At 67.7% G+C, this 56,744-nt stretch carries 55 protein-coding genes, 1 tRNA gene and 1 riboswitch (2 of these 57 cut by a window edge); of the genes, 14 read left to right on the forward strand and 42 right to left on the reverse strand.

What is annotated here, in order from left to right:
- From argC to pheS, 3 genes are all read right to left on the reverse strand, one after another.
- Window positions 1-665, reverse strand: the 5' portion of a protein-coding gene (argC, locus tag CGZ91_RS07755) for an N-acetyl-gamma-glutamyl-phosphate reductase (protein ID WP_094453928.1). It extends 367 nt beyond the left edge of the window; the window shows 665 of its 1,032 coding nt (coding positions 1-665); its start codon is at window positions 663-665; its stop codon lies beyond the left edge, outside the window.
- 63 nt (window positions 666-728) lie between these two features.
- Window positions 729-3,254 (reverse strand): phenylalanine--tRNA ligase subunit beta, encoded by a 2,526-nt coding sequence (pheT, locus tag CGZ91_RS07760; protein ID WP_094453930.1) that lies wholly within the window; start codon window positions 3,252-3,254, stop codon window positions 729-731.
- Window positions 3,251-4,327: a phenylalanine--tRNA ligase subunit alpha gene (gene pheS, locus CGZ91_RS07765; protein ID WP_094453932.1), complete on the reverse strand. Its 1,077-nt coding sequence runs from the start codon at window positions 4,325-4,327 to the stop codon at window positions 3,251-3,253. Before pheS ends, pheT begins: the two co-directional genes overlap by 4 nt.
- Before the next feature lie 103 nt (window positions 4,328-4,430).
- On the opposite strand from pheS, the gene CGZ91_RS07770 reads away from it, so the two are divergent.
- The 3 genes from CGZ91_RS07770 to CGZ91_RS07780 are packed head-to-tail and all read left to right on the forward strand — an operon-like array spanning window position 4,431 to window position 7,104.
- On the forward strand, window positions 4,431-5,132 hold the full coding sequence (locus tag CGZ91_RS07770; protein WP_094453934.1) for an AMIN-like domain-containing (lipo)protein: 702 nt from the start codon (window positions 4,431-4,433) through the stop codon (window positions 5,130-5,132).
- The gene (locus tag CGZ91_RS07775; protein ID WP_229116497.1) at window positions 5,132-6,493 is read left to right on the forward strand and encodes a sensor histidine kinase; all 1,362 of its coding nucleotides are present in this window, start codon (window positions 5,132-5,134) and stop codon (window positions 6,491-6,493) included. Before CGZ91_RS07770 ends, CGZ91_RS07775 begins: the two co-directional genes overlap by 1 nt.
- A complete protein-coding gene (locus tag CGZ91_RS07780) occupies window positions 6,490-7,104 on the forward strand; it encodes a response regulator (protein ID WP_094453936.1) in 615 nt (204 codons plus the stop codon). The genes CGZ91_RS07775 and CGZ91_RS07780 overlap by 4 nt, the downstream gene beginning before the upstream one ends.
- Window positions 7,105-7,135: 31 nt before the next feature.
- Here the strand turns inward: CGZ91_RS07780 and CGZ91_RS07785 are convergent, their stop codons facing one another.
- The 9 genes from CGZ91_RS07785 to CGZ91_RS07825 form a co-directional block, all read right to left on the reverse strand.
- Entirely contained in the window at window positions 7,136-7,912 is a 777-nt protein-coding gene (locus CGZ91_RS07785; protein WP_229116498.1) for a TrmH family RNA methyltransferase, read from the reverse strand.
- A 123-nt stretch (window positions 7,913-8,035) separates the two neighbouring features.
- Window positions 8,036-8,431 (reverse strand): 50S ribosomal protein L20, encoded by a 396-nt coding sequence (gene rplT, locus CGZ91_RS07790; RefSeq protein ID WP_094449671.1) that lies wholly within the window; start codon window positions 8,429-8,431, stop codon window positions 8,036-8,038.
- A gap of 106 nt (window positions 8,432-8,537) precedes the next feature.
- On the reverse strand, window positions 8,538-8,741 hold the full coding sequence (gene rpmI, locus CGZ91_RS07795) for a 50S ribosomal protein L35 (protein WP_094449670.1): 204 nt from the start codon (window positions 8,739-8,741) through the stop codon (window positions 8,538-8,540).
- A gap of 97 nt (window positions 8,742-8,838) precedes the next feature.
- A complete protein-coding gene (infC, locus tag CGZ91_RS07800) occupies window positions 8,839-9,522 on the reverse strand; it encodes a translation initiation factor IF-3 (protein ID WP_229115913.1) in 684 nt (227 codons plus the stop codon).
- 231 nt (window positions 9,523-9,753) lie between these two features.
- A complete protein-coding gene (locus CGZ91_RS07805; protein ID WP_094449669.1) occupies window positions 9,754-10,230 on the reverse strand; it encodes an SseB family protein in 477 nt (158 codons plus the stop codon).
- Between the two features lies 1 nt (window position 10,231).
- Window positions 10,232-10,750, reverse strand: coding sequence for a hypothetical protein (locus CGZ91_RS07810; RefSeq protein ID WP_094453940.1), 519 nt, complete (start codon window positions 10,748-10,750; stop codon window positions 10,232-10,234).
- Window positions 10,751-10,759: 9 nt separating this feature from the next.
- On the reverse strand, window positions 10,760-11,272 hold the full coding sequence (locus tag CGZ91_RS07815; protein WP_094453942.1) for a PH domain-containing protein: 513 nt from the start codon (window positions 11,270-11,272) through the stop codon (window positions 10,760-10,762).
- 17 nt (window positions 11,273-11,289) lie between these two features.
- Entirely contained in the window at window positions 11,290-12,141 is an 852-nt protein-coding gene (gene hisG / locus CGZ91_RS07820) for an ATP phosphoribosyltransferase (RefSeq protein ID WP_094453944.1), read from the reverse strand.
- A 19-nt stretch (window positions 12,142-12,160) separates the two neighbouring features.
- The gene (locus CGZ91_RS07825) at window positions 12,161-12,427 is read right to left on the reverse strand and encodes a phosphoribosyl-ATP diphosphatase (protein ID WP_094449665.1); all 267 of its coding nucleotides are present in this window, start codon (window positions 12,425-12,427) and stop codon (window positions 12,161-12,163) included.
- Between the two features lie 197 nt (window positions 12,428-12,624).
- Between CGZ91_RS07825 and CGZ91_RS07830 the strand changes: the two genes are divergently transcribed.
- The 4 genes from CGZ91_RS07830 to CGZ91_RS07845 all read left to right on the forward strand — a co-directional run bounded on the left by CGZ91_RS07830 (window position 12,625) and on the right by CGZ91_RS07845 (window position 18,801).
- The gene (locus CGZ91_RS07830) at window positions 12,625-13,707 is read left to right on the forward strand and encodes an NAD(P)H-dependent glycerol-3-phosphate dehydrogenase (RefSeq protein ID WP_094453945.1); all 1,083 of its coding nucleotides are present in this window, start codon (window positions 12,625-12,627) and stop codon (window positions 13,705-13,707) included.
- Between the two features lie 52 nt (window positions 13,708-13,759).
- Entirely contained in the window at window positions 13,760-15,433 is a 1,674-nt protein-coding gene (locus CGZ91_RS07835; RefSeq protein WP_094453947.1) for a ribulokinase, read from the forward strand.
- A gap of 8 nt (window positions 15,434-15,441) precedes the next feature.
- On the forward strand, window positions 15,442-16,161 hold the full coding sequence (locus tag CGZ91_RS07840) for an L-ribulose-5-phosphate 4-epimerase (protein WP_094453949.1): 720 nt from the start codon (window positions 15,442-15,444) through the stop codon (window positions 16,159-16,161).
- A 111-nt stretch (window positions 16,162-16,272) separates the two neighbouring features.
- Window positions 16,273-18,801 (forward strand): phosphoketolase family protein, encoded by a 2,529-nt coding sequence (locus CGZ91_RS07845; protein ID WP_094454176.1) that lies wholly within the window; start codon window positions 16,273-16,275, stop codon window positions 18,799-18,801.
- A gap of 88 nt (window positions 18,802-18,889) precedes the next feature.
- On the opposite strand, the gene pnuC is transcribed toward CGZ91_RS07845, so the two are convergent.
- From pnuC to CGZ91_RS07875, 6 genes are all read right to left on the reverse strand, one after another.
- The gene (pnuC, locus tag CGZ91_RS07850; RefSeq protein WP_229116499.1) at window positions 18,890-19,609 is read right to left on the reverse strand and encodes a nicotinamide riboside transporter PnuC; all 720 of its coding nucleotides are present in this window, start codon (window positions 19,607-19,609) and stop codon (window positions 18,890-18,892) included.
- A 110-nt stretch (window positions 19,610-19,719) separates the two neighbouring features.
- Window positions 19,720-19,848, reverse strand: a riboswitch (FMN riboswitch).
- Window positions 19,849-19,889: 41 nt separating this feature from the next.
- Window positions 19,890-21,116, reverse strand: a complete 1,227-nt coding sequence (gene mshC / locus CGZ91_RS07855; protein ID WP_094453951.1) for a cysteine--1-D-myo-inosityl 2-amino-2-deoxy-alpha-D-glucopyranoside ligase — start codon at window positions 21,114-21,116, stop codon at window positions 19,890-19,892.
- Between the two features lie 58 nt (window positions 21,117-21,174).
- Window positions 21,175-21,957, reverse strand: coding sequence for an SCO1664 family protein (locus tag CGZ91_RS07860; protein WP_229116500.1), 783 nt, complete (start codon window positions 21,955-21,957; stop codon window positions 21,175-21,177).
- 25 nt (window positions 21,958-21,982) lie between these two features.
- A complete protein-coding gene (locus CGZ91_RS07865; RefSeq protein WP_094453955.1) occupies window positions 21,983-22,543 on the reverse strand; it encodes a DUF3090 family protein in 561 nt (186 codons plus the stop codon).
- Window positions 22,544-22,552: 9 nt separating this feature from the next.
- Complete coding sequence (locus tag CGZ91_RS07870) at window positions 22,553-23,242, reverse strand: MSMEG_4193 family putative phosphomutase (protein ID WP_094453957.1); 690 nt, start codon at window positions 23,240-23,242, stop codon at window positions 22,553-22,555.
- Entirely contained in the window at window positions 23,239-23,778 is a 540-nt protein-coding gene (locus CGZ91_RS07875; protein WP_179229271.1) for a flavin reductase family protein, read from the reverse strand. Before CGZ91_RS07875 ends, CGZ91_RS07870 begins: the two co-directional genes overlap by 4 nt.
- A gap of 154 nt (window positions 23,779-23,932) precedes the next feature.
- Here CGZ91_RS07875 and CGZ91_RS07880 point away from each other — a divergent pair, with 154 nt between their 5' ends.
- Together CGZ91_RS07880 and CGZ91_RS07885 are read left to right on the forward strand one after the other, a co-directional pair.
- Window positions 23,933-24,754 carry an undecaprenyl-diphosphate phosphatase gene (locus tag CGZ91_RS07880; RefSeq protein WP_094453961.1) on the forward strand — a complete coding sequence of 274 codons (822 nt, stop codon included), beginning with the start codon at window positions 23,933-23,935 and terminating at the stop codon, window positions 24,752-24,754.
- Between the two features lie 113 nt (window positions 24,755-24,867).
- Window positions 24,868-25,827, forward strand: coding sequence for an aldo/keto reductase (locus tag CGZ91_RS07885; RefSeq protein ID WP_094454180.1), 960 nt, complete (start codon window positions 24,868-24,870; stop codon window positions 25,825-25,827).
- Between the two features lie 40 nt (window positions 25,828-25,867).
- Here the strand turns inward: CGZ91_RS07885 and CGZ91_RS07890 are convergent, their stop codons facing one another.
- Complete coding sequence (locus CGZ91_RS07890; RefSeq protein WP_094453963.1) at window positions 25,868-26,080, reverse strand: DUF5703 family protein; 213 nt, start codon at window positions 26,078-26,080, stop codon at window positions 25,868-25,870.
- A complete protein-coding gene (locus CGZ91_RS07895) occupies window positions 26,081-27,412 on the reverse strand; it encodes a M20/M25/M40 family metallo-hydrolase (protein ID WP_094453965.1) in 1,332 nt (443 codons plus the stop codon).
- A gap of 91 nt (window positions 27,413-27,503) precedes the next feature.
- Here CGZ91_RS07895 and CGZ91_RS07900 point away from each other — a divergent pair.
- Window positions 27,504-27,593 (forward strand) — tRNA-Leu (locus tag CGZ91_RS07900).
- Between the two features lie 221 nt (window positions 27,594-27,814).
- Entirely contained in the window at window positions 27,815-29,806 is a 1,992-nt protein-coding gene (locus CGZ91_RS07905) for an N-acetylmuramoyl-L-alanine amidase (RefSeq protein WP_179229272.1), read from the forward strand.
- A 1-nt stretch (window position 29,807) separates the two neighbouring features.
- Here the strand turns inward: CGZ91_RS07905 and dprA are convergent, their stop codons facing one another.
- From dprA to CGZ91_RS07920, 3 genes are read right to left on the reverse strand one after another with little or no spacing between them, the layout of a single operon-like run.
- A complete protein-coding gene (gene dprA, locus CGZ91_RS07910; RefSeq protein ID WP_094453969.1) occupies window positions 29,808-30,929 on the reverse strand; it encodes a DNA-processing protein DprA in 1,122 nt (373 codons plus the stop codon).
- Window positions 30,929-32,452, reverse strand: a complete 1,524-nt coding sequence (locus tag CGZ91_RS07915; RefSeq protein WP_094453971.1) for a YifB family Mg chelatase-like AAA ATPase — start codon at window positions 32,450-32,452, stop codon at window positions 30,929-30,931. The genes dprA and CGZ91_RS07915 overlap by 1 nt, the downstream gene beginning before the upstream one ends.
- The gene (locus CGZ91_RS07920; protein WP_094454182.1) at window positions 32,443-32,859 is read right to left on the reverse strand and encodes a YraN family protein; all 417 of its coding nucleotides are present in this window, start codon (window positions 32,857-32,859) and stop codon (window positions 32,443-32,445) included. The genes CGZ91_RS07915 and CGZ91_RS07920 overlap by 10 nt, the downstream gene beginning before the upstream one ends.
- 101 nt (window positions 32,860-32,960) lie before the next feature.
- Between CGZ91_RS07920 and CGZ91_RS07925 the strand changes: the two genes are divergently transcribed.
- Window positions 32,961-35,888: a DUF3427 domain-containing protein gene (locus tag CGZ91_RS07925; protein WP_094453973.1), complete on the forward strand. Its 2,928-nt coding sequence runs from the start codon at window positions 32,961-32,963 to the stop codon at window positions 35,886-35,888.
- 68 nt (window positions 35,889-35,956) lie between these two features.
- Entirely contained in the window at window positions 35,957-36,979 is a 1,023-nt protein-coding gene (locus CGZ91_RS07930; protein WP_094453975.1) for a DMT family transporter, read from the forward strand.
- On the opposite strand, the gene CGZ91_RS07935 is transcribed toward CGZ91_RS07930, so the two are convergent.
- The 16 genes from CGZ91_RS07935 to ffh all read right to left on the reverse strand — a co-directional run bounded on the left by CGZ91_RS07935 (window position 36,958) and on the right by ffh (window position 50,690).
- Window positions 36,958-37,269 carry a DUF2469 domain-containing protein gene (locus CGZ91_RS07935; protein WP_094449649.1) on the reverse strand — a complete coding sequence of 104 codons (312 nt, stop codon included), beginning with the start codon at window positions 37,267-37,269 and terminating at the stop codon, window positions 36,958-36,960. The two genes, CGZ91_RS07930 and CGZ91_RS07935, sit on opposite strands and share 22 nt — an antisense overlap.
- Before the next feature lie 12 nt (window positions 37,270-37,281).
- Complete coding sequence (locus tag CGZ91_RS07940; RefSeq protein WP_094453977.1) at window positions 37,282-37,995, reverse strand: ribonuclease HII; 714 nt, start codon at window positions 37,993-37,995, stop codon at window positions 37,282-37,284.
- A 1-nt stretch (window position 37,996) separates the two neighbouring features.
- Window positions 37,997-38,779: a signal peptidase I gene (lepB, locus tag CGZ91_RS07945; protein ID WP_094453979.1), complete on the reverse strand. Its 783-nt coding sequence runs from the start codon at window positions 38,777-38,779 to the stop codon at window positions 37,997-37,999.
- A 120-nt stretch (window positions 38,780-38,899) separates the two neighbouring features.
- Window positions 38,900-39,250, reverse strand: a complete 351-nt coding sequence (gene rplS / locus CGZ91_RS07950) for a 50S ribosomal protein L19 (protein WP_094449646.1) — start codon at window positions 39,248-39,250, stop codon at window positions 38,900-38,902.
- Window positions 39,251-39,461: 211 nt separating this feature from the next.
- On the reverse strand, window positions 39,462-40,211 hold the full coding sequence (locus CGZ91_RS07955) for a succinate dehydrogenase/fumarate reductase iron-sulfur subunit (RefSeq protein ID WP_094453981.1): 750 nt from the start codon (window positions 40,209-40,211) through the stop codon (window positions 39,462-39,464).
- Complete coding sequence (locus tag CGZ91_RS07960) at window positions 40,208-42,217, reverse strand: fumarate reductase/succinate dehydrogenase flavoprotein subunit (RefSeq protein WP_179229279.1); 2,010 nt, start codon at window positions 42,215-42,217, stop codon at window positions 40,208-40,210. Before CGZ91_RS07960 ends, CGZ91_RS07955 begins: the two co-directional genes overlap by 4 nt.
- A gap of 26 nt (window positions 42,218-42,243) precedes the next feature.
- Window positions 42,244-42,879 (reverse strand): succinate dehydrogenase cytochrome b subunit, encoded by a 636-nt coding sequence (locus tag CGZ91_RS07965; RefSeq protein WP_229116523.1) that lies wholly within the window; start codon window positions 42,877-42,879, stop codon window positions 42,244-42,246.
- Between the two features lie 189 nt (window positions 42,880-43,068).
- Complete coding sequence (locus tag CGZ91_RS07970; protein ID WP_094453983.1) at window positions 43,069-43,296, reverse strand: hypothetical protein; 228 nt, start codon at window positions 43,294-43,296, stop codon at window positions 43,069-43,071.
- A gap of 60 nt (window positions 43,297-43,356) precedes the next feature.
- Window positions 43,357-44,040, reverse strand: coding sequence for a polysaccharide deacetylase family protein (locus CGZ91_RS07975; protein WP_179229274.1), 684 nt, complete (start codon window positions 44,038-44,040; stop codon window positions 43,357-43,359).
- A 185-nt stretch (window positions 44,041-44,225) separates the two neighbouring features.
- Window positions 44,226-45,734: a polysaccharide deacetylase family protein gene (locus CGZ91_RS07980; RefSeq protein ID WP_094453987.1), complete on the reverse strand. Its 1,509-nt coding sequence runs from the start codon at window positions 45,732-45,734 to the stop codon at window positions 44,226-44,228.
- Between the two features lie 118 nt (window positions 45,735-45,852).
- A complete protein-coding gene (trmD, locus tag CGZ91_RS07985; protein ID WP_094453989.1) occupies window positions 45,853-46,554 on the reverse strand; it encodes a tRNA (guanosine(37)-N1)-methyltransferase TrmD in 702 nt (233 codons plus the stop codon).
- The gene (gene rimM, locus CGZ91_RS07990; RefSeq protein WP_094453991.1) at window positions 46,551-47,117 is read right to left on the reverse strand and encodes a ribosome maturation factor RimM; all 567 of its coding nucleotides are present in this window, start codon (window positions 47,115-47,117) and stop codon (window positions 46,551-46,553) included. The genes trmD and rimM overlap by 4 nt, the downstream gene beginning before the upstream one ends.
- Window positions 47,118-47,119: 2 nt before the next feature.
- Window positions 47,120-47,368 carry an RNA-binding protein gene (locus CGZ91_RS07995; protein WP_094450176.1) on the reverse strand — a complete coding sequence of 83 codons (249 nt, stop codon included), beginning with the start codon at window positions 47,366-47,368 and terminating at the stop codon, window positions 47,120-47,122.
- The gene (gene rpsP, locus CGZ91_RS08000) at window positions 47,368-47,859 is read right to left on the reverse strand and encodes a 30S ribosomal protein S16 (RefSeq protein ID WP_094453993.1); all 492 of its coding nucleotides are present in this window, start codon (window positions 47,857-47,859) and stop codon (window positions 47,368-47,370) included. Before rpsP ends, CGZ91_RS07995 begins: the two co-directional genes overlap by 1 nt.
- A 164-nt stretch (window positions 47,860-48,023) precedes the next feature.
- On the reverse strand, window positions 48,024-49,115 hold the full coding sequence (locus CGZ91_RS08005; RefSeq protein ID WP_094453995.1) for an amidohydrolase family protein: 1,092 nt from the start codon (window positions 49,113-49,115) through the stop codon (window positions 48,024-48,026).
- Window positions 49,116-49,118: 3 nt separating this feature from the next.
- Complete coding sequence (gene ffh / locus CGZ91_RS08010; protein WP_094453997.1) at window positions 49,119-50,690, reverse strand: signal recognition particle protein; 1,572 nt, start codon at window positions 50,688-50,690, stop codon at window positions 49,119-49,121.
- A gap of 107 nt (window positions 50,691-50,797) precedes the next feature.
- On the opposite strand from ffh, the gene CGZ91_RS08015 reads away from it, so the two are divergent.
- A complete protein-coding gene (locus tag CGZ91_RS08015; RefSeq protein ID WP_094453999.1) occupies window positions 50,798-52,030 on the forward strand; it encodes a DUF418 domain-containing protein in 1,233 nt (410 codons plus the stop codon).
- 34 nt (window positions 52,031-52,064) lie between these two features.
- Here the strand turns inward: CGZ91_RS08015 and CGZ91_RS08020 are convergent, their stop codons facing one another.
- The 3 genes from CGZ91_RS08020 to smc all read right to left on the reverse strand — a co-directional run.
- Complete coding sequence (locus CGZ91_RS08020) at window positions 52,065-53,438, reverse strand: MFS transporter (protein ID WP_229116503.1); 1,374 nt, start codon at window positions 53,436-53,438, stop codon at window positions 52,065-52,067.
- Between the two features lie 100 nt (window positions 53,439-53,538).
- Window positions 53,539-54,702, reverse strand: coding sequence for a signal recognition particle-docking protein FtsY (gene ftsY / locus CGZ91_RS08025; RefSeq protein WP_094454001.1), 1,164 nt, complete (start codon window positions 54,700-54,702; stop codon window positions 53,539-53,541).
- Between the two features lie 54 nt (window positions 54,703-54,756).
- Window positions 54,757-56,744: the 3' portion of a chromosome segregation protein SMC gene (gene smc, locus CGZ91_RS08030; RefSeq protein ID WP_094454003.1), read on the reverse strand. 1,576 nt of this gene lie beyond the right edge of the window; only the last 1,988 of its 3,564 coding nucleotides appear in the window; the start codon falls outside the window, past its right edge; the stop codon is at window positions 54,757-54,759.

Genomic DNA, 56,744 nt, shown 5'->3' on the forward strand with positions numbered 1-56,744 from the left:
GCGGCGCCAAGCCGGCGTAGGTTCTGCCGGATCTCGGGGTTGTGGCGGTGACCGCCACCGACCCCGTACGCGGTGGCCGAACCGAGCAGTTCTGATGCCATCAGGTGGGCCTTGGCAGCCTTGCCGGCGCCCGACGGTGCCGTCGGCGCGACGATGACGACATCCTCGCCCGTGACCAGGCGCGCGGTGACGGCCGGCAACAGCGCCAAGGTGGCGGTGGTCGGGAAGCATCCCGGCACCGCGACCCGCCGGGTCTGGGCCAACACCTCGCGCTGGCCCGGCAGCTCCGGCATCCCGTAGGGCCAGGTGCCCGCATGGGGGCTGCCGTAGAAGGCCTGCCATTCCTGGCTGGATTCCAGCCGGAAGTCCGCACCGGCGTCGATGACCAGGGTGTCCTGGGAGAGCTCGGCGGCCAGCGGCCCGGAGGCGCCATGCGGCAGCGCCAGGAAGACGACATCGTGGCCTCGCAGCGTGGCCAGTTCGGTGGGTTCGACGATCCGATCGGCGTACGCGCTCAGCTGCGGATGATGCTGGACCAGGCGGTCACCGGCGCTGCTGCGCCCGGTCAGCGCGCCCACCTCCACCTCGGGGTGTTGGGCGAGCAGCCGCAGCAGCTCGCCTCCCGCGTAGCCGGTGCAGCCGGCAATGGCCACCTTCACAGTCATGGGCATAACTATGCCATGACTAGAATAGTTATTCCAGTCTGTTCAGGTGCCCCACCCGGTGACTCAGGTACGCAGGGTCGCGCCCGTCACCCGGGCGGCCTCTGCCACCGCGGCCTCCCGGGCCTTCGCCACCTCTGCGTCCTTGAGCGTGCGGTCGGAGGCACGGAATCGCAGCGCGTATGCCAGCGACACCTTCCCCTCCCCCAACTGCTCACCGGCGTACACGTCGAACAACCGGATCTCCTCCAGCAGCTCGCCGGCACCGGCGACCAGGGCGCGCTCGACCTCGGCCGCGGATGTGCCGGCATCAACCACCAGCGCCACGTCCTCCTTGACCACCGGGTGGGGCGACAGCGCAGCGATGGTGCCGATCGCATCGGCGTGGGCCAACAACAGGTCAAGGTTGATCTCGGCCGCGCAGGCGCGTTCGGGAGCCTTCAGATCAGCCAGCATGCTGGGGTGGAGCTCGCCGGCATGGCCCACCACGACCTCACCGAGGCGGAACTCGGCGCAGCGACCCGGATGGAAGGGTGCGTGGCTCGCGTTCTGGCGGGTCAGCGTGAGGCCCAGCGTCCGAGCGACCGCCTCAACCGCGGCCACAGCGTGCTGCCAGGTGGCCGGTTGAGCCGGCTGGCCCGGCCGTGCCGGCACCCAGGCGCCCGTCAGCAACGCGCCCAGATGGGTCGGCTGGGGTGGCACGCTGGCGGCGAGCTGCTCCAGCTCAGCAGTGCTGGGCCGCTGGGCCAAACTGGGCCGGGGCGCCGGCACCGGGGTCTCGGATGCCCGGAAGACCGAGCCCACCTCGAAGATCGCCAGGTCATCGATGCCACGGCTGGTGTTGCGCAGCGCCGCTCGCAGCAGCCCGGGCAGCAGCGTGGACCGCAGGTCCGGTGAGGTCTCGGCGAGCGGGTTGGCCACCCGCACCGTGTTGCGACGCGGATCGGCCGCCGACACGCCGAGCACGTCGAGATCGTGGTCGGACTGCCACGGCAGCGTCAGCAACTCCACGAAGCCCTGGTCGGCCAGCGCGTGCACCACCGCTCGCCGGGCCCGCTGCCGGGCGGTGTAGCCGCGGCCACCGCTGGCCCGCGGCAGGATGCCGACGATGTTCTCCAGGCCGACCTTCTGGCCGACCTCCTCGACATAGTCATAGGGCTGCACCAGATCGGTACGCCACGTCGGCGGCGTGACCGTGATCTCGCCGCCGGTGCGGGCGACGGTGCACCCCGCTCCCTCCAGCGCCGTCACGACTTGGTCGGCGGTCACCGGCATACCGAGGATCCGCTGCGGCAGATCCACCCCGAAGGTGGTGCTGGGCATCGGCTCCGGCTCACCGGCGACGGTGACCTCCGGGCTGATGGTGCCGCCGGCGTACCTCACCAGCAGCTCAGCGGCGCGCCGGGCGGCAGCGACACAGGCGCCGTGGTCGACGCCACGTTCGAAGCGCTTGGATGACTCCGAGGTGAGCTTGACGGTGCGCGCGGTGCGCGACACCGAGGCCGGTTCGAAAGCGGCTGCCTCGATCACCACGTCGGTGGTGGTCTCACTCATCTCGGTGCTGGCACCGCCCATCACCCCGGCCAGGCCGATCGGGCCGGAATCGTCCACGATCACCAGGTCACCGGCGGCCAGCGTGCGTACCGCGCCGTCCAGCGTGGTCAGCGTCTCCCCGTCATGAGCAGCGCGTACGCCCAGTCCCCCGGCCAACTTGCCGGCGTCGTAACCGTGCAGCGGGTTGCCGAGCTCGAGCATGACGTAGTTGGTGATGTCGATCGGCAGGGACAGCGAGCGGATGTCCGACTGTGCCAACCGACGGCTCATGAAGGCCGGCGTCGGTCGGGTGGGGTCGATCCCAGTCACCGACAGCGCGACGAAGCGGCGGCAACGGGGATCCTCGATGCTCACCGGGATCGCACCCTCGACCGGCGCCAGGTCCGCCGCCACCGGGTCCGGTCCGACCGGGTCGGTGAAGGAGACCTGGAGCGCCTGCCCAAGCTCTCGGGCCAGGCCGCGGATGGACAGGCAGTGGGCCATGTCGGGAGTCACCTCGAGGTCGAAGACGACCTCGTCAGCCCCCAGCAGCGGCAGCGCCGGATCGCCCGGCACCGCGCCATCGAGCAGTTCCTCGCTGAGGACGATGATGCCGTCGCTGCCGTCATCAGGCAGACCGAGCTCGTCGGCGGCGCAGATCATGCCGTCGGAGAGGTGACCGTAGGTCTTGCGGGCGGCGATGGCGAAATCGCCCGGCAGCACCGAGCCGGGCAGCGCGACCACGACTTGATCTCCGACGGAGAAGTTGTGGGCGCCGCAGACGATGCCCCGGCCGTCGGCCCCGTCCGGCCCGAAGGCCGGTGTGTTGTGCTCAGCGCCGACATCGACGGTGCACCAGTTGATGGTCTTGCCGTTCTTCTGTTCCTCCGGCACCAGCGACAGCACTCGACCGACCACGACCGGACCGGTGACCTCGGAGCCGGTGGCGATGTCCTCGACCTCGATGCCGAGCCGGACGAAGGTGTCGCGGAGCTGTTCGGTGGTCAACGAGTCGGGCAGGGCGACGCATTCACGCAACCACGAGACGGGTGCCTTCATCGGGCCACTCCTTGCAGAGAACGGGGGAATCGGACATCGCCTTCGACCATGTCACGCAGGTCGGTGGCATCGTTGCGGAACATGATCGCCCGCTCGATGCCCATGCCGAACGCGAAGCCGCTGTAGACCTCGGGATCGATGCCGCAGGCCTGCAGCACCCGCGGGTTGACGACACCGCAGCCGCCCCACTCGATCCAGCCCTCGGAGTCGCCGGCCCCGGCGAGCTCAAACTTCACATCCACCTCGGCACTGGGCTCAGTGAACGGGAAGTAGTGGGGCCGGAACCGGGTCTGGACGCCCTCGCCGAACAATGCAGTCGACAGGTGATCCAGCACTCCCTTGAGGTGGGCCATTGAGATGCCCTTGTCGATCACGAGGCCCTCGACCTGGTGGAAGACCGGCAGATGGGTGGCGTCGAAGGGGTCAGCCCGGAAGACCTTGCCCGGACACGCGACGTAGAGGGGCAGATCACGCTCCAGCATGGCCCGGATCTGGACCGGGGAGGTCTGCGTACGCAACAGCAGGTGGTGGTCCACCGGCTCGACGAACAGGGTGTCGGACAGCCCCCGGGCAGGGTGGTCCTCGGGCAGGTTGAGGGCGTCGAAGTTCATCCACTCGGTTTCGAGCTCGGGACCTTCGGCAATCTCCCAGCCCATCGCCACCAGGATGTCGGAGACCTCCTCGATCATGCCGGTGATCGGGTGGATCGCTCCCACCGGAGCGACGCCGACCGGCACCGTCATGTCAACGGCTTCGGCTTTCAGCCGGGCGGCCAGTTCGGCCTCGCCGACCTCGACCTCACGCTGTTTGAGGGCTTGGTTCACCCGTCCGCGGGCCTGGCCGATCTGCTTTCCGGCGTCCTTGCGTTCCTGTGGTGGCAGTCCGCCGATCGCACGGTTGGCCAGCGCCAGCGCCGACCGGTCACCCGTGTGAGCCAGACGGGCTTGCTTCAACTCCGCCATGGTGGAGGCGGCGGCAAAAGCCATCAGCGCCTCGGTCACCGCCACCTCGACCTGCTCGGTCGACAGCGGCTTCACCTCCACCGGGTCATCGGTCTTGTTCGGCCCTGACATGGGCTCCCCTCTGGTTCGACGTACCGGGTCAGTCTAGGGAGGTGCACGCCGAGCGTGCGAGCCGTTTCGTCCCCGCCGCCGGCTGCCGGGGTACCGTTCGTCCATGGTGATGCTCTCGGTGGCCCCGGCCCGCCGCCTCGGTACGGCGCTGGCCGCCCTGGCCTTGGTCTGTGGCATCGCAGGCTGTGACGGCGGCACGCCGACTGAACCGGTCGAGCCGACCAGCCCCGATGTCACCACCTTCCAGCCCAGCGCCACGCCGTCGGCCGGTCCGGCCAGCTCGGCCACGCCAACCTCGACCGGGCCATCGCCGGCACCGAGCCCGAGCAGCCCGCCAGCGTCCACGCCGGCCGACGAGGCTCCCAGCGGTGCCCCGTTCACCACTGGCCCCTCGGAATCGGCTGGATTCGGATCAGAGGCGGGTGGCGCCCACGTGGCCGAGGTGGTGCGCTGCGGGCAACACGAAAGCTTCGACCGAGTGGTGGTCGAATACCGTGGCGAAGGCGGCACGCAATGGCATGCCCAACCCGCCGACGGCGCGTACCAATCAGGTTCGGGACGACGCCTCGACGTGGCTGGCGACCGATTCCTGACCGTGGTCATCACCGGTGTCACCAACCCCGAGAACGGCTGGGAGCCGCCGGCGCTACTGGGCTGCGAGGGTGGCGTACTGCGTGGCATCCAACTGGAGTCCCCCTATGAGGGGCAGCAGTTGCTGCATCTGGGACTCGACCGTGACCTCGGCTATCGAATCTCGGTGCTCGATGATCCGCGCCGGGTGGTCATCGACATCGCCCACGACTGATGCCCGACAGTGCCCGCGCCGACACCCAGCCGTCGCTGAGCCTGGTGCGCAGTGCCCTGACCCACGGCGGGCCGGCGACCGGACGTGCCAGCACGATCACCACCTTGATGGTGGTCGGCCAGCACGTGTTGGCGGTGGTGTTGGTCGCGATCGCCGTGATTCGCACCCTGCTCGCCGCTGACGCAGCTCCGCCTCGGGGTGTCGATCATGTTCTCGCCACCATCGCCTGCGGCATCGCGATCCTGGCCTGGCACACTGCCGGCACCTTCCTGCCGAGTCGGTTGCACAGCGGCAAGGTCACCGAACGGCTGGTGGTGGTGTGGCTGCTGGGGCTGGCGGTGGTGTGGGGGGTCGCCGTCGCCGTGTCGGCCGAGTTCGTCTGGGTCGCCTTCCTGCTCTGGCTGCTCGCCGGGCACCTGTTGCCAGTCCGGTGGGGCGTCCCGTTCTCCTTGCTGATCCTGACGGTCACCGCGGTGGCACCGGTGCTGCACCACGGTGGCACCAGCTGGGCCGGAGCCATCGGACCGCTGATCGGGGGTGTCTTCGCGTACGCGGTCTCCCGCGGCTATCTGCAGCTGCTGCGGGATGCCGATGAACGCGAACGATTGCTGGCCTCGCTGACCCGGGCCCACCGCACCATGTCCGAACTCCAGGACGAGCTCGCTGCTGCGGAACGCCAGTCCGGGGCGATTGCGGAACGGACCCGCATCTCGCGAGACCTCCACGACACTGTCGCCCAGTCGTTGTCGTCGATCCGGCTGCTGGCCCACGCCGGCGCCGGACGCAGCCAGGACCCTCAGGCCGCCACAACCCTGAACCAGCTGGAGTCGCTGGCCGGGGAGAGTCTGGCCGACGTACGCCGGATCGTCGCCGCCCTGGCCCCCTCGGAGTTGGAGGATGACGCACTGACTGCCGCGTTGCGTCGGCTGTTGGACCGGGTGCACGACCAGTCCGGTCTGGCCACTGATCTGCACGTCGAGCCGACGGTGCCGAAGTTGCCTGCCGAGGTCGAGATCGCACTGTTGCGGACCGCCCAGTCGGCGCTGGCCAATGTTCGGCTACATGCCCGGGCCGATCGAGTGGTCCTCAGCCTGATCGATGCCGAGGACTCAGTGCGGCTCGACATCACTGACGATGGGATCGGTTTCGATGTCGCGGCCTGGGAACAGCGTGGCTCGACGTCGGGCAGCTTCGGCCTGCGATTCATGCGATCGCGGCTGCGGGAGTTGGGCGGCGGGCTCGACATTGAGAGCACCCCCGGCGAGGGCACGGCCTTGTCGATCCACCTGCCGATCCGTGCCGGCCACGACCAGCACCAACACACCAGCCCGGACATCCGCGCTCATCAGGAGGGCTCATGACCAGCATCCTCATCGTCGACGACCATCCGGTGGTACGGAGCGGCCTCCGAGCCGTGCTGGCCAGCGACGCGATCACGGTCGTGGCCGAGACCGGCACCGGCGAAGAGGCGGTCACGCTGAGCCGAGAACTCACCCCCGACGTGGTGTTGTGTGACCTGCGACTCGGCGAAGGGATGGATGGCATCGAGACCACGGCGGCACTGCGGGCGCTGTCCCAGCCACCGGCCGTGTTGATCCTCACCACCTTCGACCGCGACGCCGAGATCATGGGGGCATTGGAGGCGGGCGCGGCGGGATATCTCCTCAAGGACGCCGACCCTGATGACATTGCCGTGGCCATCGGCCGGGCGGCCAAGGGCGATCTGGTGCTGGCCCCGGATCTGGCCGACCGGGTGCTGCGGGGAATGCGGCGTCCGTTGCCCAAACTCACCGAGCGGGAGACCGAGGTGTTGCGGTTGCTTGCCACCGGCGTCAGCAACAAGGAGATGGCACGGGAGCTTTTCGTGACAGAGGCGACTGTGAAGACCCATCTGGCCCACATCTTCACCAAGCTGGGCGTCGACAGCCGTTCCCGCGCCGTCCATCTGGCTCGGGAAACCGGCCTGGTCTGAGCCCCGGTCCGGCGAGAAACCGGGTCGTGACTCAGCGCCGCTGGGCGGTGGCGCTGGCGTACAGGCAGACGGCGGCAGCCGTGGCGAGGTTGAGGCTTTCGGCCGAGCCATACATCGGGACGCCGACGATGTCGTCAGCTTGGCTGGCAACCTCGGGCGGCAGCCCCCACGCCTCGTTGCCGAGCAGCCAGGCGGTTGGCGCCGCAAGCCGCTCCTCGACCTGGTCCAGCAGCGTGCCGCCACCATCGGCGGCCCACACCTGCAGGCCTTGTGCCCGCACCAGTTCCAACGCCTGCGGCAATGACCGATCGGTGAGGATCGGCAGGTGGAAGATGCTGCCAACGCTGGCGCGGACTGTCTTGGGGTTGGTCAACTCGACCGAACCGGACGTCAGGATCACCGCATCGGCGCCGAACGCGTCGGCAGACCGGATCACGGTGCCGGCGTTGCCCGGATCACGCACCTCGGCACACACCACGACCAACCTGGCGCCGGCCGGCAGGCCCTGGGCCACCGGCGTACGACACACCGCGACCATGCCCTGCGGTGTGACGGTGGAGGTGAGCTGCTTGAGCACGGCCGGCTCCACCTGCCAGCTGGGCAGATCGAACCGCGACAACTCAAGTCCCAGGTCCTCTCCGACCTGCTCCCGTGGGCCGACATGCCACAGCTCCTCGGCGGCACCGGCCCGGATCGCCTCGCGGACCGCCTGCGGCCCCTCGGCCAAGAAGCTCCCGGTGGCGAGCCGATCCTTGCGTCGGGTGAGCCGACGCACGGCGGCCAGTCGGGCCTTGGATGGTGCTGTCACTGGGGTCCTCCCCGGAGCGATGGGCGTGGGTACGCCGCTGGGACGCGGAACGGCCCAACCCGGCGAGCGGATTGGGCCGATTCCACAGATTCAAGCCAGCTGGTCCTCACGGACCGGTGGCGCTCAGGCAGCGGAGGCCTGCCCGGTCGGCTGACCAGCCGAGGTGCCGGCGTGCTTCTTGGCGAGCTCGACCAGGGCGGAGAACGCCTTCGGGTCGGTCACGGCCAGATCGGCCAAAATCTTGCGGTCGACCTCGACACCGGCTGCCTTCAGGCCGCTGATGAAGCGGTTGTAGGTCATGCCGTCAGCGCGGGCAGCGGCATTGATGCGCTGGATCCACAGCTTGCGGAAGTCACCCTTGCGGGCGCGACGGTCCCGGTAGGCGTACACATTGGAGTGGGTGACCTGTTCCTTGGCCTTGCGGTACAGGCGGGAGCGCTGACCGCGGTAACCCGAGGCCTGCTCCAGAATCTCGCGGCGCTTCTTCTTGGCGTTGACTGAACGCTTGACGCGTGCCATCGTCTCTTCTCTTCCTGCGTCGTGTGACGCTCACTTCGTGCGTCTCGGACGCTGTTGCTTGGGTGCCCGTGTCAGGGCCGGGGTGCTGCAGAGAGCTGCAGCGAGGTCACTTGGCGCGCTTGGCCAGCAAGCGGCGGGCCTTCTTCGCATCACCGTTCGCCAGTACTGCGTCACCGCTGAGGCGACGGGTGCGACGGCTGGGCTTGTGCTCGTTCAGGTGCATCTTGCCGGCCTTGCGGTGCATGACCTTGCCCGTACCGGTGACCCTGAATCGCTTCTTGGCACCCGAGTGGGTCTTCTGCTTCGGCATTGCGCCTCTCCGTTTCGTCCTTCACCCTGCAGGGTGCATTTCATGCCGATCTGATCGGCAGGTCCAGGTGCCGGCCCGTGATGGCACCGGCGATCGATCACAGATCGATGTCGGGGTCCATGTTGTCCGCGGGCCCCTTGGCCTTCTTCTTGACCGGTGCAGCGATCTTGCGCTGCTGCGGCAGGTCGGCCTCGGCCGCACTCGCCGCAGCCTCGCGATCCTGGGCGCGCTGGTCCTTCTCGGCCTTGGCTTCCGCCTTGGCCTCGGTCTTCTTGCGGTTCGGGCCGAGCACCATCAGCATGTTGCGGCCCTCCTGCTTCGGTGCGGCCTCGACGTGACCGAACTCCTCCACGTCATCAGCCAAGCGCTTGAGCAGGTTGAAACCCAGCTCCGGACGGCTCTGCTCACGACCACGGAACATGATGGTGATCTTCACCTTGTCCCCACCCTTGAGGAACCGCACGACGTGACCCTTCTTGGTGTCGTAGTCGTGCTGGTCGATCTTGGGGCGGAGCTTCATCTCCTTGATGATCGTGTTCGTCTGGTTGCGACGCGAGTCGCGTGCCTTCTGGGCGTTCTCGTACTTGTACTTGCCGTAATCCATGAGCTTGCAGACCGGCGGGCGCGCCTGCGGCGCCACCTCGACCAGGTCCAGCTCCGCTTCGCGGGCCAGACGCAGCGCGTCCTCGATCCGCACGATGCCCACCTGCTCTCCGGCGGGACCGACCAAACGGACCTCGGGGACGCGGATGCGCTCATTGATGCGGTCTTCAGTGCTGATGCTTCCTCCAAGAAGTGAGTGATGCTGAGCAGAAACAACAAACGGCCCCCGCCATCGGAGGCCGCAACCGTCAGCACACAGACACGCATCAACAACAGATGCGTCATGGTGACGACCTGACCGCCAGGATGTCCCGCAGGCAGGTGGGAGCAGACTCCGCTTGTGAGGATTCGTTGGTCGAATCTCGCCAGTCAAGACTAGCTCACAGATGAGGTGAACACCAATCCGGCCTCAGCCCGACAGCCAGCCGAACTGGCCGTCCTCCAACTCCACCAGCCGCTGTCCCGCAGCCAGCGCCGTCACCACCTGGGGCACCAACTCCAGGGCCACCGGTCCGGCCGGGTCCACCACCACGGTCACCGCTCCGCCGCCGTCGGCCTCCCACTGCTGAGCGGTCCGCGCCACCTCGTCGATGGTGCACTGCACCGGCCGGGCATCGGCCTGCCACGCCTGCAGCGAATCCAGCCCGGTGAAGGTCATCAGCGCACGACGACCGTCGGGAAAGACGACCAACGGCGTACCGGGCTCGTCATGGATGCCGGGCTCGGAGGACTCCTGGGGCACCACCGGGAGCAACAACCGGGCCAGTCCCAGTCCGGCGCAACAACGCAGGTACGCCCGTTGGTCGGCTGTCGCCGCGGCAATCAGGCCGCGCAGGTGGGGATCCGGGGCACCGTCGTCATCCCGGGGAAATCGCTGATGGCGCACGTCACTCGATGCCGCGCTTCTTCAGCAGCGCCTCGATCTCGTCGAAGTCGTCGCCTGCCGAACCACCCTGCTGGGGCGGCGGGGCGGCCGAGCCGCGACCGGCATTGGCACCGGCCTTGCCTTGCGGGCTGGCCTGCCCAGCGCTCACCTGACGCTGGTCCTGCTTCTTGTCGACCTTGGGCTGCTTGGCCTGCTTGGGCTGCCGGCCCTGCTGGCGCTTCGCAATGAACGGCCCGACCACCGCGAGCACCACTGCTACGGCCAGCACGATCAGACCGGCATTCACCATCGGGGTGATCACGAAGTCGGAGAAGAACCGCACCAGAGCGACGATGCCGTCCCACAGCAACTGCAGAACACCGATCAGCCACAACCCCAACGGCAGCAGGCTGAGCCCCAACGTCAGCAGGATCTGACCGATCGGGCGCGCGCTACGACTCCAGATCAGCGCCGAGGCGGCGATCCCGATGACCACGAATCCAATGGCGACCGGCAGCAGGACGGTGTCGGGATACTCCATGGACCCACCCTACTCGTCGTGGTGCCGCTTGGTGGGGAGATCCTCAGGCGCGGCCGGCCCCGTCGGCGCGGCCCCGGACTGGTGCCACAGCCGGGTGAGCCCAGCCATCCCCCGTTGGGACCGCTCTCCCTCGGTCGACAGCACGCCCAGCATCGTCAGGGCTCCGGTGTGGTGGCGGCCCAACAGCGCCGGATCGACCACGCAGACACCGAAGGAGTCGTGTCGCGACATCCTCAGCGCGACCACCTCATCCCAAGGGAACTGGTGTCGTCGCCAGCCGTTGCGGATGGTGATCCCGTGGTGGTCCCCCACCGCGCTCGAGCCGGCCAGGAACCACAGCGCGACCAGCAGCACTGCCAGAAACAGCAGCAGGGTGAGGATCTGCGGGAGGGTGAACAGGGCACGGGTCTCGGGCGCCATGCCGAACCAGAACAGCAACGAACCGGCCACCAGCGCCACGGTGGTGACCGCTGCGACGATGATCAGCCCACGAGGGCGGATGACGACCCGATCGGCAGCCATCGCCGGTTCGCCCTCCCTCACAGCCTGGACGCGGCGATGTCGCTCACCAGGATCGCTCGCGCCCCGGCGTCCCACAGCGCGTCCATGGTGCGGTGGGCCTCGCCGCGCTCGACCATCGCGCGTACGGCGACCCAGCCGTCCTTGGCCAGCTTCGACACGGTCGGCGCATCCAGGCCGGGCGCCACCGCGGTCGTCGCGGCCAGCTGGTCCTCGGCGACGTTGTAGTCGAGCATCACGTAGTTGCGTGCCACCAGCACACCCGCCAGCCGGCGTTCCAGCAGCTCCAGGCCGGCGCGGGGCGCCTCGCCGCGTTCGATGAGCACGGCCTCGGACTGCAGCAGCGGGTCGCCGAACAGTTCCAGCCCGGCCCGCCGCAGCGTGGTCCCGGTCTCCACCACATCAGCGATGACATCTGCCACGCCCAGCCGGATCGCCGATTCGACGGCCCCGTCGAGCCGGATCAGTCGGGCCTCGACGCCGTGTTCGGCCAGATGGGAGGCCACCAGCCCCGGGTAGGAGCAGGCGATGCGTACGCCCTGCAGCTTTGCCAGGTCCCAGCTCTCGTTGGCCGGAGCGGCGAAACGGAACTTGCTGCGTCCAAAACCCAGCGGCATCACCTCACGGGCATTGGCGCCGGAGTCGAGCAGCATGTCACGGCCGGTGATGCCCAGGTCGAGCGTGCCCTCGCCCACGTACACCGCGATGTCGCGGGGGCGCAGGTAGTAGAACTCGACCCCGTTGGCCGGGTCCGCCAACACCAAGTCCTTCGTGTCGGTGCGCTGACGGAAGCCCGCCTCACGCAACATCTGGGCAGCAGCCTCCGACAGGGAGCCCTTGTTGGGCACGGCAATCTTGATCAGGTCAGTCATGGTTTCCGTCCTGCACGCCTCAGAGGTGGGCGTACACATCCTCCAGGTCCAGGTCCAGGGCGATCATCATGGTCTGCAGGTGATAGAGCAGCTGGCTGATCTCCTCAGCTGCCTCCTCCCGGCTCTCGTACTCGGCGGCCATCCAGACCTCTGCGGCTTCCTCGACGACCTTCTTGCCGATGGCATGCACGCCGGCGTCCAGCCGCGCCACCGTCCCGGATCCCTCCGGACGGTCCTGCTTGATGCGCTGCAGCTCCGCGAAGAGCTCCTCGAACGACTTGGCCACGACATCCTCTCTCGGCGGCGGACGAGACCGGCCGGCCCCACCTCGACGGCCCGGGCAGCCGGGCACGGCTCCAGCCTATTGCTTCGGCTGCCTCGGTCGCCTCCCCGTTCAGCCACCAGATGGTGCCGTCCGCACCCCCTGCCCGGTCGTCAGACCCTGGCGTTAGGCTCACAGCACTACACCTTCAGGAGGCAACCATGGCAACGGTCGCAATCCTCGGGGCGGGGATCATGGCAACTGCGCTGACCTTTCCCCTCACCGACAACGGGCACGAAGTGCGCTTGGTGGGCACCCATCTGGACCGGGACATCATTGAGTCCATCCAGCAGTCCGGGCTGCATCCCGACTTGGATCTCACCGTTGCCGACGGGGTCACGGCGTACCAGTTGGAGGATGCCGCCACGGCCTTCCAGGGTGTCGACGTCGCCATGTCCGGGGTCAACTCCTTCGGGGTGCACTGGGCCGGTGAACAGCTGGCCGGCCTGATCGAGCCGGGCATGAAGGTGCTGTCGATCACCAAGGGCATGGAGACCGACGACGAAGGCAACCTCACCATCCTGCCCGAGGTGTTGAAGTCGAAGATCGCGCCCGAGTTGGTCAGCCAGGTGACGTGGTCGGCCATCGTCGGTCCCTCGATCGCCGGCGAACTGGCGGTTCGACACGACACTGCGGTGGTCTTCTGCGGTGAGGATCAAGCCAGCCTCGACGAACTCGCCCAGATGTTCCGCACCGACTATTACCACGTCTGGACCTCCACCGATTTCATCGGACACGAGGTCGGCGCAGCGATGAAGAACATCTACGCCTTCGCCGCCGGTTTTGCCCAGGGGCTGATCGACAAGAACGGCGAACAGGGCCAGCGATACGGCCGCTTCAACTACGGTGCAGCACTGTTTGCCGAGGGTCAGACCGAGATGGAGCAGTTCATGGAACTGCTCGGCGGTGACCCGCGTACCGCCCGCGGTCTGGGTGGGGTCGGTGACATGTTCGTCACCTCGATGGGCGGCCGCAATGTCCGCGCCGGGGCATACGTCGGCGCCGGCGTACCTTTCTCCGAGGTCCGCGACCAGCACATGAAGGGCGTCACCCTGGAGGGAGTCGCCGCGATCCGCAAGGTCGGCAGCGCACTGGCGCCGCTCACCGATCGCGGTGTGATCCGGCCCGAGGACTTCCCGTTGCTGCGTCACCTGTACGCGATCATCGCCGAGGATGCGCCGCTGGAGATCCCTTGGGACTCATTCTTCACCGCGCCCGGAATGCCCGTCACCGGTCGCCCCTGAATCACCTCTGGTCCATCACCATCCCCTACGCCGCCTGAGTGAAGGAGCTCACATGAGCGAGAAGTTCGTCATCGGTATCGACTTCGGCACCCTGTCCGGCCGCGCTGCAGTGGTCAGCACCGCGGACGGCAGCGAGCACGGCCCCGGTGCGATCACCGAGTTTCGGCACCAGATCATGGACCACCGGCTCGATGCCGGCGACGGCCAGCAATTGCCGCCCGACTTTGCGCTCCAGGTCCCGCAGGACTACATCGAGGTGCTGCAGACCGCGGTTCCCGAGGCCGTCGAGGCCTCCGGCGTCGCGGTCGAGGACATCGTCGGCATCGGCATCGACTTCACCTCCTCGACGGTGGTGGCGGCCAAGGCTGACGGCACCCCGGTGTGTGAGTTGGACGAGTTCAAGAATCGCCCGCACGCCTACGTGAAGTTGTGGAAGCACCACGGCGCCGAGGAGCAGGCCCGTCGCATCGTCGAGGTGGCCGAGCAGCGCAACGAAGCTTGGCTGCCCCGCTACGGCGGGACGCTCAGCTCGGAGATGTTGCTGCCCAAGGCGTTGGAGACCTTCGAGGTCGACCGGGAGGTCTACGACGCCACCGAGGAGTTCGTCGACGCGCTGGACTGGATCGTGTGGCGGATGACCGGATCGCTGGTCTATTCGGCCGGCGACTCGGGCTACAAGCGGATGTACCAGGACGGCGCCTATCCCACCGAGGACTTCCTGGAGGCGGTGGCGCCGGGCTTCGGCAAGGTCTACACCGAGAAGATGGCGCACGACGTGCAGCCGCTGGGGTCCAAGGCCGGTGAGTTGACCGAGGAGGCGGCTGGCTGGATGGGGCTGCAGCCCGGGATCGCGGTGGCGGTTGGCAACATCGATGCGCACGTCACGGCGGCCGCCGTGCAGGCCGTCGAGCCGGGTCAGTTGACCGCCATCATGGGCACCTCGGCCTGCTACGTGGTCTCCAACGACGAGCTCCGTGAGGTGCCGGGCATGTTCGGCGTCGTCGACGGCGGCATCGTTGAGGGAGCTTGGGGCTTCGAGGCCGGACAGACCGGCATGGGCGATGTGTACGCCTGGTTCGTCGACAACCTGGTCCCCACCAGCTACCACGAGGAGGCTGCCGAAAAGGGCGTCTCCCTGCATGCCCTGCTCACCACCAAGGGTGCCGAACGTGAGATCGGCGAGCATGGCCTGATCGCGATCGACTGGCACAACGGCAACCGCTCCATTCTGGTCGACAACGACCTGTCGGGCCTGTTCCTGGGCCTGAGCCTGGCCACCCGCGCCGAGGACATGTACCGCAGCCTGTTGGAGGCGACCAGCTTCGGACTGCGGATCATCCTGGAGTCCTTCGAGGAAGCCGGCGTCGAGGTCAGCGAGATCGTCATGGCCGGCGGTCTCCTGAAGAACACCTGGCTGATGCAGCTGATGTGCGATGTCATCAACAAGCCACTCTCGGTGGCCACCACCGAGCAAGGCGGTGCGCTCGGTTCGGCGGTGCACGCTGCGGTCGCCGCGGGTGTGTACGGCAGCGTCGCCGAGGGGTCGCGGGCGATGGGCGGCAAGGAGAAGGACGCCTACCTGCCCGACCAGGCCCGACACGAGGCGTACGACGAGCTGTTCGCCGAGTACCGCACCCTGCACGACTACTTCGGGCGCGGTGAGAACGAGGTCATGCACGTGCTCAAGAAGATCCGTCGCCGGGCGGCGGCCAAGCGCAAGGCCTGACGGCGACGATGGCAGCACAGTTACGGCTCACAGAACTGCCCGGCCACGTCCGTGAGGCTGTCGCCTCGGCCCGGGAGCAGGTGGCGCGGTTGCATGCCGAGCTGCCTCGCTGGGAGCTGGTGGTGTGGACCGCTGGGAATGTCTCCCAGCGTGTCCCGGTGCCGGACGGCGAGGACCTGTTCGTCATCAAACCCTCCGGGGTCTCCTATGACGAGTTGTCCGCCGACACGATGGTGGTCTGCACCCTGGCCGGGGAGAAGATCGACGACGGTACGCCAGCCGCCCTGTCGCCCTCCTCGGACACCGCCGCCCATGCGTGCGTCTATCGGGAGATGCCGCAGGTCGGCGGCGTGGTCCACACCCATTCGACCTACGCCACCGCGTGGGCGGCCCGCGGCGAGGCGATCCCCTGTGTGCTGACGATGATGGCCGACGAGTTCGGCGGCGAGATCCCCGTCGGCCCACTCGCCATCATCGGCGACGACTCCATCGGACGCGGCATCGTCGACACCCTGCGTGATCATCGCTCGCCGGCGGTACTGATGCGCAACCACGGGCCGTTCACGATTGGCGCCGATGCGCGCGCCGCGGTCAAGGCCGCGGTGATGTGCGAGGAGGTCGCGCGCACGGTCCACATCTCCCACCAGTTGGGTGAGCCACTGCCCATCCCGGACCACACCATCGACCAGCTCTACGACCGATACCAGAACGTCTACGGTCAGCGCTGAGACCTTGCCACCCCTGCCGCGGCGGGGTCTGGGCGGATCAGTATCGTCAGCTTCAGAACTCATGCCGACCGCCCGGCAGCCGCCGGAGTGGTCCCAGCTGTGGAGGTACTGATGACGTCTGAGCACACCACTGCATCCTCGACTGAGGGGCGCGCCGAACATCTCATCGCGAACTCGCAGACCACCGTCGCGACGCACGCGTGGCGGCCCGGTCCCGACACTGGCATCGACCACTCGACGGCCGAGCGCCTGGACCGGTGGTGGCGGGCCGCCAACTACCTCTCAGTGGGACAGATCTATCTGCTCGACAACCCGATGCTGCGCACCCAGCTGACCCGCGACCACGTCAAGCCACGGCTGTTGGGGCATTGGGGCACCACCCCGGGCCTGAACTTCCTGTACGCCCACATGACCCGCGCCATCGCCGAGCGGTCCCAACCGACGATCTACATCACTGGCCCCGGTCACGGCGGGCCCGGCCTGGTCGCGAACACCTACCTCGAAGGCACGTACAGCGAGGTCTACTCCGACATCACCCCCGACGACGAGGGGATGCGGCGACTGTTCCGCCAGTTCTCCTTCCCGGGTGGGGTCCCCTCCCATGTTGCCCCGGAGACGCCCGGCTCGATCCACGAGGGCGGCGAACTCGGTTACGCGTTGTCCCATGCGTACGGTGCGGTGTTCGACAACCCTGACCTGCTGGCCTTCACGGTGATCGGTGACGGTGAGGCCGAGACCGGTCCATTGGCGACTGCCTGGCACTCCAACAAGTTCCTCAATCCGAAGCAGGACGGTGTGGTGCTGCCCGTACTCCACCTCAATGGCTACAAGATCGCCAACCCGACCGTGTTGGCGCGGATCCCCGAGTCCGAACTGGTCGCGTTGCTGCAGGGCTACGGCTACCGCCCGCACCTGTTCGAGGCGGAGGCCGACGAGGATCCGATCGCGGTGCACACCCGGTTTGCCGAGATCCTCGACACGGCCCTGGACGAGATCGCCGAGATCAAGGCCGAGGCGGCCGGCAAGGACGTGCTGGAGGTGACCCGGCCGCTGTGGCCGGCGATCGTCTTCCGGACCCCGAAGGGCTGGACCGGCCCGGCCTCGATCGACGGCAAGCAGACGGAGGGATCGTGGCGTTCGCACCAGGTGCCGCTGTCCAGCGCCCGCGACACCGAGGAACACCTCAATGACCTGGCCGAGTGGTTGCAGAGCTACCGGCCCGAGGAACTCTTCGACGAGTCCGGCGCGCTGCGGTCCGACATCGCCGCCTTGGCGCCCAAGGGCGACCTGAGGATGGGGGCCACGCCGTACGCCAACGGCGGCCGGATCCTGCGTGACCTGCGGCTGCCTGACTTCCGCGACTTCGCCGTCGAGGTGGAGCGCCCCGGCGCCACCGCGACCGAGGCACCACGGGTGATGGGCTCCTACCTGGCCGAAGTGATCCGGCGCAATCCGGACAACTTCCGCATCTTCGCCCCAGACGAATTGGCGTCGAACCGACTCCAGAACGTCTATGAGGTCACCGCCAAGCAATGGCTGGCCGACGACACCGGCGCCGGACCCGACGACCATCTGGCCCGCGCCGGCCGGGTGATGGAGATGTTGTCCGAACACCAGTGCCAGGGCTGGCTCGAGGGCTATCTGCTCACCGGCCGCCACGGCATCTTCACCTCCTACGAGGCGTTCATCCACATCGTCGACTCGATGTTCAACCAGCACGCCAAGTGGCTCAAGGTCACCGACGAGATCGACTGGCGGCCACCGATCGCCTCGCTGAACTACTTCCTCAGCTCGCACGTGTGGCGGCAGGACCACAACGGTTTCTCCCACCAGGATCCGGGCTTCATCGACCACGTGGTGAACAAGAAGGCCGACGTGATCCGGGTCTACCTGCCGCCGGACGCGAACACGCTGCTGTCCACGATCGACCACTGCCTGGACTCCAAGCAGTACGTCAACGTCGTCGTGGCCGGCAAGCAGCCCACGGCGAACCTGCTCGACATGGATGCGGCAGTGAAGCACTGCACCCGTGGTCTGGGCATCTTCGAGTGGGCCGGCACCGAGAGGCCCGGTGAGGCACCCGATGTGGTGCTGGGGTGCGCCGGTGACATCCCGACCCTGGAGGTGTTGGCCGCAGCCGACATCCTCCGCAACGAGATCCCGGACTTGGCCGTACGCGTGGTCAACGTCGTCGATCTGATGCGGTTGCAGGACGAGAAGGAGCACCCGCACGGCCTCAGCAACCGCAGCTTCGACACGATCTTCACCGCAGACAAGCCGATCATCTTCGCCTACCACGGCTATCCGTGGTTGATCCATCGGCTCACCTACCGCCGACATGGACACTCCAACCTGCACGTCCGCGGCTACAAGGAGGAGGGCACCACCACGACGCCCTTCGACATGGTCATGCTCAACGACATGGACCGCTTCCACCTGGTCATGGATGTCATCGACCACGTGCCGGGCCTGGCCCAGCAGCAGGCCGCCCTGCGGCAGCAGATGGAGGACAACCGGATCACGGCCCGGCAGTGGACCCGGGCCCATGGTGAGGACTGGCCCGAGGTCGCCGACTGGAAGTGGGGTTCCGAGGGCGAGGCCGTCCACGGCAGCACGGACACCGGCGGTGACAACGACTGAGCCCGGGCACCCGGCCACCGGATCGAGAAGCATGACAGCCGCGCCCGATTTCGGGCGCGGCTGTCGCGTACTGCCTGCGATGTCGCTCTCAGCTCTGGGCCGGCGTCGGCGCGGCCACGTCTTCCTCGACCACCTCATCGGTGGGCGGCATCTCCTGGCGCCTCGCTGAGCGGCGCCACAACAAGAAGCCCACCAGGGCGTTGAGGCCGTAGAGGGCGTACATGATGGCGGAGGGGTAGAACCCGCCCATCACCAGCAGTGGTACGCCGACCGCGTCCACGGCGATCCAGACCAGCCAGAACTCCACCCAACCGCGGGCCATGCCGTAGGTCGCGAGGATCGATCCGATCAGGATCCAGGCATCCGAAGCGGGGCCCCAAGATCCCAGCGCGGTCAGGACGAAGTAGAAGACGACCCAGCCGACCGCGGCCGCCACGACCAGGAACACCCGTTCCTTGGCCGTCGCGAGCCGGGGTTGGACGCCTCGGTCGGACTGGGTGCGGTGCCGGTACTGCCACCACCGGATCCAGCCGTACACCGAGACTGCGGCGAAGAAGACCTGGCGGCCGGCCTGTCCCCACAGGTCAAGGTCCTGCGGCGTCCAGAAGACACCGCCCAGGAAGACCGTGAAGAGCAGTACGTTGCCGATGATGCCGATGGGCCATGCCATCACCTTGCGATTCATCCCGAGCAGGGCGCTGGCGAGTCCGAAGACGTTGCCGACAATCTCTCGCCACAGGATGGGGTGCCCGAGCCCGATGTCGAGCTGGGCGTTCAGCAGGTCGCTGAACAGTTGACCGAAGTCCACACTCACTCCTTTTTCTGAGCGTGCGGACCGGGTGAGGGAGCTGGATCAGCGGCCCGGAAGTCACCAATCCCGATGCACCGCAGTGCGCCCCGCGGGCGTCACCCGATGCATCGCGTGTTCCTCCCATCCGGACTCTCACCGTCGGTCTCGGAATTTCACCGAGTCAACCGGCCACCGAGGTGGTCGGGTCGCGGACTGTCACCGCCGGTGCGGAATTCCACCGCCCCCGGAACACACGAAACTGGTTCGTTGCCCTGCACTCTACTCCCCGGTCAGGGGTTCAGAGGCGTACGCCCAGCAATGCATCCACCGCAGCGCCCAGCAGGGCGCTGTGCTCACTGCTCGCCTCGGTGCCCGGTGTCGCCTCGGCCCAGGCGTCGACCGCCGCCAGCGCCGCGGCGGCATCCAGGTCATTGCGCAGCGCGGCCCGGACGGCCGCAATGGTGTCGCTGGGATCAGCCCCCGGCCGCGCCACGGCGGTACGCCAGCGCTCCAGTCGGGCCATCGCCTGCTGCAGCAGTTCCTCGGTCCAGCTCCAGTCGGTGCGGTAGTGCTGGTTCAGCAGCGCCAGCCGGATCGCCATCGGATCCACGCCACGGGCTCGCAATTCGGAGACGAGGACCAGATTGCCTTTGGACTTGGACATCTTCTCGCCGTCCAGGCCGACCATGCCGCCGTGCGCGTAGTGCTGGGCCAACGGACCGTCGAGGACTTCGGCGTGAGCCGCCGACATGGAATGGTGCGGGAAGACCAGGTCGGAACCGCCGCCCTGCAGGTCAATGTCGGCGCCCAGTCGGTGCTGACAGATGACGGCACATTCGATGTGCCATCCCGGCCGGCCCGCGCCGAGGCTGGAGGGCCAGAACGGTTCCCCGTCGCGCTTGCCCTGCCACACCAGCGCATCAAGCGGATGACGCTTGCCGGGACGTTCCGGGTCGCCACCACGTTCGCCGAACAGGGTGAAGGCCTCCTCGCGGCCGAGCGCCACCAACGGCACCTCTTCGGGATGGTCCAGCGCGAAGTACCAGTCCTCCTCGACCTGGTAGAGACGTTCCCGGGTCCGCTCGTTTGCCTCGTCGATCAGGCCGATCGACTCCACCGCCCCGACGAAGTGCTCCGGCGGCAACACATTCAGCGCGGTCATGTCCTCGCGGAACAGTTGGGTCTGGTCCAACGCCAGCTGCTGCCAGTCCACACCGGTGGCGGTGGCCCGTTCCAGCAACGGATCGTCGACGTCGGTGACGTTCTGGGCGTACGCCACCGCCAGGCCCCGGTCCCGCCAGACCCGGTTCACCAGGTCAAAGGCGACGTAGGTGTTCGCATGCCCCATGTGCGTCGCGTCGTAGGGGGTGATGCCGCACACGTACATCCGCGCGGTGCCGTGCTCGGGGCCGACCTCCTGGAGCTCTCCTGCCCGGGTGTCATGAAGCCGAAGGGGGGTGGGGTCCTCACTTCCCCCGGGGATCTCGGAGACGGGACGAGGAAGCGGAACAGACCACGACTGCATGGCTCTCAGCCTAATGCGCCCGGCCAATGGCGGAGGCCGTGACCGCTGCGGGTGAACATCACAGTGGCGGCCACGGAATCGCGGGCCAACCCTGGCCCGGTTGTGGCAGCCGGTCCTGCTCCACCACCCCGGCGATGCGGGCCGCCAGCGCCTCCAACTCCGGCTGGCTGAGCCAATCGTCCAACTGTTCGACGATGTGGCCGGCGCGGTCCAGCAGGGTGCGTTCGTCAGCGGTCAGCGGCTCGCCGGCCCACCCCCACAGCACGGTGCGCAGCTTGTCCTCGGCGTGGAAGCAGAGTCCATGGTCGACTCCGTACGCCGTCGCAGGCGCCCCGACCAGATGCGCGCCCTTGCGATCGGAGTTGTTGGTGATGGCGTCGAACAGAGCAATCCGACGTAACCGTGGCAGGGCCCGGTGGGCCACCAGCAGCGGGTTGCCCGCCCCGTCCTCGGCCTCGAAGATCGGCATCCAGCCGGGCCGCAACGCATCCGGGTCGAAGACGTCGACCGCCGGTTCGACCAGATCTTCCTCGGAGGTCTCCACCCACAGCTGTGCCGAGCCCTCCCCCAACGGCCCATCGACCGGCACCGTGCAGGGCACCACCTCGAAACCGGCCCGGTGGGACAACTCAAAGGCGGCGATCTCGCGCCAGGCCAGAGTGCCGTCAGGAAAGTCCCACAGCGGTTTCTCCCCGGATCGGGGCTTGTAGACCCACCGTTCGGAATCGGCTTCGATCAGGAACGTCGCGTTGGACGCCTCGGTCAGTCGGCCCAGGATGCGTACCTCGGCCGACTCGAGATTGCCAGCCCAAGCAGGGTCGTGTGGGGCTGGTGCTGGCACCGCAGTTGCCGGACGTGCCGAGGGGTCAGAAGAGCGGCTTGCGGTAGCCATTGGCCCGCGGACAGATGTGGCCACCGGGGTCGAGCGGCTGGTTGCAGAACGGGCAGGCCGGGCGGCCAGCAGCGACGAGCGCCCGGGCCCGGTCGATGAACTCGCGTGCCCGGGAGGGTTCAATCTGGACCACCAGCACCTCTTCGGCCGAACTGGTCGTGGCCTCCAACAGCTCGGCCTCATCGGCATCGTCGGTCTCGACGACATCGGTGACCGAGAACATCTCGATGACAATCTTGCTGACCTGCGGATCCCAGGCGATCGTCATGGTGCCGACCCTGAAGTCCTCGGTGATGGGGACGTCGAGGGGATCGTTGTCGCTATGACCGCGCGGGGGATCATCGCTGGCCGTCACCAACGACACCACCTTTTCGAGGTGATCGGCCAGCACCTGCACCTGCTGCTTCTCGCAGGCGACCGAGGTGAGCCGGCTGCCTTCCCGCACCTGCAGGAAGAAGGTCCGCTCCCCCGGCTGCCCCACGGTGCCGGCGACGAACCGGTCCGGGGACTCGTAGCGATAGGAGAAGTTGGCCATGGACGCAGCCTATCCCCTCGCCCCAGCGCCAGTGCTGCCGCCAACCGTTGCCTCGGCCTCGGGGGCGGCCGGGATCAGGTCCACCAGCGAGCCCACGGTGCGGTTGAGCGCGACCAGCCGGGACTGGCCCTCGTGCAAGCTGACCAGCGACAACGAGGCCGGGTCGACGTTGATGCGCTGGAAGCCGTCCAGGTGGATCCCCAACGCATCGGCCAGGACTGCCTTGATCGGGTCGCCATGGCTGACCGCCAACCACACCGCCGCCGGGCCGTTCTCGGCGGTGATCCGAGCGTCCACCTCGGCGATCGCTGCCACCGCCCGGGCCGACATCTGCCGCAGCGACTCCCCACCGGGGAAGGCGGCCGCGCTGGGGCGCTGCTGCACGGTTCGCCACAGCGGCTCCTCGGCCAGTTCCTTCAGCGGTCGGTTGGACCAGTCGCCGTAGTCGCACTCACTCAGGCCCGCAACCTCACTCACCGCCAGCCCGGTGGTGGCCGCGACCGCGTCGGCCGTCTGACGGCACCGCAGCACAGGGGAACTGACGATCTCGACCAGTCCGACCGAGGCCAGTTCCCGGGCCACGGCTGCGGCCTGCTCGCGGCCAGTGGCGTCCAACTCGACCCCTGGCGTACGTCCGGCCAGGACCTTGGCGGTGTTGGCGGTGCTGCGACCATGCCGCAACAGGATCACGGTGCTCATCGGGCTCCTTGGCTGTCGATGGTTGGCTTGCGGGACTGGCCCCGAAGGTGCACGAGCGGCTCCGGCGGCAGCGCCGGCACCTCGATCGCCTCAATGGCCCCCTGGACTCGCCAGAACCAGCCGCTGCTGCCCGGCTCAGGATCCCGGCGTACGCCGAACCAGGCCACCGCATCGGTCAGGCGAGGTCCCCAGTCGGTCATGATCCACTCCCCGGTGCGGAATCGGCCGCCCGGAGACGGCGCGAGGTCGGCGAAGACCTCGGCCAGCTGCTGCTGTCCCCGCGCCAGCACGTTGACGCTGAAGCGATCGGCCTCGGCGAGCGCATCGGCGAAGTCAGTATCACGGTCCAGCAGTCCGACCACTTCGGCGGGATTGCCGTCGGCCACCATCAACGAGGAGACCGTCCAGCCATACGCCCGCGGCAACTCGCCACAGGTCCACACCGTCACCGGCGCAGCCAACTGACCGCGCAGCCGTCGCAGCGGTTCGCGCAGCTCTGGCGGAGTCGCGAAGGGATGGTCCTGATGGATCGTCACGCCCCCCAGTCTGACCCACCGGCCAACCACGGTCGGAGCCACCCGGGCCACCGCGCCGGCCCGCAGGTGGTTGCCCGAAGGCGCTCAGGCATTACGCTCCTTGCGGGGTTCGGTCAGCGGACCCGGACACTGCCGAACCTCAAGGAGCACGCCGATGTCATGGTGGGAAGCCATCATCCTGGGACTGGTCCAGGGCCTGACCGAGTTTCTCCCCGTCTCATCCAGCGCCCATCAGCTCATCGTGGGCCGGCTTTTCTTCGAGGGCCGTGACCCGGGTGCGGCGTTCACCGCCGTCACCCAGCTCGGCACCGAAACCGCAGTCGCGGTCTATTTCGCCAAGGACATCGGCCGCATCATCAAGGCCTGGTGTCTGGCCCTGGTCGGCAAGATCCCGCGCGACGACGCCGATGCCCGGCTCGGCTGGCTCATCATCATCGGTTCGGTCCCGATCGTTCTGTTGGGGCTGCTCTTCGAGGACATGATCGATTCGACGCTGCGCAACCTGTGGGTCACCGTGGCGGTGTTGGCCGGATTTGGTCTGTTCCTCCTCTTCGCTGACCGGACCAGCAAGCAGACCAAGGACCTCAAGGATCTGAGCTGGCGTGACGGTCTCATCCTGGGCGGCTTCCAGGCGCTCGCGCTGATCCCGGGCGTATCCCGGTCCGGCGCCACCTGGACCGGTGGCCTGCTGCTCAACTACAAGCGCGAGGCGATCACCCGCTATTCCTTCCTGCTCGCGCTGCCGGCGGTGTTCGGATCGGGGCTGTACAAGCTCAAGGACATCGACGCCGCCACCACGGCCTGGGGCCCGGTGATCGTCGCGACGGCGATCTCCTTCCTGGTCGGCCTGGCGGTCATTGCTTGGCTGCTGAAGTGGGTCAGCCACAACAACTACACCCCGTTCGTGATCTACCGGGTACTGCTCGCGATCGTCCTGGCCGGCCTGCTGGCCTTCGGTGTGATCGCAGCCACCTGAACCGCGAGCGAGCCCGGCAATGAATGGCGCGAGGCTCTCCAGGAGGCGTACGCCGTCGCCAACGGCTGATTCGGAACGCCCGTCGCCCCACCCGTTAAGGTCGCTGCGTGAAGATGCGACGAGTCGGTGCCAGTGGACTGTCTGTGGGGCGGGTCGGGCTGGGCACGCTGACCTGGGGTCGGGACACCAGCCCGGAGACCGCCGCGGCCCTGCTGCGTGACTTCACCGAGGCGGGCGGCAACCTGGTCGACACGGCTGCTGCGTACAGCAACGGCGAGGCGGAACGCATCCTGGCGGCCGCGATGAAGGCCAACCACCTGCACCGTGAGGATCTGGTGCTGGCCACCAAGGCAGGTTTCGGCGTACGCCAGGGCGAACGCACCGTGGACACCTCGGCCAAGACCATGCTCGCCGACCTGACGGCATCCCTGCGTCGCCTTGAGACCGACCACGTGGACCTGTGGCAGGTGCACGCCTGGGGCGGCGCACCGCTGGCAGAAACCCTGGCCGCGATGGATCGTGCGGTGAGCCTGGGCATGGTGCGCTACGTCGGCATCTCCAACTACGTGGGCTGGCAGACCGGAGAGGCGGTCACCTGGCAGCGAGCGGTGCCGGGCCGCAATCCGATCGTGAGCTCGCAGGTCGAGTACTCGCTGCTGGCGCGACGAGCCGAGTTCGAGGTGCTGCAGGCGGTCCGCGCCTACGACCTGGGGTTTTTCCCCTGGGCGCCGCTGGGGCGTGGCGTGCTGAGCGGGAAGTACCGCCAGGAGACGCCACGGGGTTCCCGCGGCGCCTCACCGCACTTCGCGTGGTTCGTCGACCCCTACTTGACGCCGCGCAACCGCAGCATCGTCGAAGCGGTCGCCCGCGCCGCCGCCGGCCTGGAGCTGGATCCGGTCCAGGTGGCGTTGCTGTGGGTGCGCGACGCGCCCGGGGTCACCGCACCGCTCGTGGGGCCACGCAACACTTCCCAGTTGGCACCGTTGCTGGCTGCGGAGTCCGCCACGTTGCCGGCCGAGATCATCGCCGCCCTCGACGATGTTTCTGGGGGCCCGGTCCAGGGCCGCGAGTAATCGGCTGGCAGATCCATCCACCGGCACCACGGCGCCGCCCTCACAACAGGGTCGAGTCCAGCGTCGGGCGTACCCGAATGATCTTGCGGCGCACCCACACCTCACGCGTGCCGTCGCGGTAGCGCCGGAGCCGTTGCAACTCCCACCCGCCGTACTCGGCCTCGTCGGTCAGGATCCGGCGCACCGCGTTGAGCCCGACGGTGCGTTCGATGCGCACCCGTCGGGTCTCGTACTCAACCGGATACTTCGGCAATCAGGCCTGCTCGAGGAAGTGGTCGAAGACGCGAGCTCCGAACTCGAGTGACGCGGTGGGCACCCGTTCGTCGACGCCGTGGAACATCGACACGAAGTCGAGCTCGGCGGGCAACTTCAATGGCGCAAACCCGAGGTGGGTGATGCCGAGCCGGGCCCAGCCCTTGGCGTCGGTGCCACCACTCATGAGGTACGGGATCGCCTTGCCGTGAGGGTCCTCCGAGCCAATCGCGGCCTGCATCGCGGTGACCAGGTCACCGGCGAACTCGGTCTCCACGGCTGGCTGCCGGTTGATCATCTCGTAACGGACCTTCTCACCGATGAGTTCCTTGATGGTGCTGAAGAACTCCTCCTCATAGCCGGGGATGAAACGGCCATCGACACCGGCGGTGGCTTGGCTGGGGATCACGTTCACCTTGTAGCCGGACTCCAGCATGGTCGGGTTCGCAGAATTGGCCATGGTCGCGCCGACCATCCGCGAAATGCTGCCGAGCTTCCGCAGGGTCGGTTCGACGTCGTCGTAGTCGAGGTCGACCTCGAGCGCCTCCGAGACGTTCTCCAGGAAGGCCTGCTGAGCCGGCGCCAGGCGGTTGGGCCACTGGTAGTTGCCGATCCGGCTGATCGCCGAGGCGAGCTCGGTGACGGCGTTGTCATCATTGCGGAAGGAGCCGTGGCCGGCATGACCGTCGGCGATCAGCTTGAGCCAGGCGATGCCCTTCTCTGCGGTCTGGATCAGGTACAGCCGCAGATCGTCACGGATCGTGATCGAGAAGCCACCGACCTCTCCGATCGCCTCCTTGCAGTCGGCGACGGTGTCGGGATGGTTCTCGACCAGCCAGACCGCACCCTTGACCGAGCCGGCCTCCTCGTCGGCCGTGAAAGCCAGCCGGATCGGGCGCCGGGTGGGTCGGTTGGTGCGGACCCGGTCCCGGATCACCGACAGCATCATGGCGTCGAAGTCCTTCATGTCGACCGCGCCGCGGCCCCAGACGCAGCCGTCCTTGATCTCACCCGCGAACGGGTCGACGCTCCACTGGTCGCGGGCTGCCGGCACCACGTCGAGGTGGCCGTGCAACAGCAGCGGCGGCAGCGAGGGGTCACAGCCCTCCGGTTCCCAGTTCGCGATCAGGGTGGTACGCCGATGTTCGGACTCGTAGAGCTGGGACTCAATGCCGACCTCATCGAGCTTGGCGGCAACGTACTCAGCAGCGTCACGTTCGCCGGGGCCGTCGTCATTGCCGTAGTTGGAGGTGTCGATCCGGATCAGCTCCGAACAGAGCTCCACGACTTCGGCGTCCGGGCGGGCAACGGTGCTGGCATCAGGGCTGATCATGGGGTCATCCTGCCACCCTCGCCGATTTGCCTCCTCCCCGCGCTCGCCTGCTAAGCTTCCGAAGCTGTTGCAGGCGAGGCAGCACACCCTTGTCCGGGTGGCGGAATTGGTAGACGCGCTAGCTTGAGGTGCTAGTGACCTGTTGAGGGTCGTGGAGGTTCAAGTCCTCTCTCGGACACCAGCGATGGTCGCACCAGCCCCTGGTCCTTCAGGACCAGGGGCTTTGTCGTCCCTCCGTGGGGCCCACTGAGCTCAACCCCTACTTGAAACCGGACATGGCCGGATCCCGGGGTCGGGATTAGCCTCATGATCACACCAGTCCCATGCGTCCCGATGACCACTGCTGCCACAACTGTGGCGCCGGCATCGGGCTTGGGCCCGCGGCCCCTGGAAGGATCCCCTGTGCCGAAGCTTCGTTCGGTCCTCGTTGCCATCACCTTGGCCCTGCTGGCGCCGCTGTTCGTCGTGACCGGTGCCGCAGCCCAGGACGAGTCCACGCCCATCGAACGCATCGACCTTCCGACCGCGAGCTCCGGTGAGCAGGTGGCCGGCGAGCTGCGCCAGAACAAGGTCGATCCCTTCACGCTGGTCGCAGTGACCTGGCAGGGATCGCTGCGCGCCCTGGACGCCGAGGTACGCGTCGATGGCGAGGACGGGTGGTCCGACTGGCAGCAGCTGACGTTGAGCGAGGAGGCCGAAGGCGAGGCGCGCGGTGGCAGTGAGCCGCTGTGGGTGGGGGAGGCGACCGGCTTCGAGGTACGCCTGCGTGGCACCGGTGCCGCGTCTGACGTCCAGGTCAGCCTGATCCGCTCAGAGACTCGCAGCACCGACACCCAGCAGCGGCCACAGGTCCAGCGCCGGTCCGCTGCCAACGGGGCGGCTCAGCCCGTCATCACCACGAGGGCCCAGTGGGGCGCGGACGAGAGGCTCATCACCCCCGACTGTGTCGCGCCGAACATCGCCAGCACCCTGAAGGCTGGTGTCGTGCACCACACCGCCGGCTCCAACAACTACACCGCAGCCCAGGCCGCGGCCCAGCTACGCGGCATCTACGCCTACCACGTACGCGACCGTGGCTGGTGTGACATCGGCTACAACTTCCTTGTCGACAAGTACGGCAAGATCTACGAGGGTCGCCATGGCGGCATCGACAAGCCCATCATTGGCGCCCACGCGGGCGGCTGGAACACCGCCACCGTCGGAGTGTCGATCATGATGAACTCCGACACCATGAAGCCGACCGACGTCTCGCTGGAGGCGATGGTCTCGGTGTTCGCCTGGAAGTTCTCCCTGCACGGCATCGATCCGCTGGGCAAGACCACCCTCAACGGTCGCACCATCAACACGATCGAGCCTCACAAGGCGCTGACGGCCACCGACTGCCCCGGCGTCAACCTCAGACCCAAACTGGACTGGATCCGGCAGCGTACAGCGCAGTTGATGGGCACCGGCGAGGAGCCGGACAGGTCGCCGATCTCCGACCGCTGGGCTGCTGAGGGCGGTGCCAACGGACCGTGGGGTGCCATGGTCGGCGGAATCAAGGAAACCGCCGATGGCGGTAGCTGGGCTGACTTCGCCAACGTCACCGCCTATGCCTCGCCGACCGGTGAGATTGCGGTGGTCCAGGGTCGGATCCGTGACCGTTGGAAGGAACTCGGCGGCGCCACCAGCGGCCTGGGTCTGCCCCGCAGCAACGAGACAGCCGGGCCGCACGGATCCCGGGTGACCACCTTCGAGCACGGCCGGATGATCTGGACGTTGCCCACCGACGCCCAGCCGATCTATGGCTGGTTCAACAGCAATTACGACCGACTGTCCAATGCCGTCGGTGTCCCGACCAGCGGCGAGTACCTGCGTCAGGGTCGCATCGTGCAGGACTTCACCCGCGGCCGCTTCTATCTCACCAACGGCTCCCTGCATGCCGTCTACGGCACCATCTGGGACCGCTACAACGCGATGGGAGCCGACGAGAGCGCGCTGGGCCTGCCGGTCAGCAGCGAGGAGGCCGGCCCTGCTGGGTCGCGGCAGACCCGGTTCGCCAACGGTTGGATGGTGTGGCGGATCGACACTGGCGCCCAGCCGGTGCTCGGTTGGTTCGGCGCGAACTACGAAGGCCTCAGCACCGCGCTCGGCGTGCCAACCAGCGGCGAATACCTGCGGCAGGGCCGGATCGTGCAGGACTTCGAGAACGGCCGGATCTACCTCAATGGCAACCTGGCTGCGGTCTACGGCCGGATCTGGGACCAGTACGCCGCCATGGGCGCTGACCAGAGCTGGCTGGGTCTGCCGCTGGGCAGCGAGGAGGCCGGCCCGAATGGGTCCCGACAGGTCCGCTTCGAGCACGGCACGCTGCGCTGGACCCTGTCCGGTGGCGTGACGATCCTGGTGAGCTGAGTCAGCCGATCGAGTTGGGACGCAACCGCCACCCCCAACTCGGTCGGTACTCGACCAAACCCAGTTCCTCGAGTTCCTGCAGCCCCGCCATCACCGCCCCGGCCGACTGACCAGTCCCCAAGGTCAGGTCCGAGATGGTGCAGCCACCGCGCCCTGGCACCGCCTCGAAGATGGTCAACAGACCCGGATCGAGCTGATCGACCGCGGTGGCGGGCTGGGACTGCCACTCCAGGGTCTCCTCCCCCGCTGGTGCAGTGGCCTCGCCAATCTCGGCAGCGGAGGTGACCAGCAGCGCCTCCCCCGCGCGGATCAGGCGGTGCGGGGTCTCCGACATCCCCGACTCGATCGAGCCGGGCACGGCCATCACCGTACGCATCAGGTCACTGGCCCATCGCACCGTGTTCCGGGCGCCGCTGCGATGCGCTGCCTCGACGATGACGGTGCCCCTGGTGAGCGCAGCGATGATGCGGTTGCGCGCCAAGAATCGCATCCGGGTCGGATGCGCACCGGGCGGCAACTCCGAGACGATCAGGTGATCCTGGGCGATCCGACCCAGCAGCGCTGCATTGCTGGCCGGATAGGCCTCATCGACGCCGCAGGCCAGCACCGCCACGGTGCCGCCACTGCCCAGCAGCGCACCTCGGTGGGCGGCCGCATCAATGCCGTACGCCGCTCCCGAGATCACCGTGCGGCCTGTCTCTGACAGTTCCAGCGCCAGCTCGGCGGCGACCCGGGAGCCGTACGGGGTCGCTGCCCGGGATCCGACGATGGCGATCGCGTCGCCGCTGGCCCGGGTCAGTGACCGTTCCCGGTTACCACGCATCCACAATCCCACCGGCACACCCCCCAACCGTTCCTGCCACGGGCAGGTGGCGAGATCGTCCAGGCCGGCCGGCCAATCCGGGTGGCTGGGCGTGATGAAGCCCACGCCGTCACGCTGGGCTGCCTCCCAGACCCGTTCGGGGTCGACGTCGGCCATTCGACGTGCAGCGCTGTGGTCGCTGTCGGGCAGGGCGTCCCACACCTCGACCGCACCCCGCTCGGTGACCAAGGACAACATCGCCGCGTCGCCAGCTTCCAGCACCAGGCTGAGCCCGATCCGAGCCCGCAGATCCTCATCCATCACGCTGCTTCCTCCTCTGCTCTGCGCAGGCCCAGTGCCTGTCGCACCTCGGCTGGGCCGGGCACGTCGACTCCGGCCAGGTCGGCCAGCGTCCACGCCAGCCGCCACACCTTGTCCAAGCCGCGGGCTGACAGTTGCCCCACCCGTACGGCCCGATCCACCACCTGCAGCCCGGTCGGCAGCGGCAGATGGTTGCGCAGATACGGGCCCGGCACCTCGCTGTTGGTGCGCCAACCAGTGCCGCGTAGGCGACGTTCCTGCCGTTCCCGGGCCTCGCCGACCCGCTGTGCGACCGTGGCCGAACACTCCGGCTGCTCGTCGGCGGCGATCGCGCGCGGCTGCGGCACCAGCTGTTGGTGGATGTCGATCCGGTCCAAGATGGGACCGGACAACCTTTCGGCGTAGCGCCGGACCGCGATCGGCGTGCATCGGCACTGCCCGCCGCGTTGGCCGGCCAGCCCGCAGGGACAGGGGTTGGCCGCCAGCACCAGCTGGAACCGCGCCGGATAGATGACCTGCTGGGATGCCCGGGCGATCACCACCCGGCCCGATTCGAGCGGCGTACGCAGCTGCTCCAGAGCCCGGCCGGGAAACTCGGCCGCCTCGTCCAGGAAGAGCACTCCCAGGTGGGCCCTCGAGATGGACCCGGGCCGGATCTGACGGGCTCCGCCGCCGACCAGGCTGACCGGCGAGGCCGAATGGTGCGGGTCCGCATAGGGAGGCCGGCGCACCAGCTGGTGCAGCGGGTCGCCCAGCATCGAGTGGATCGCCGACACCTCCAGGGATTCGGATTCCGTCAGGTCCGGCAGCAGCCCCGGCAGCCGCTCCGCCAGCATCGTCTTGCCGACCCCGGGCGGGCCGTGCAGGAACATGTGGTGACGTCCCGCGGCGGCGACCTCCAGCGCCCACCGTGCCTCGGGTTGGCCGCGCACGTCGGCCAGGTCCGGCACCGGGTGGTCCCCCGGGTCGGGTGGCGCGGTCCCGATCGTGGGCATGTCCGGTGGCGCGCCCTCCCCCTTCAGGAAGGTGATGAGTTCGCTCAACTGGCTCACGCCGACGGCCCTGATGCCGGACACCAACCGAGCCTCGGTCGCCTGGTCGGCCGGCACCACCACCCGCTCGATGCCGAGCCTGGCAGCCGCGATGACCGCGGCCAGCAGTCCGCTGACCGGGCGTACCCGGCCGTCCAGCCCCAACTCCCCCAGGAAGCACCAGCCCTGAAGCCGTTCCGGCTCGACCGCACCGGTGGCGGCGAGCACGGCGGTCACGATCGCCAGGTCGTAATGGCTGCCGCCCTTGGGGATGCTGGCCGGGGTGAGGTTGATGGTGACCAACTGTTGTGGCCAACCACCGCCACTGTTGGCCACGGCAGCCTTGCAGCGGTCGCGGGCCTCATAGAGGGCGGTGTCGGGCAGCCCCACCAGCACGGTGCGGGGCAGGCCACCGCCGGTGGCCGCTTCGACCTCGATCAACTGCCCGTCCATCCCGGACAGGGCAACCGACAGCGTGGTGGCTAGCCCCATGCCGAATCCAGCCCTGTGAGGTGACTGACCCGCGGTTGCCGGCCCGGCTCCCACAGCACCCCGATGCCGTCGATCCGCATCTGAACGTTGGCGGGATGCTCACACATGTAGGTCCCTGCCAACAGCCGTAGCCGGTTGAGTTTCTCATCGGTGATGGACTCCATCGGGTCGCCGAACCCAAGCCCGCGCCGGGTCTTCACCTCGACGAAGGCCAAGATCGGGCGAGCGGGTGGCACCGTGCCGCCGCACTGGTCCGCGTTGATGAGGGCGATGATGTCGAGCTCACCGTGGCGACAACGCCAGTTGCGCGCCACGATCTCGGCTCGGTCGCGTTCGAGTAAGTGGCGTTCGGCGAGGTCTTCCCCGCGGACGCCCAGCTGGATGTTGTGGTTCGTCACATCTGACATCAGCGGTACCGGATCAGCGTTTTCGTCGGTCACCGGTGAATCTGTGGACAACTTCGGTCCTCTTCCTGCCTGTGGACGACCGGTCCGGCTAGCCTGGCGGAGTGACCCATGACTTCGGCGTACGCGACGACGCGGACGCTGCCCGGAACTGGCAGCAGCGCTTCCGGGCCGACGTCCAGTACGGACTGCTCGACCTCGCCAACGAGGCACCACGGCTGCACCATCCGCACCTGGTGCTCAACCACCTCGACGGCACCGTCCAGCACGAACTGGTGGAGCAACTACGCCGCTGCGACAGCTTCACCTTCTCGGTGGCCTTCGTCACCGATGCGGCGGTGGCCCAACTCAAGCAACACCTGGTCGACTTCACCGGGACCGGCCGGATCGTCACCTCCACCTACCAGGACTTCAACTCGCCACGCGCCTTCGCCGAGCTGCTCAACCTGTCCCGACACAGCCGCATCGAGGTACGCCTGCACCAGGCCAAGGGCTTCCACCCCAAGGGCTATCTCTTCCACAGCCGCGACAGCACCACCGCCATCATCGGCAGTTCCAACCTCACCAGTGCAGCGCTGTCCGCCAACCATGAGTGGAATGTCGCCGTCTCGGCGACCCGGCGCTCCGATCTGCATCGCCAGCTGGACCGGCTGATCGCCGAACAGCTGGATCATTCCGACCCTCTCACCGCTGACTGGATCCGGGACTACCAGGCCAGTTGGTCACCGCTACCGGCTCGCTTCACGGAGGCACCACGGCCGCTGTCTGATCCCGCGGCCGATGTGAACTCTCACGACTTCGCGATCACCCCGAACCGAATGCAGCGTGATGCCCTGCTGGCGCTCGACCTGGCCCGGGCCGAGGGCGCTCGTCGGGCCATCATCGTGTCGGCCACGGGCACCGGCAAGACCATCCTGTCTGCCCTCGACGTCCGCGCCGTGGCGCCCAGGCGGCTGCTCTTCGTGGTGCACCGCGAGCAGATCCTGGACCGCACCATCCATGAGTACCACCGCGTGCTGGGTGGCCCCCGCAGCGATTACGGCAAGCTCACCGGCGGAGCCCGGGAACAGGACCGCCGCTACGTCTTCGCCACGATCCAGACACTCGCGCGGCCTGATGTGCTGGCCACCATCGCGCCCGAGGCCTTCGACCACGTCATCATCGACGAAGCGCATCGGGCGGGCTCTGCCAGCTACCAGCGGGTCATCAACCGGCTCACCCCTGACTTCCTGCTCGGCATGACCGCCACACCGGAGCGCACCGACGGCTTCAATGTCTTCGAACTCTTCGACCATGTGGTCCCCTACGAGATCCGACTGCAGCACGCCCTCGAAGCCGAGATGCTGGTGCCCTTCCACTATTACGGCATCGCCGACGTGGCCGGCATCGACGAACACGCCGACCTGCGTCGGCTCGTCACACCCGAACGGATGGACCGCCTGGTCACCACCCTGGAGGTCTACGGCCAGGCCGGTGTCGCACCGCGGGGGTTGATCTTCTGCAGTCGCACCGAGGAGGCCCATCAGCTCGCTGAGGCCTTGAACCAGCGCACCCTGCACGGTCAGCCGCTGCGCACCCGCGCGTTGACCGGTGCTGATGCGGTGGCATTCCGGGAGGAGCAGGTGGCCGCCCTCGAGAACGGTGAACTGGACTACCTGCTGACCGTCGACGTCTTCAACGAGGGCGTCGACATCCCCAGCGTCAACCAGGTCGTGATGCTGCGGCAGACCACCTCGGCGATCGTGTTCGTGCAGCAACTCGGCCGCGGCCTGCGGCTGGCGCCGGGCAAGGACTACCTGGTGGTCATCGACATGATCGGCAACTACGCCTCCAACTTCTTGATCCCGGTGGCCCTGTTCGGGGACGAGTCGCTCAACAAGGAGGCGCTGCGGCGCCAACTCACCGAGACCAGCGCTGCCACCGGCCAGGTGCCGGGATTGTCCAGCGTCAGCTTCGACGAACTGTCCCGGCAGCGAATCCTACGGGCCATTGGCTCGGCCCGGCTGGACAGTTACGCCACCTTGCGGGTCGCGCTGCGGACCCTGCAGCGGCGGGTCGGCGGCGTACCCCGGCTGTGGGACTTCCATCGCTTCGAGTCAGCTGATCCGGTGCTGTTGGCCACCCGGGATGCCAACTACCCCACCTTGGTACGCAAGCTGCTCAAGGTGGACTCGGGCCTCAGCGAGGACGCCGATCGGGCGCTGGCGCTGCTGTCGCGGGAGGCGATGGCGGCCAAACGACTCCACGAACTGGTGTTGCTGTCATTGCTGTTGGACCAGGGCGTGGTGCGCTGCGAGGAGATCTCCCCGGCCTTCGCCGCTGAGGGGCTCCTGACCGGCGCCACGGAGGTCACCTCGGCGATCGACAGTCTCGCGTTGCGCGGCTACAACGCCAAGGACACCGCGGCGTACCGCTCCCCGATCATCACCGAGCTGGACGGCACGCTGCGCCTCGGTGAAGTCGTACGCCGGGAGTGGCAGGCCTCCGAGCCGTTCCGGGTGGCCATCAAGGACCTGCTCCGGACCGGGCTGGCCGTGAATCGGGAGCGCTACCGGGCCGATCGACGCTTCACACCTGGCCGCCAGTACACCCGGCGCGACGCCGCGCGGATCCTCGGTTGGGGCACCAAGGTCGCCTCGACGGTCTATGGCTACCGCACCGATCCCGGTCGCGGCGTGGCGGCGCTGTTCGTCACCCTCGACAAGTCCCCCGATGTTGCTGCCCGACAGGCTTACCACGACCAGCTGCTGGATCGCAGCAGCATGCGTTGGTACTCCCGCAGCAACCGCACTCTGACCAGCGGCGACACCGCCCCGATCGCCGACGGCATCGATCTGGAGGTCTTCGTCAAGAAGGACGACGCCGAGGGCGCCGAGCACTACTACCTCGGCCTGGCGCACGCCACGAGCTCCCGCGAGACCGAGCTGCCCACCCCGACCGGACCGCTGCCCGTGGTCGAGTTCGTCCTGCACTTCGACGACCCGATCCCCATCGGGCTGTACGACTACTTCACGCTGCTCACCGACCCCTGACCCGCACCCCCTGACCACCACCTGGGTCACGAATCTGTCATGGGTGGAGTGAGGCGTAGGGTCGGTGGGTGACCCAGAACAACTCCTCCCGTGCGCAGGCTGCGCTGGCGATCTTTCCCGTGCTGTTGGGCGTGCTCAGCGCCTCCCAGGCCCGTATCAACGGATCCTTGGCCGATCGGGTCGGGCACGGACTCATCGCCGCCACCATCTCCTTCATCGTCGGTCTGGCCTCGCTGGTGGTGCTGGCCGTGGTCAACCGCTCCGGACGGGCGGGAGCCGCCCGGATCTGGCGGGCCGTCCGGGAGCGCAGCGTGCCGTGGTGGGCCTTCACCGGAGGTTTGTGCGGGGCGACCTACATCCTCGCCCAGTCCATGTCGGTGCCGCTGCTGGGCGTGGCGCCCTTCATCAGCGCCATGGTGCTGGGTCAGGTGATCGGGTCGATGTGTTTGGACGCCTTCGGCTGGTTGGACCTGCCCCGCCATCCCATCACCACCAATCGGATCATCGGTGCAGTGGTGATGGTGATCGCCGTGTTGATCGTTGCCTGGGGCAAGCCGCTGTCGGTGGTGGCCATCGCGTTGCTCGCCCTGGGCGTGGTCTCCGGCATCGCGTTGTCGGTGCAGATGGCGGCCACCGGACGGCTCAATGTCGTCAGTCAGGAGGGCATCGGCCCCTCGCTGGTGAACTTCCTGATCGGCACCGCCGTGCTGCTGGTGGTGTCCTCCGTGGGGGTGGCGACCGGCCTGGTGCCCTTCCACACGCCTCCGACCGATCCGACGAGCATCTGGTTGTACGTCGGTGGTTTCGTGGGCGTGGTCTACATCATGGCGGTGGCGTTGTTCGTACGCCGGGTGGGCGCCTTCGTCCTCACGCTGGGGATCGTGGCGGGTCAGTTGCTCGGTTCGCTGCTGTGGGACACGCTGACCGGCAACTTCAACTGGCTGATGCTGATCGGCCTGCCGCTGGCCTTCGCCGGGATGGTGATCGCCAACTTCCGGGCCGGCGCCAGGCGTACCGACAACCGCGCCGCCGACCAAGATCAGGCCGCATCGGATCAGGCCTCGTCGGGTCAGGCCTCGTCGGGCACCTGAAGGTCGTTCTGAGCAATCTCCTCGATGGAGACGTCACGGAAGGTCAATACCTTCGCGCTCTTGACGAAGCGGGCCGGACGATACATGTCCCAGACCCAGGCATCGCCCATCGACACCTCGTAGTAGACGTCGCCACCCTCGGTGCGGACCTTGAGGTCGACCGCGTTGCACAGGTAGAAACGACGCTCGGTCTCGACCGCGTAGGTGAAGATCCCGACGACGTCCTTGTATTCCTTGTAGAGCTGCAGCTCGAGCTGCGTCTCGTACTGTTCCAGGTCCTCTGCGCTCATGGTGAGACCACTCTAGCCCTCGTCGGCAGGTTCGGGGTCCCGCAGCGCTGCCGGGAGGGCAACGCCGTGTTTGCGGGCCGCCTCGCGGACGTTGCGATACCGCATCCGGTGTTGCGCCGAGGGGCCGTGCGCGGCCAGCCGTTCCTGGTGCAACGCCGTGTTGTAACCCTTGTGGATCTCGAATCCGTACGCCGGCAGCTCGGCGGCCATCTGGGTCATGATTCGGTCCCGGGTCACCTTGGCCAGGATCGAGGCTGCCGAGACGCAGGCGGCGACCTGGTCGCCCTTCCACACCGCCAGCGATGGGCAGCCCAGGCCGGGCACCTCGAAGCCGTCGGTGAGGGCGAACTCCGGGGTGATCTCCAGCCGGTTGACGGCACGCCGCAGCGCCGCCAGGTCGGCCTCGTGCATGCCCAGCTGATCGCATTCGTCAGCCTCGATCCGCACCACGGCCCAGGCCAGCGCCCGCTCCTGGATCTCGTCGTGGAGGCGCTCGCGGGTGGCGGCCGTCAGCTTCTTGGAGTCGTCCAGGCCGGCGATCGGACGTTTCGGATCGAGGATCGCCGCAGCTGCGACCAGCGGTCCGGCACAGGCGCCACGGCCGGCCTCGTCGGCACCAGCCACCGGGCCCAGGCCGGCCCGGTGCAACGCACGTTCATAGCCGTACGCCGAACCTCGGCGTACCACGAAACGCTGCCGACCGGCGGCAGCTGGCAGCGGGCCCATCTCAGCAGGTGCTGTCGGCCGATTCGATGACCGGTTTGTCCGGCGCCGGTTCCAAGGGATCGGGTACGGCCGCGAACGCCTCTGGCACCGAGAAGGTGCGCATGTTCTCGAACGGCAGAGCGATCGCGACCGCTGAGCCGACCACGGCCTCGACCGGGATGAAGGCAGAGTCGCCGTCCTCCCTGCCGGGCACCAGATCGTTGAGGTGGCAGCGGGAGTCGGAGCTCGCGTTGCGGTGGTCGCCCATCACAAAGATCCGGTCCTGCGGCACCACGACCGCAAACCGCATCTCCGAGGGCTCCACCATCTCGCCCTGGTTGTTGACATAGAGGTAGGCCGATTCGTCAATCGGCACACCGTTGACCATCAGGCGCCCCTCGGCGTCACAACACTCGACCCGGTCTCCGGGAAGCCCGATCACCCGCTTGATGAGGTGATTCTGGGAGGCGTTGGGCAGCACTCCGATGAACTCCAGGGCACTGACGAAGGGGCCGCGATCTTCGGGCTCAATGCTGAGCCAGGAGTTGTGGTCCTCGAAGACGACAATGTCGCCCCGTTGGAAGTCAACCATTTTCTGGACGACGACCCGGTCATCGATCTGGAGGGTCTGCTCCATCGAACCGGAGGGGATGAGGAACATCTCGCCGATGAAGGTGCGCAGCACCACCGAAATGATGAGCGCGCCGAGCAGAATCAAGCCCAACTCGCGGATCCCGGACCAGATCCGGTGCCCCAGCGTACGCTGCTGTGCCGCCTCCTCGTCCGAGGTCACCTTCTTCTCCATGACCGTGCGCGTGCCCTGCTCCGGACTCACCGGCGCCGCCTCTCCCCTGAGCTGTCACCGGTCACAGTAGCCGGTGGGCGAGCATCCTCCCGCGGATCCCGCGGGAGGACCGACGAAGGCTCAGTTCTCGCGCTTTTCCTTGATCTTGGCAGCCTTGCCGCGACGCTCACGCAGGTAGTAGAGCTTGGCGCGGCGGACGTCACCGCGACGCTCGACCTCGATCTTCTCGATGATCGGGCTGTGGACCGGGAAGGTACGCTCGATGCCCACGCCGAAGCTGACCTTGCGGACCAGGAAGGTCTCGGTCAGGCCACCGCCGTTGCGGGCCAGCACCACGCCGGCAAAGACCTGGATACGGGAGCGGTTGCCCTCGATGACGCGTACGTGGACGCGGACGGAGTCACCGGCGCGGAAGTCCGGGATGTCGTCGCGTACCTGCTCGGCATTGATCTGTGCGATCAACGGATTCATGTCTGGTCCTCGCCCGTGCCACAGGTCACGTTCGCTCGGTGCGCGGTCGGCGCACATCTGATCGGAGTGGCCCACCCAAGGAGGCGGAGCCCGGCTGACTGGAACGATCCCCCCGTGGCAGGAGCCAGTCATACCAGCCGCTCACATTACCGCCCGCGCACCCGACATGCCAAAACGGCCCGTGCTGCTGCACGGGCCGTTGTGGCTGAGGTCACTTGCCAGCGCTGCGGAACAGCGAGCTGACCAAGTCCCGGTTGAGCTGACCGATGGTGTCCAGCGGGATCTCCTTGGGACAGACCGCGGTGCACTCACCGATGTTGGTGCAGCTGCCGAAGCCCTCCTCGTCGTGCTGGGCCACCATGGACTTGACCCGGCGGTACCGCTCGGGCTGGCCCTGGGGCAGCATCGCCAGGTGCGTGATCTTGGCGGCCGTGAAGAGCATGCCGGAGCCGTTCGGGCAGGCCGCGACACAGGCGCCACAGCCGATGCAGGTGGCCGCGTCGAAGGCACGGTCCGCCTTGTCCTTGTCCACCGGAGCCGCATGGGCATCGGGGGCGGTGCCAGTCGGGGCCGACACAAAGCCGCCGGCCTGGATGATCCGGTCGAAGGCGCTGCGGTCAACCACCAGGTCCTTGATGACCGGGAAGGCGCCGGCGCGCCACGGCTCGACGTCGATCACGGCGCCGTCGTCGAAAGAACGCATGTGCAGCTGGCAGGTGGTGGTCTGCTGCGGGCCATGGGCAATGCCGTTGATGACCACACCACAGGCACCACAGATGCCCTCACGGCAGTCGTGGTCGAAGGCGATCGGGTCCTCACCGGCGTGGGTGAGCTGCTCGTTGAGCATGTCGAGCATCTCGAGGAAGGACATCTCCTCGGACACATCGGCGACCTGGTAGGAGGCCATGTGGCCCTTGGCCTCGGCGTTGGCCTGACGCCATACCCGTACGGTGATGTTCACTTGTAACTCCGTTGCTTCATCTCGACGTACTCGTACTCCAGCGGCTCCTTGTGCAGCACCGGCTTGTCGCCGCCGGTCCACTCCCAGGCCGCGACATAGGCGAACTCGTCATCGTGGCGCAGCGCCTCGCCGTCCGGGGTCTGGCTCTCAGCCCGGAAGTGACCGCCGCACGATTCGCGTCGATGCAGAGCGTCGATGCACATCAGCTCGCCCAGCTCGAGGAAGTCGGCCAGTCGGCCGGCCCGCTCCAGCGCCTGGTTGAGCTCCTCGTTGCTGCCGGTGACCTTCACATTCGTCCAGAAGTCCTCGCGCAGTTCGCGGATCATGCCGATAGCCTTCTTGAGGCCCTCCTCGGTCCGCTCCATGCCGCAGTACTCCCACATGATGTTGCCGAGCTTCTTGTGGATCTCATCCACGGTGTGCTCACCGTTGATCGACAGCAGCTTCTCGACCCGCTCGCGTACGCCGGTGATCGCCTCGACGACCTCGGGGGCCTGCGGGTCGACCTTCTCGAAGGGACCGTCGGCCAGGTAGTCGTTGATGGTGTTCGGCAACACGAAGTAGCCGTCCGCCAGGCCCTGCATCAGCGCGGAAGCACCGAGCCGGTTGGCGCCGTGGTCGGAGAAGTTGGCCTCACCGCACACGAACAGGCCCGGGATGCTGGACTGCAGGTCGTAATCCACCCACAGCCCACCCATGGTGTAGTGCACCGCCGGGTAGATCCGCATCGGAACCTCGTACGGGTTCTCGGCGGTGATCTGTTGGTACATGTCGAACAAGTTGCCGTACTTGGCCTTCACCGCCGCCAGACCGAGCCGTTCGATCGCCTCGGCGAAGTCGAGGTAGACGCCGCGGCGAACCTTGCGGGTGGTCCCGTCGGGCTGCACCTCATCGACCGCGGGACCGACGCCGCGGCCCTCGTCGCAGACGTTCTTGGCATTCCGGGAGGCCACGTCACGGGGCACCAGGTTGCCGAAGGCGGGATAGATCCGCTCCAGGTAGTAGTCGCGGTCCTCCTCGGGAATCTGGCGCGGGTCCTTGGTGCAGTCCTCGACATTCTTGGGCACCCAGATCCGGCCGTCATTGCGAAGCGACTCCGACATCAGGGTCAGCTTGGACTGGCTGCTGCCGTGCACCGGGATGCAGGTCGGGTGGATCTGCGTGTAGCAGGGGTTGCCGAACAGGGCGCCCTTGCGGTGCGCTCGCCAGGTCGCGGTGACGTTGCAGCCCATGGCGTTGGTGGAGAGGAAGAAGACGTTGCCATAGCCGCCGGTGCACAGCACCACGGCGTCGGCCATCCAGCTCTCCACCGCACCCGTCACCATGTTGCGGGTCACGATGCCGCGGGCCTTGCCGCCCACGACGATCAGCTCGAGCATCTCGTGGCGGGTGTGCATCTGCACGGTGCCGGCGGCGATCTGACGCTCCAGCGCCTGGTAGGCACCAATGAGCAGCTGCTGGCCGGTCTGACCACGGGCGTAGAAGGTGCGCTGCACCTGGACGCCACCAAAGGAGCGGTTGTCCAGCAGACCGCCATACTCACGGGCGAATGGGACGCCCTGGGCGACGCACTGGTCGATGATGTTGGCGCTCACCTCAGCCAGTCGATAGACGTTGGTCTCGCGGCTGCGGTAGTCACCGCCCTTGACGGTGTCATAGAAGAGCCGGTGGGTGGAGTCGTTGTCGTTGCGGTAGTTCTTGGCAGCGTTGATGCCACCCTGGGCCGCAATCGAGTGGGCTCGACGGGGGCTGTCCTGGTAGCAGAAGGACTGCACGTGGTAGCCGGCCTCGCCGAGAGTCGCGCCGGCGGAGGCGCCGGCCAGACCGGTGCCGACCACGATGACCGACAGCTTGCGACGGTTGGCCGGGTTGACCAGCCGGGCGTCAAACTTGCGCTGGCTCCACTTCCCGGCGATCGGCCCGGCCGGCGCCTTGGTGTCGTGGATCTGCGGGCCTTCGAGGTAGTACGACTCGGCCGAAGCGGTCGGCTGCGAATCCTCCTGCACAGGGGTGCCCTGGGTCGCGGTTTCAGTCACAGTGCAATCACTCCAGTGAGGATGAGGGTCGGCGGGATGAGGAACCCGATGAACAGCAGCGCGGCACACACCCACGCACAGGTCGTGATGATCCTGCGGGCGCCCGGACTGACGTTGGCGCCGAGCGTGGCGAAGGCGCTCCAGAAGCCGTGCTGCACGTGCAGGCAGACCGCAACCATGGCGATCAGGTAGATGACGAACACCCACCACAGGCCGAAGCTGCCGATGACTCGGCTGAACGGATCGGTCGGAGCCTCGAAGCCGGGAGTGATGATCTCGGCGGTGAAGTGAAGGATGTGGAAGATCACGAACAGCGCGATGATCACGCCACCCCAGCGCATGGTGCGGGAGGCGTAGGACTGCTGCACCCGGGCCTTGTGCTGGTACGCGGGGCCGCGCCGTTTGGTGAGTCGCCCCGACAGCACTGCGGCGGAGTACATGTGCAGCAGCACAGCCGCCAGCAACACGATCCGGATGGTCCAGAGGAAGGCCTTCTCGGGCAGGATCGGGTACAGGAACACCCGCAGATGGTGCGAGTACTCGTTGAACGCGTCCTGTCCAGCCAGGGCCTTGAGGTTGCCGGCCATGTGTCCCAGAAGGAAGCCGATGAGGATCAGTCCGGTGATCGCCATCAGTGCCTTCATTGCCACACTGGACCTGACTGCCCGTTGATGAGTTGTCAAAGTTCCTGTCGCCACGGGGGACACTGTAGGCCCGAAGCGGCTGCCGCGCACGTCCTGACGCCGCAGGTGAGCAAGGTCACAGGGATTTCTCGAAAACCGTTACCCCGGGGCAAAAATGCCAACCTTGGCGTTGCGTTATTAGCCGGCGTCGTCGTCCTTGCCGGTGTCCCGGGCGAGGTCTCCGATCGGGTCGACCCGACCCGGCAGCAGGATGCTGCGCGCGACGTTGTGGAAGCCCATCCGGTCCAGCAACATCGAGGCCTGCTCATCGCTGAGGTCATAGGCGTGGGCCAGCATGCGTACGTTCTCGGTGTAGAAGGCGTGGAGCTTGTCGACGCCTCGCAGAAAGTCCATTTCCTTGGCCATGGTTGCCCCTCTCGGCGCGTACTGGAGGTTGAATCGGTGAGGAGGGTGGATCGGCCGGGCTCATTCCCCGGTGTAGACGTGTCCCGGTTCGGCATCGTAGAGCCCGGAAACGTTGGTGAAGCAGTGACCCTCGGCCCGCATCTGGTCAATGATCTCGGGCACCGCCTGCACTGAGGGCCGGTGGATGTCGTGCATGAGGATGATGGACCCGGGCGGGGCCTGGGTCGCTGCCTTGATGTTGGCCGACTTCGAGCGGGTTTTCCAGTCCAACGTGTCCACGCTCCACAGGATCACCGCCATACCCTCGTCGGCAGCAGCGCGGTCGGTGGTCTTGTTGCGTGCCCCGTACGGAGGTCGCATCAGGCTCGGACGGTGGCCGGTGATCCGCTCGATCACGTCATTGGTGTCGCCCAACTCCTTGGCGATCTTGGCTTCCCCCAGCTTCGTCAACTGCGGGTGGTTCCAACTGTGATTACCGATCTCCAGACCGTCCGTGCGTGCGATCTTCTGGAGCACCTCGGGATGGGCCTTGGCATTGGAACCCAGCACAAAGAAGGTGGCAGGCACACCCTTGCTGGCCAGAATGTCGACCAACTCGGAGGTGTACTCCCCCGGCCCGTCATCGAAGGTGAGCGCGACGCAGGCCGACCCGGGCTTGGGAGCGTCACCGGTCGGCGAGGCGCTCCCGGACGGGGTGGGCGTCGGCGTGGGAGTCGGCGTCGGCGTGGGGGTCGGGGTTGGCATGGGGGTCGGAGTGGGCGTGGGAGTCGGACTCGGCGTAGGCGACGGCGAGGCGGTGCTGGGCGCGGCCGAGGTACGGGCTCCCGGACTGGTCGGCCCTTGGGCGAGCTCCTGGGAACCGCAGCCGGCCAACAGGACGGCTGCCAGCAGGGCCGCGATCAGCCCGCTACCGCGACGCCGGACCCGACTCACCATGATCGGCAGTCATCACCGATGGAGCGCTGGGAGCAGTAGACCACTCCCGGCTCGGTCTCACCCAGCAGCTCGGAGACAGTCACGAAGGTGACGTCGTTCTCCTTGGCCTGCTCGAGCATCATCGGCACCGCATCAACGGTGAAGTCGTGGATGTCGTGCATCAGAATGATCGAACCGGGATGGGCCCGGCCGACCTGCTGCACGGTCGCGTCGGTGGACTTGGTCTGCCAGTCATTGGTGTCGACCGACCACAGGATGATCGCCTCCCCGCGCGCGCCGACGGCCTCACGGAGGTCAGAGGAACCGGATCCGTAAGGCGGCCGCATCACCGGCGAGTTGTAGCCGCCGGTGGCGTCGCGGATCGCGGTCAGGGTGTCGTCGAGCTCCTTGTCGAGCTTGGCATCGGACAGCTTCGGCAGCACGGGATGGCTCCAGGAATGGGTGCCCACCTCCATGCCACTGGCGACCAGCATTGCGGTCACCTCGGGGTGCTTGTCGACTTGCTGGCCGAGCTCGAAGAAGGTGGTCGCCATGCCGGCGTCAATGAACGCATCACGCACGCCGCGCGTACGCGGACCGGGTCCGTCATCAAAGGTCACCGCGACGCAGTTGAGCTGGTCGCAGTCGGGACCGGGCTTGATGGAGGGGCGGGTCTCCCGGTTCGGGTCTGCTGTCGGCGTCGGCGCATCCGCGGGCAGTTGCTGGGCACCCGGGCCGGTCTGGTCGGCGGGCGGTTGACCGCTGAACGGCTGCGGATCACTGGCCCCACGCTGCGCAGCGACCCCGAGCGAGGACAGCAACGGCTGCACCTCGGCGGCCGGGATCGATCCCTGCGCTCCCTCGGGAGCGAGGTCACCTCCGACACGGACGACCAAGTCGCCCTCCGGGCTGAAGGACATCACCGGGGCGCGGCCGTAGGGCGCGGCGGGCTCCCCCAGCGATTGCGCCATGGAGATGCTGTCCAGTCGCGCTTCGGCCAGAGCGCGCACCACGAGATTCTTGAATTCGTCCCACTTTTCGGGGCCGATCAGCGCCTGGGAGCTGTACGCCCGTCCCGTCGCCGCATCGAACCAGAGCGAGGCATACTCCTTGCGGTCGCCGCTGTCGTTGCTCAACAGCACACCGATGACGCCTGGACCGGATGAGGTCAGCTGCCAGGTGAGGTTGGACGGCAGCCCCGCAGCGGCAGCGTTGCGCAGCAACTTCGCTCGCACGATGCCGACCGCCGAGGTGAGCGCCGGCAGCCCCGGCACCTCGGGCACTGCGGCCGTCACTCCCAGTTCCTCCGCGGCCAAGGTTGCGTCGCGCACGTCGGGCACCAAGCTTCGATCCAGGTCAGCAGGGACTGCCGGCGGCGGCACCGGATCTCCGTTGCCGGAATTACCGCCATCCCCGCCGGTGTCGCCGCCGCCGCCGGGCGTCGAGCCGCAACCAGCAAGGACCAGCGCCAGAGCAAGGCATGCGCCGACGAGCCCACGCCAACGGTTGGAGGATTTCCCCATCACTTCCCACCTTCATTTGGACATGAATCGTCTCGAGCCTAGACCGTGGCGCGGCCACATCTCGAATCCCCAGAAGCTGGGTGACGCGTCCATTTGTTTCGGTGGGCAGAAGTGCGGCTCACTCCGACAGCAGGTCCGGACGCCGCTCCCGGGTCCGAGCCAGCGCCTGATCTCTCCGCCAGGCCGCGATCAGGGCGTGGTTGCCCGACAGCAGCACCTCAGGAACCTCGAGACCCCGCCACCGGGCCGGCTTGGTGAAGACCGGATACTCCAGCAGATGCTCCAACTCACCGGAATGGGACTCCTCGGCGAGCGACTCGGGGTTGCCCAGGACACCCGGCAGCAGGCGTACCACCGCTTCGGTGATGACCAGAGCCGCCACCTCCCCACCGTTGAGTACGTAGTCCCCCAGGCTGACCTCGGTGACCGGCACCCGGGTGGCGGCGTGGTCGATGACCCGGGCATCGATGCCCTCGTATCGACCGCAGGCAAAGATCAGGTGGGATTCCTGGGCCAGATCGGCGGCCAGTTGCTGGGTGAAGGGCTGCCCGGACGGGGTCGGCACGATCAGCGTCGGTGCGGCACCCTCCGGGATCAGCGCGTCGAGAGCCTCACCCCAAGGTTCTGGGCGCATCACCATGCCGGCACCGCCACCGTAGGGGGTGTCGTCCACGGTCCGATGACGGTCATGGGTCCACTGCCGCAGGTCATGGACCGCGATGTCGACGAGGCCGGAGCGGATCGCCTTGCCGACCAGCGACAGGCCGAGCACATCGAGGTACTCGGGAAAGATCGAGACGATGTCGAGCCGGAGGCTCATTCGGGCTCCCCGCTCACCAGGCCGCCGACGTCGGCGACCTGAACGAAGCCGTGCTCGAGGTCAACCACCGGGACCAGGGCCTCGACGAACGGCACCCACCGTTGATCGATGGCGGTCCTGACCACCAGCAGGTCCTGGGCCGGGCCGTGCTCGACGTCGGCGATGGAGCCGACCACGGAGCCGGTGTGGTCCCGTACCTCCAGACCGATCAGCGACCGGTCCCAATACTCGCCCTCGGCCGGCGGCGCCTCGTGAAGGTCAACCTGGGCAGTCAGCAGCCACCCCCGCAACGCTTCGGCCATGGTTCGGTCGACGATCTCGGCGAAGGTCACCAGCAGCTTGCCTTGGTGCCAACGAGTGCGGTCGACGGTGAGGCGGCTCGGCAGGCCTGCCTGTCGTTGTGTCCCCTGTGCCGGAGCAACGGAAAGGGCGGCACCCACGGCAAACCGGAGATCCGGTTCATCGGTGAGTGGCATCACAGCCACCTCACCGCGTACGCCGTGGGCCCGCCCAATCGAGCCGACGCGTCGTTCGTCTGCCCGGGACCCGTTCGAATCGGCCACGCTCAGCGGCGGCCGCGCTGATCCACGTCGACAAAATCGACGCGGATGCTCTCACGACCGGCCAGCGCGGACACCACGGTGCGCAGCGCGCGGGCGGTGCGACCCTGACGGCCGATCACCTTGCCGACATCGCTGGGGTGCACGCGCACCTCGAGCATCCGGCCGCGGCGCAGATCCTTGTCGCGCACACGGACATCGTCGGGGTTGGTCACGATGCCCCGGACGAGGTGCTCGAGCGCATCGGCGAGCATCAGGCTTCCGCCTTGTCCTCGTCGGCCTTGTCTTCGGCACCGGCGTCCTCAGCCTGGTCCTCGGCAGCGGCCTCGTCAGCCTTCTCCTCGGCCTTGGGGGCTTCCTCATCGGCCTTCTTCTTGGCGCTGAAGGCGGCGACCTGCGGGGCGTCGCTGGTGTCGGCCAGAGCGCGGTTGTACGCCGCGAGCTTGTCGGCCGGCGCCGGCTGCTCGTCGATGCCCGACGGCGAGTCGTCGCCGCTGAACTTCTGCCAGTCACCAGTGCGCTTGAGGATCGCCACGACCGCCTCGGTGGGCTGGGCGCCGACCGAGAGCCAGTACTGAGCGCGCTCGGAATCGACCTTGATGATCGACGGGTCGTTCTTGGGGTGGTACTGACCGATCTCCTCGATCGCGCGACCGTCACGCTTGGCGCGCGAGTCCATCACGACGATGCGGTAGTGCGGGGTACGGATCTTGCCGAGCCGCTTGAGTCGAATCTTGGTGGCCACGTGTGTGAAATCTCCTGTAAGGGTGTCCGGACGTACGCCCGGAGCGATGGATGGAAGGCTCCCTCGTGTGGGGCACGAAGGCAACTTTCCGGGTGGGTGTCCCGTCGGCGTTGAGAGGGCACCGCGGCACATACCCGCGCCATTTTGCCAGATCTCGGCCGCAGTCACCAACGCAGCTGGCTGCCCGCCACCACCAGACCATCGACGATCACGTACGCCGGGTCCCGCAGCACCCTCGGGTCCTGTCGGGGATCGTCGGCGTACAGCACCAGATCGGCGGGGTCGCCGGCTGCCAGCCCAGGGGCACCGAGCCAGGTCCGCGCCTGCCAGCTGGCCGCTGCCACGGCCGCCTCAGCGCCCATCACGCTGGCCATCAGCTCCACCTCGCGGGCGATCAGGCCGTGCGGCATCACGCCGCCCGCGTCGGTGCCGGCATACACCTGCACCCCGGCCTCCACGGCCTGGCCGATCACCTGCAGTCGGCTGTCGAACAGGGCACGCATGTGGGCCGCATAGGTCGGAAACTTCGCTTCCCCGGAGGCGGCAATGTCCGGGAAGTTCTCCAGATTGGCCATCGTGGGCACCAGGGCGACGCTGCGACTGGCCATCAGTTCGATGGTCTCGGCATCCAGACCGGTGCCATGTTCGACACAGTCCAAGCCAGCCCGGACCAGCTCCTGCACCGACTGTTCGGAGAAACAGTGTGCAGTCACCTTGGCGCCCAGTTCGTGGGCACGGTCGATCGCCGCCGTCGCGATGTCGATGGGCCACAGCGGAGTCAGGTCGCCGACCTCACGGTCGATCCAGTCCCCCACCAGCTTGATCCAGCCATCACCGTTGGCAACCTGACGTTCCACCTCCGCGACCAGGTCTTCGGGTTGAACCTCGGCGCCGAAATGGCGCAGGTAGCGCTTGGGGCGGGCGATGTGCCGACCGGCCCGGATGATCGTGGGCATTCCGGTGCGACCACTCACCCAGGCCGTCGGGGCGGGCGATCCGGCATCCCGCAAAAAGGTCACACCGGCAGCGAGTTCGGTCTCCGCTTGGGTCTTGACGGTGGCCGCGTCCACCCGGCCACCGCCGGCGAGCCCGATGTGGCAGTGGGCGTCGACCAGCCCGGGGCTGATCCACCACTGTCCGGGCAGGTCCCGGGCACCGCGCACGGGCTCTGAGCCAATCCTGCCGCCGTCGAGCCAGAGCGCGGCTGGCTCGCCACTGTCGGTGAGCCGGCCCCGGATCCGCAACGACTCAACCATCGGTCAGCGCTTGTTCTGCTGGTCAAGCATCTTCTGCAACTCCGGCGGCAACTGGAAGCTGCTCGGATCCAGGTTGCCCAGCTGCGAGGGATCGAACCCGGCCGGGGTCTCCTGCCGCTGGGGTGCCGGCTTGGCCTTGGCCCGCTTGCCCTTCTGGTTCTTCTTGCGCTGCTGGGTGACGCGCTTGCCCGGCTTGGCGCCCCGCCCGCCGCCGGGAGCACCGCCACCGGGCATCCCTGGCATGCCGGGCATCCCGGGCATGCCACCGCCACCGGCAAGGGAGGACATCATCTTGCGGGCATCGAAGAAGCGGTTCACCAGCGAGTTGACGTCGCTGACCTCGACCCCGGAACCCTTGGCGATCCGAGCCCGGCGGGACCCGTTGAGGATCTTGGGGTTGTCGCGCTCGGCCGGGGTCATCGAGTGGATGATCGCCTCGATGCGGTCGATCTCCTTCTCGTCGATGTTTTCGATCTGGTCCTTGAACTGACCCATTCCGGGCAGCATCCCGAAGATCTTTGACAGCGGCCCCATCTTGCGGACCGCCTGCATCTGCTGCAGGAAGTCGGCCAGACCGAACTCCTTGCCGCCGCCGGTCATCAACTTCTCGGCGGCCTTCTGAGACTGCTCGGCGTCGAAGGTCCGCTCTGCCTGCTCGATCAGCGTGAGCATGTCGCCCATGTCGAGGATTCGGCCGGCCATCCGGTCGGGATGGAAGACATCGAAGTCGGTGAGCTTCTCGCCGTTGGAGGCGAACATGATCGGCTTGCCGGTGACCCGAGCGATCGACAGCGCCGCACCACCACGGGCGTCACCGTCCAGCTTGGTGAGCACAACGCCGTCGAAACCGACGCCGTCACCGAAGGCCTTGGCCGTGTTGACTGCGTCCTGACCGATCATCGCGTCGACGACGAAGAGCACCTCGTCCGGGCTGGTCGCCTCGCGGATGTCGGCGGCCTGCTGCATCAGTTCGGCATCAATGCCGAGCCGGCCCGCGGTGTCGATGATGAGCACGTCGTGCAGCGACCGTTCCGCCTCCGTCACTGCCTGCCGCGCCACCGCCACCGGATCGCCGACGCCGTTGCCGGGCTCAGGTGCGAAGGTCTGTACGCCGGCACGCTGACCCACGATCTGCAGCTGGTTCACCGCGTTGGGACGCTGCAGGTCACAGGCCGCAAGCAGCGGACTGTGACCCTGGCCCTTCAGCCACATCGCCAGCTTGCCGGCAAGGGTGGTCTTACCAGCACCCTGCAGACCCGCCAGCATGATGATGGTGGGCGGCCGCTTCGCAAACCGCAGGTTGCGGGTCTCGCCGCCGAGGATCTGGACCAGTTCCTCGTTGACGATCTTGACGATCTGCTGGGCCGGGTTGAGTGCAGCGGAGACCTCGGCCTCCCGGGCCCGTTCCTTCACCTTGGCGATGAAGTCCTTGACGACCCCAAGGTTGACGTCGGCCTCGAGCAGCGCGATGCGGATCTCACGAGCCGTCGCGTCGATGTCAGCATCGGTCAATCGACCTTTACCGCGCAGGGACTTGAACGTCGCGGCGAGCCGGTCCTGGAGGGTGTTGAACACGCTGGATCCTTCGTCGGTGCACTGAGGCACACCAGCCTACTCCAGCCCCACCGCTGCCCCGGACTGGACAGCATGCCGCCGGCCCCGTGAACGTTTACCGTTCTTCCATGTCGACCCAATCGCCTCCGCCCGCCCGCGCGCTCGCACCGGATCTGGCCCGTGGTGTGATGCTGCTGCTGATTGGCCTGGCCAACATTCCCTGGTTCATCTGGGGCCGCCCCTCGGGCATGACTATGGCTCACCCACTCGACCCGACCGGCGTCGATGCCGTCATCCAGTTCGTGATGTTGGTCACCATCGACATGCGGGCGCTGCCGATGTTCGCCTTCCTGTTCGGCTACGGCATGGTCCAGTTCGTCAACAGCCGCGAGCGGCGCGGTTTCGACCGACCACAGATCAGCGGCATGCTGTCACGGCGTCACTGGGGCATGTTGCTCTTCGGCCTGGTGCACGCCGCACTGCTGTTCTTCGGCGATGTGCTCGGCACCTACGCCATCCTCGCTCTGGTGCTCGGCCCGCTTTTCTTCCGGCGCTCCGACAAGGTCATCAGGATCGCGCGCGGAGTCATCTTCGGACTGGCGGTGCTGTTCGCTGTGTTCAGTCTCGCCAGCGGGATCATGCTGCTCCTGGTTCCCGAGGCGATGGCCTCGGCCGGCGCCTTCCCAATGTTCGACACCAAGGCACCCAATGCCGAGCCGAACTATCTCGCCTCGATCGGCGCGCGACTGTCGACGTGGCTCTTCCCGACCCTGGGTTCGATCTTCGGTGGCACCGTCGCGGTCGCGCTGATGTCGGGCTGGCTGGCCGCGCGCAAGGGTCTGCTGGACCGCCCGCAGGACCACGTGCGTACGTTGCGGGTCTGGGCCATCGGCGGCATCGCCACCGGCTGGATCGGGGGGCTGCCCGAGGCACTGGCCCAGGTCGGTGTCCTCCCCATCCCGGTCGAGATCAGCTGGATGTTGATCGGCGTGCAGCAGGTGACCGGCCTGTTCGCCGGGTTGGGGTACGCGGCACTGTTCGGTCTGATCGCCGTGGCCATCAGTCGGCGCGCCGAACGCGGCATCGTCGTGGACGCTGTCGAAGCGGTCGGACAGCGCTCACTGTCGGCCTACCTCTTCCAGTCGGTCTGCTTCGCGCCGCTGATGTGTGCCTGGGGTTTCGGGCTCGGCGGGCTGATCGGCACCACGGCCGCGGCCGGCATCGCGATCCTGGTCTGGGCGGTCTCGGTGGTGCTGTGCTGGTTGCTGGCCCGTGCCGGCAAACGCGGTCCGGCCGAGGTGGCCCTGCGGGGACTCACGTACGCCGGGCGTCAACCCCAGCCACGCGGGCACGTCGTTTGATCACACGCACCCCCTGATCAGACACCCACCAGACTCAGACCCTGAGGGTGCCGCGGTCCTCGCGTACGAACAGCAACGCGACCAGACCGATGGCCAGCACCAGCACGATGCCGAGAATCCCGAAGTACTGGGTCTCCTGCTGCCCCGTCAGCCAGGCGCCCAGGCCGATGAAGCCGACCCAGGCCGCCGAGGACAAGAACGACACCGCGCGGCCGGTGGTGGCGTACAGGCCGAAGATCTCGCCGGCCTTGCCCTGCGGCGTGGCGCGCGCCAGGAAGGACCGGCTCGCGGACTGGGTCGGCCCGACAAAGAGGCACAGGGCCAGCCCCAGACCCCAGAACACCCCGGTGCCGGCGTCATGGAAGATGAACACGCCCAGCCCCAGGAGCACCAGCGCCGACAGCGAGATCACCATCACCGCCTTGGGGCCGATCCGGTCATCGAGCAGGCCGAATCCCATGGTCGCGACACCGGCGACCAGGTTGGCCGCGACGCCGAAGATGATCACCTCTGCGAAACTGAAGCCGAAGGTGACGCTGGCCAGCACGGCCCCATAGGTGAAAACGCCGGCCAGACCGTCGCGGAACAGCGCCGAGGCGATCAGAAACTTCAAGGTCTCCGGAGACGTACGCCACAGGTCCTTCAGGCTACGGAACAGCTCGCGGTAGGACCCGAGGACACCAAGCGGTTCCCCGGTGCGGACGCCGGTGTCGCGCAGCGCAATGAACAGCGGGATGCAGAAGACCACGGTCCAAGCGCCGCACAGCAGCATCGCGAAGCGGACGTCGTCGGGGCCGAAGTCCATGCCCCGAATGGCGACGATGAGCAGCAGGATGCAGATGCCGCCGAGGTAGCCCAGTCCCCAGCCCAGGCCCGAGACCCGACCAACCGTTGCCGGGGTGGCGACCTTCTCGATCGAGGCGTAGTAGTTGACGTTGGCGATCTCGGCGATGACATTGCCGACGCCCAGCAGCACCAGGCCCAGGATGAAGTACTCCGGTGCCGGTGCGACGAACCACAGGCTGGCCGAGACCGCGGCCAGCAGGAGGGTCTGGATGAGCAGGTAGCGCATCCGACGGCCGGATCGGTCCGCCCCCTGGCCCAGCACCGGCGCCAGCAAGGCGATCAGGACGCCTGCGACCGCCATCCCGATGCCGTAGGTCATGTTGACCTGGTTCTCCGGCCCGAAGGTCGACGACGTCAGGTAGACCGAAAAAACGAAGGTCGTGATGACGGTGGCGAAGGGCTGGGTGCTCCAGTCCCACAGCCCCCAGCTGACCACCTTCCACTTCGGTGCCGGCCGGGTCGCGAGGGTTCCGGCCGGGGTGCCGTCCGGCAACGTCCCGGCGTCGGGCGCGTACGGATCGGCGGCGGGCTGCTCAGGCAGGTACGGGTTGGTGCTGCTCACGCGCTCAACCTAGCCCTCATGTGACCGGCGCGCGATCGTTTCCGCCACTTGTTCACCTGAGGGTCACATCAGGGGCCGTCGGCTGTGGGCTCGGACGCGATCAGTTCTCGCTGAGCAGCGCGTCCACGAAGCCTTCCGGCTCAAACGGAGCCAGATCGTCGGGGCCCTCGCCCAGACCGATGAGCTTCACCGGTACGCCGAGTTCGCGCTGCACCTGCACCACGATGCCGCCCTTGGCCGATCCATCGAGCTTGGTCAGCACGATGCCGGTGACGTTGACGACCTCAGCGAAGATCCGGGCCTGGGTGAGGCCGTTCTGGCCGGTGGTGGCATCCAGCACCAGCAACACCTCGGTGACCGGCGCCTTCTTCTCCATCACCCGCTTGACCTTGCCGAGCTCGTCCATCAGGCCGGTCTTGGTGTGCAGTCGGCCCGCAGTGTCGACGATGACGACGTCGACCTCCTGGTCGATGCCAGCGGCCACCGCATCGAAGGCGACCGAGGCCGGGTCGGTGCCCTCGTCCTTGCGTACCGTGGGGACGCCGACGCGGGCGCCCCAAGTCTCCAGCTGTTCGGCGGCGGCAGCCCGGAAGGTGTCGGCTGCACCCAGCAGCACGTCCTTCTCCTCAGCCACCAGCACCCGGGCCAGCTTGCCGACGGTGGTGGTCTTGCCGGTGCCGTTGACGCCGACCACCATCACCACAGCCGGATTGTCGCCGCTGCGTTCCAGCGCCAAGCTGCGGTCCATGCTCGGGTCGACCAGCTTCAGCAGCTCCTCGCGCAGCACCTCACGGGCCTTGGCTGCGTCGCCGGATCCATCGACTCGCAGCCGGGTGCGCAGGTTGTCCACGAGTTCGGTGGCCGGGCCCACGCCGAGGTCGGAGCTGATCAGGACAGTTTCCAAATCCTCCCAGTCGTTCTCGTCGAGCTGGTCGCTCGAGATCAGGTTGAGCAGCCCACGCGCCAGCGGATTGTTGGAGCCGGCCAGCTTGTGACGCAGCCGACCCAGTCGGGACCGCACGGGCTCCGGGCGGTCAAGTTCGGGAGTGGACTCGGCCGGCACCTCCGCCGGCTCGGGCGCGGTGACCGGGACCTCCGGCGTACCGGGCTCGGCGACCGACGGGCCGGCGCCGGTGCCCTGCTCGAGCTGGTCACGGTCCTTGCCTCGGCTGATCGATCGGCGGCTGCTGACGACGACGATGGTCGCCACGCCGATTGTGAGGATGACGCCGGCAAGGATCAGGAGGAAGAGCAAAGTATCCACGCGGGCATCCTAGTCACGCGGTTCTGGTCGTGGGTGCTGGTCGCGGGAGAGGTGTCAGTCGACAGCGGTCTGGTCGTGCGGCAGCTTCTGCGAGATGACGGTGGTGACGCCGTCCCCGCGCATCGTGACGCCGTACAGAGCGTCGGCGATTTCCATGGTGCGCTTCTGGTGGGTGATGACCAGCAGCTGACTCGACTCGCGCAGTTCGGTGTAGATGTCCAGCAGCCGGCCCAGATTGACGTCGTCCAGCGCCGCCTCGACCTCGTCGAGGATGTAGAAGGGGCTCGGACGGGCCATGAACAGCGACACCAGGAAGGCGACCGCCACCAGGGATCGCTCACCACCGGACAGCAGCGACAGCCGCTTGATCTTCTTGCCGGGTGGGCGTGCTTCCACCTCGATACCGGTCGTCAACCATTGACCCGGTTCGGTCAGCACCAGCCGGCCCTCGCCGCCGGGAAAGAGCCGGGCGAAGACGTGGTTGAACGCCTTCTCCACATCGGCGTACGCCTCGGCGAAGACCTGCTCCACGCGCCGGTCGACCTCGGTGACGATGTCGAGCAGGTCCTGCCGGGTCCGGGTCAGGTCGGCGAGCTGTTCGGAGAGGAACTGGTGGCGTTCCTTGAGTGCGTCGAACTCCTCCAAGGCCAACGGGTTGACCTTGCCGAGCTCGCGCAGGTTGCGTTCGGCCCGCTTGAACCGCTTTTCCTGCTCAGCCCGGACGAAGGGCACCGGCTCGGGTGTCTCGTCCTCGTCGGTGAGCGCCGAACCGTCGGGCCTGGTGAGTACCGGCACCAGCTGGTCCGGTCCGTACTCCTGTGCCAGCACCTCAGCGGTCAGGCCCAGTTCCTCCATCGCGCGCTCGGCCAGCGCCTCCACCCGGAGCCGTTGCTGCTGGCGGGCGAGTTCGTCGCGATGGGCTGCGTCGGCCAGTTCGGAGACTCGCGCGTTGCTGTCCCGGACCGCCTGTCGGGCGGCGGTCAGCTGTTCTTCTGCACCCTGGGCCTGGGCCTGCAGGGTGGCCCGTCGCTCGCCTGCGATGGCGCTGGATCGGGTCAGCCGTTCCTGCAGCCACGCGACGCCGGCGGCGACGGCCCGGGCCCGGTCGGCATCGCGCTTGAGGCGCGCCCGGCGCTCCTGGGCCTCGTGGCGGGCCTTGCGTTCCACTGCAGCCGCATCCCGCAGCGCACCCGCACGACCGGCGAGGCTGCGGACCCGCTCCTCCAGCGTGCGCAGCGCCAGCCGCGCCTCCATCTCCTGACCGCGGGCACGACGTTCGGCTGCCTCGGCGGCATCGCGGGCAGCCGGGTCCGGGTCGCTGACGTCCTCGTCGCTGGCGTGTGTCAACCGCTCGGTCAGCTCGGCGAGTTTGGTGCGATGCTCCTCGCCGGCCCGGCGGGCCTGCTCGATGCTGGCCTGCAACCGGTCCGCCTCGGCCGTGGCCGAGCGGGCCTGCTGGGAAGCCTGACCGAGCTGCTCGGCGAGTGCGGCCATCTCCGCGTCGGACTCGTGCAGCTTGGCCAGCGCCGCCTGCTCGGCTGCTTGGGCCCGGGTCAGCTTCTCCTCGGCCTTCGACAGGTCGAATCGGGACCGGTCCCGCTCGTGCTCCACCGTGGTCTGCTCGGCCTGGGCGGCGTCGACGGCGGCCTGCAACTCGATCAGGCTGGGCCCGCTGCCGGAGCCGCCGGTGGCGGCGTACCCGCTGAGCACGTCACCGTCGGCGGTGACGGCGGTGAGTTCGGGGCGTTCGGCGACCAGGGCACCGGCGGCCGCGAGGTCGGCGACCACGACAGTGCTGGCCAGCAGCCAGGCGATGGCGCCGCGGACTGATTCGTCGGCACTGACCAGATCGATCGCGGGCCGGGCCCCTGTCGGCAGCTCCTGGATCGGTGCGGGCGTGGCCTCGACGCCGGCCAGCAGCAGGGCCGTGCGGCCGTGTTCGCCGGCGCGCAACTGGCCGATGATGTCAGCCGCGTCGCGTACGCCACCGACCGCGACCGATTCGGCGTAGGGCCCCAGTGCCGCGGCCACGGCGGCCTCGT

The sequence above is a fragment of the Parenemella sanctibonifatiensis genome (genome assembly GCF_002250565.1).
Lineage (GTDB): Bacteria > Actinomycetota > Actinomycetes > Propionibacteriales > Propionibacteriaceae > Parenemella > Parenemella sanctibonifatiensis.

Bases quoted from the DNA above. Each gene is read 5' to 3' on its own strand.
- CGZ91_RS07975 (WP_179229274.1), bottom strand. From the start codon at position 44,040: ATGCCAACCCCGACCCCCACGCCGACGCCGACTCCCACGCCGACGCCC.
- CGZ91_RS07965 (WP_229116523.1), bottom strand. From the start codon at position 42,879: ATGGCGATCACCGGACTGATCCTCATCGGCTTCCTTCTGGGACACATG.
- CGZ91_RS07840 (WP_094453949.1), top strand. From the start codon at position 15,442: ATGGCAGCACAGTTACGGCTCACAGAACTGCCCGGCCACGTCCGTGAG.
- CGZ91_RS07845 (WP_094454176.1), top strand. From the start codon at position 16,273: ATGACGTCTGAGCACACCACTGCATCCTCGACTGAGGGGCGCGCCGAA.
- rpmI (WP_094449670.1), bottom strand. From the start codon at position 8,741: ATGCCGAAGCAGAAGACCCACTCGGGTGCCAAGAAGCGATTCAGGGTC.
- CGZ91_RS07895 (WP_094453965.1), bottom strand. From the start codon at position 27,412: ATGATCAGCCCTGATGCCAGCACCGTTGCCCGCCCGGACGCCGAAGTC.
- CGZ91_RS07815 (WP_094453942.1), bottom strand. From the start codon at position 11,272: ATGGCTGCCGATCGGGTCGTCATCCGCCCTCGTGGGCTGATCATCGTC.
- CGZ91_RS07995 (WP_094450176.1), bottom strand. From the start codon at position 47,368: ATGCTCGCCGATGCGCTCGAGCACCTCGTCCGGGGCATCGTGACCAAC.
- hisG (WP_094453944.1), bottom strand. From the start codon at position 12,141: ATGACTGACCTGATCAAGATTGCCGTGCCCAACAAGGGCTCCCTGTCG.
- mshC (WP_094453951.1), bottom strand. From the start codon at position 21,116: ATGCAGTCGTGGTCTGTTCCGCTTCCTCGTCCCGTCTCCGAGATCCCC.
- CGZ91_RS07970 (WP_094453983.1), bottom strand. From the start codon at position 43,296: ATGGCCAAGGAAATGGACTTTCTGCGAGGCGTCGACAAGCTCCACGCC.
- CGZ91_RS08005 (WP_094453995.1), bottom strand. From the start codon at position 49,115: ATGGTTGAGTCGTTGCGGATCCGGGGCCGGCTCACCGACAGTGGCGAG.
- CGZ91_RS07780 (WP_094453936.1), top strand. From the start codon at position 6,490: ATGACCAGCATCCTCATCGTCGACGACCATCCGGTGGTACGGAGCGGC.
- CGZ91_RS07920 (WP_094454182.1), bottom strand. From the start codon at position 32,859: ATGTCAGATGTGACGAACCACAACATCCAGCTGGGCGTCCGCGGGGAA.
- CGZ91_RS07835 (WP_094453947.1), top strand. From the start codon at position 13,760: ATGAGCGAGAAGTTCGTCATCGGTATCGACTTCGGCACCCTGTCCGGC.
- CGZ91_RS07980 (WP_094453987.1), bottom strand. From the start codon at position 45,734: ATGGGGAAATCCTCCAACCGTTGGCGTGGGCTCGTCGGCGCATGCCTT.
- CGZ91_RS07770 (WP_094453934.1), top strand. From the start codon at position 4,431: ATGGTGATGCTCTCGGTGGCCCCGGCCCGCCGCCTCGGTACGGCGCTG.
- dprA (WP_094453969.1), bottom strand. From the start codon at position 30,929: ATGGATGAGGATCTGCGGGCTCGGATCGGGCTCAGCCTGGTGCTGGAA.
- CGZ91_RS07915 (WP_094453971.1), bottom strand. From the start codon at position 32,452: ATGGGGCTAGCCACCACGCTGTCGGTTGCCCTGTCCGGGATGGACGGG.
- CGZ91_RS07830 (WP_094453945.1), top strand. From the start codon at position 12,625: ATGGCAACGGTCGCAATCCTCGGGGCGGGGATCATGGCAACTGCGCTG.
- CGZ91_RS07775 (WP_229116497.1), top strand. From the start codon at position 5,132: ATGCCCGACAGTGCCCGCGCCGACACCCAGCCGTCGCTGAGCCTGGTG.
- CGZ91_RS07940 (WP_094453977.1), bottom strand. From the start codon at position 37,995: ATGGGCCCGCTGCCAGCTGCCGCCGGTCGGCAGCGTTTCGTGGTACGC.
- pheS (WP_094453932.1), bottom strand. From the start codon at position 4,327: ATGTCAGGGCCGAACAAGACCGATGACCCGGTGGAGGTGAAGCCGCTG.
- CGZ91_RS07885 (WP_094454180.1), top strand. From the start codon at position 24,868: ATGCGACGAGTCGGTGCCAGTGGACTGTCTGTGGGGCGGGTCGGGCTG.
- rplT (WP_094449671.1), bottom strand. From the start codon at position 8,431: ATGGCACGCGTCAAGCGTTCAGTCAACGCCAAGAAGAAGCGCCGCGAG.
- CGZ91_RS07935 (WP_094449649.1), bottom strand. From the start codon at position 37,269: ATGAGCGCAGAGGACCTGGAACAGTACGAGACGCAGCTCGAGCTGCAG.
- CGZ91_RS07865 (WP_094453955.1), bottom strand. From the start codon at position 22,543: ATGGCCAACTTCTCCTATCGCTACGAGTCCCCGGACCGGTTCGTCGCC.
- trmD (WP_094453989.1), bottom strand. From the start codon at position 46,554: ATGAGCCTCCGGCTCGACATCGTCTCGATCTTTCCCGAGTACCTCGAT.
- CGZ91_RS08015 (WP_094453999.1), top strand. From the start codon at position 50,798: ATGTCGACCCAATCGCCTCCGCCCGCCCGCGCGCTCGCACCGGATCTG.
- CGZ91_RS07810 (WP_094453940.1), bottom strand. From the start codon at position 10,750: ATGGAGTATCCCGACACCGTCCTGCTGCCGGTCGCCATTGGATTCGTG.
- lepB (WP_094453979.1), bottom strand. From the start codon at position 38,779: ATGGAGAAGAAGGTGACCTCGGACGAGGAGGCGGCACAGCAGCGTACG.
- CGZ91_RS07880 (WP_094453961.1), top strand. From the start codon at position 23,933: ATGTCATGGTGGGAAGCCATCATCCTGGGACTGGTCCAGGGCCTGACC.
- CGZ91_RS07870 (WP_094453957.1), bottom strand. From the start codon at position 23,242: ATGAGCACCGTGATCCTGTTGCGGCATGGTCGCAGCACCGCCAACACC.
- pheT (WP_094453930.1), bottom strand. From the start codon at position 3,254: ATGAAGGCACCCGTCTCGTGGTTGCGTGAATGCGTCGCCCTGCCCGAC.
- rplS (WP_094449646.1), bottom strand. From the start codon at position 39,250: ATGAATCCGTTGATCGCACAGATCAATGCCGAGCAGGTACGCGACGAC.